This is a genomic window from Anabaena sp. WFMT, assembly GCF_051781005.1.
GTDB lineage: Bacteria > Cyanobacteriota > Cyanobacteriia > Cyanobacteriales > Nostocaceae > Anabaena.
Map to the genome: position 1 here is coordinate 1 of NZ_JBPWOA010000037.1, position 57,671 is coordinate 57,671.

At 37.4% G+C, this 57,671-nt stretch carries 49 protein-coding genes and 1 pseudogene (1 of these 50 running past the window's edge); 15 read left to right on the forward strand and 35 right to left on the reverse strand.

Annotated features, from left to right (window positions below; all coding sequences use genetic code 11):
• Positions 1-90 precede the first annotated feature (90 nt).
• Both ACSQ6I_RS23555 and ACSQ6I_RS23560 read left to right on the forward strand, forming a co-directional pair.
• Positions 91-2,616: a tetratricopeptide repeat protein gene (locus ACSQ6I_RS23555; RefSeq protein WP_438892671.1), complete on the forward strand. Its 2,526-nt coding sequence runs from the start codon at positions 91-93 to the stop codon at positions 2,614-2,616.
• A 299-nt stretch (positions 2,617-2,915) separates the two neighbouring features.
• Positions 2,916-3,041 (forward strand): hypothetical protein, encoded by a 126-nt coding sequence (locus tag ACSQ6I_RS23560; RefSeq protein WP_438892672.1) that lies wholly within the window; start codon positions 2,916-2,918, stop codon positions 3,039-3,041.
• 76 nt (positions 3,042-3,117) lie between these two features.
• On the opposite strand, the gene ACSQ6I_RS23565 is transcribed toward ACSQ6I_RS23560, so the two are convergent.
• The 5 genes from ACSQ6I_RS23565 to ACSQ6I_RS23585 all read right to left on the reverse strand — a co-directional run bounded on the left by ACSQ6I_RS23565 (position 3,118) and on the right by ACSQ6I_RS23585 (position 8,392).
• On the reverse strand, positions 3,118-3,693 hold the full coding sequence (locus ACSQ6I_RS23565; protein WP_438892673.1) for a Uma2 family endonuclease: 576 nt from the start codon (positions 3,691-3,693) through the stop codon (positions 3,118-3,120).
• Between the two features lie 208 nt (positions 3,694-3,901).
• Positions 3,902-6,586 carry an ATP-dependent chaperone ClpB gene (clpB, locus tag ACSQ6I_RS23570; RefSeq protein WP_438892674.1) on the reverse strand — a complete coding sequence of 895 codons (2,685 nt, stop codon included), beginning with the start codon at positions 6,584-6,586 and terminating at the stop codon, positions 3,902-3,904.
• Positions 6,587-6,900: 314 nt separating this feature from the next.
• A complete protein-coding gene (gene gloA / locus ACSQ6I_RS23575; protein ID WP_438892675.1) occupies positions 6,901-7,335 on the reverse strand; it encodes a lactoylglutathione lyase in 435 nt (144 codons plus the stop codon).
• Positions 7,336-7,763: 428 nt separating this feature from the next.
• Positions 7,764-8,120 (reverse strand): type II toxin-antitoxin system PemK/MazF family toxin, encoded by a 357-nt coding sequence (locus ACSQ6I_RS23580; protein WP_438892676.1) that lies wholly within the window; start codon positions 8,118-8,120, stop codon positions 7,764-7,766.
• Positions 8,117-8,392 (reverse strand): ribbon-helix-helix domain-containing protein, encoded by a 276-nt coding sequence (locus tag ACSQ6I_RS23585; protein ID WP_071191377.1) that lies wholly within the window; start codon positions 8,390-8,392, stop codon positions 8,117-8,119. The genes ACSQ6I_RS23580 and ACSQ6I_RS23585 overlap by 4 nt, the downstream gene beginning before the upstream one ends.
• Before the next feature lie 358 nt (positions 8,393-8,750).
• On the opposite strand from ACSQ6I_RS23585, the gene ACSQ6I_RS23590 reads away from it, so the two are divergent.
• Complete coding sequence (locus tag ACSQ6I_RS23590; RefSeq protein WP_438892677.1) at positions 8,751-11,957, forward strand: glycoside hydrolase family 15 protein; 3,207 nt, start codon at positions 8,751-8,753, stop codon at positions 11,955-11,957.
• A 27-nt stretch (positions 11,958-11,984) separates the two neighbouring features.
• Here the strand turns inward: ACSQ6I_RS23590 and ACSQ6I_RS23595 are convergent, their stop codons facing one another.
• Positions 11,985-12,287 carry a YkvA family protein gene (locus ACSQ6I_RS23595; RefSeq protein ID WP_438892678.1) on the reverse strand — a complete coding sequence of 101 codons (303 nt, stop codon included), beginning with the start codon at positions 12,285-12,287 and terminating at the stop codon, positions 11,985-11,987.
• Between the two features lie 219 nt (positions 12,288-12,506).
• On the opposite strand from ACSQ6I_RS23595, the gene ACSQ6I_RS23600 reads away from it, so the two are divergent.
• The 3 genes from ACSQ6I_RS23600 to ACSQ6I_RS23610 all read left to right on the forward strand — a co-directional run bounded on the left by ACSQ6I_RS23600 (position 12,507) and on the right by ACSQ6I_RS23610 (position 14,553).
• The gene (locus ACSQ6I_RS23600) at positions 12,507-13,295 is read left to right on the forward strand and encodes a MotA/TolQ/ExbB proton channel family protein (protein WP_438892679.1); all 789 of its coding nucleotides are present in this window, start codon (positions 12,507-12,509) and stop codon (positions 13,293-13,295) included.
• Positions 13,285-13,941 (forward strand): ExbD/TolR family protein, encoded by a 657-nt coding sequence (locus ACSQ6I_RS23605; protein ID WP_438892680.1) that lies wholly within the window; start codon positions 13,285-13,287, stop codon positions 13,939-13,941. Before ACSQ6I_RS23600 ends, ACSQ6I_RS23605 begins: the two co-directional genes overlap by 11 nt.
• A 249-nt stretch (positions 13,942-14,190) precedes the next feature.
• Positions 14,191-14,553 carry a phage holin family protein gene (locus tag ACSQ6I_RS23610; RefSeq protein ID WP_438892681.1) on the forward strand — a complete coding sequence of 121 codons (363 nt, stop codon included), beginning with the start codon at positions 14,191-14,193 and terminating at the stop codon, positions 14,551-14,553.
• Positions 14,554-14,788: 235 nt separating this feature from the next.
• Here the strand turns inward: ACSQ6I_RS23610 and psb29 are convergent, their stop codons facing one another.
• Entirely contained in the window at positions 14,789-15,496 is a 708-nt protein-coding gene (psb29, locus tag ACSQ6I_RS23615) for a photosystem II biogenesis protein Psp29 (protein WP_438892682.1), read from the reverse strand.
• 218 nt (positions 15,497-15,714) lie between these two features.
• Here psb29 and ACSQ6I_RS23620 point away from each other — a divergent pair, with 218 nt between their 5' ends.
• A complete protein-coding gene (locus ACSQ6I_RS23620) occupies positions 15,715-16,311 on the forward strand; it encodes a chromophore lyase CpcT/CpeT (RefSeq protein WP_438892683.1) in 597 nt (198 codons plus the stop codon).
• Positions 16,312-16,358: 47 nt separating this feature from the next.
• Here ACSQ6I_RS23620 and ACSQ6I_RS23625 read toward each other — a convergent pair whose 3' ends face one another.
• Positions 16,359-16,805, reverse strand: a complete 447-nt coding sequence (locus ACSQ6I_RS23625; protein WP_438892684.1) for an STAS domain-containing protein — start codon at positions 16,803-16,805, stop codon at positions 16,359-16,361.
• Positions 16,806-17,091: 286 nt separating this feature from the next.
• Positions 17,092-18,138, reverse strand: a complete 1,047-nt coding sequence (hemF, locus tag ACSQ6I_RS23630) for an oxygen-dependent coproporphyrinogen oxidase (RefSeq protein ID WP_438892685.1) — start codon at positions 18,136-18,138, stop codon at positions 17,092-17,094.
• A 327-nt stretch (positions 18,139-18,465) separates the two neighbouring features.
• Here hemF and ACSQ6I_RS23635 point away from each other — a divergent pair, with 327 nt between their 5' ends.
• The 8 genes from ACSQ6I_RS23635 (at position 18,466) to ACSQ6I_RS23670 (ending at position 28,006) form a co-directional block, all read left to right on the forward strand.
• Positions 18,466-18,978 (forward strand): SRPBCC family protein, encoded by a 513-nt coding sequence (locus ACSQ6I_RS23635; RefSeq protein ID WP_438892686.1) that lies wholly within the window; start codon positions 18,466-18,468, stop codon positions 18,976-18,978.
• A gap of 203 nt (positions 18,979-19,181) precedes the next feature.
• Positions 19,182-20,252, forward strand: coding sequence for an Mrp/NBP35 family ATP-binding protein (locus ACSQ6I_RS23640; RefSeq protein WP_438892687.1), 1,071 nt, complete (start codon positions 19,182-19,184; stop codon positions 20,250-20,252).
• A gap of 71 nt (positions 20,253-20,323) precedes the next feature.
• Complete coding sequence (rodA, locus tag ACSQ6I_RS23645) at positions 20,324-21,637, forward strand: rod shape-determining protein RodA (protein WP_438892818.1); 1,314 nt, start codon at positions 20,324-20,326, stop codon at positions 21,635-21,637.
• A gap of 81 nt (positions 21,638-21,718) precedes the next feature.
• Positions 21,719-21,913 (forward strand): NAD(P)H dehydrogenase subunit NdhS, encoded by a 195-nt coding sequence (locus tag ACSQ6I_RS23650; protein WP_015215765.1) that lies wholly within the window; start codon positions 21,719-21,721, stop codon positions 21,911-21,913.
• A gap of 83 nt (positions 21,914-21,996) precedes the next feature.
• Positions 21,997-22,653 carry an HAS-barrel domain-containing protein gene (locus ACSQ6I_RS23655; protein ID WP_438892688.1) on the forward strand — a complete coding sequence of 219 codons (657 nt, stop codon included), beginning with the start codon at positions 21,997-21,999 and terminating at the stop codon, positions 22,651-22,653.
• A 297-nt stretch (positions 22,654-22,950) separates the two neighbouring features.
• A complete protein-coding gene (locus tag ACSQ6I_RS23660) occupies positions 22,951-25,200 on the forward strand; it encodes a cation:proton antiporter domain-containing protein (protein ID WP_438892689.1) in 2,250 nt (749 codons plus the stop codon).
• A gap of 381 nt (positions 25,201-25,581) precedes the next feature.
• Positions 25,582-26,517: a UDP-glucuronic acid decarboxylase family protein gene (locus ACSQ6I_RS23665; protein WP_438892690.1), complete on the forward strand. Its 936-nt coding sequence runs from the start codon at positions 25,582-25,584 to the stop codon at positions 26,515-26,517.
• A 97-nt stretch (positions 26,518-26,614) separates the two neighbouring features.
• Positions 26,615-28,006 carry a UDP-glucose dehydrogenase family protein gene (locus ACSQ6I_RS23670; protein ID WP_438892691.1) on the forward strand — a complete coding sequence of 464 codons (1,392 nt, stop codon included), beginning with the start codon at positions 26,615-26,617 and terminating at the stop codon, positions 28,004-28,006.
• 118 nt (positions 28,007-28,124) lie between these two features.
• On the opposite strand, the gene ACSQ6I_RS23675 is transcribed toward ACSQ6I_RS23670, so the two are convergent.
• From ACSQ6I_RS23675 to ACSQ6I_RS23800, 26 genes and pseudogenes are all read right to left on the reverse strand, one after another.
• Complete coding sequence (locus tag ACSQ6I_RS23675) at positions 28,125-28,919, reverse strand: LmeA family phospholipid-binding protein (RefSeq protein WP_438892819.1); 795 nt, start codon at positions 28,917-28,919, stop codon at positions 28,125-28,127.
• 258 nt (positions 28,920-29,177) lie between these two features.
• The gene (locus ACSQ6I_RS23680; protein ID WP_438892692.1) at positions 29,178-31,400 is read right to left on the reverse strand and encodes a GumC family protein; all 2,223 of its coding nucleotides are present in this window, start codon (positions 31,398-31,400) and stop codon (positions 29,178-29,180) included.
• 406 nt (positions 31,401-31,806) lie between these two features.
• Positions 31,807-32,385 (reverse strand): WcaF family extracellular polysaccharide biosynthesis acetyltransferase, encoded by a 579-nt coding sequence (locus ACSQ6I_RS23685; protein ID WP_438892693.1) that lies wholly within the window; start codon positions 32,383-32,385, stop codon positions 31,807-31,809.
• The gene (locus tag ACSQ6I_RS23690; protein ID WP_438892694.1) at positions 32,372-32,968 is read right to left on the reverse strand and encodes a YdcF family protein; all 597 of its coding nucleotides are present in this window, start codon (positions 32,966-32,968) and stop codon (positions 32,372-32,374) included. The genes ACSQ6I_RS23685 and ACSQ6I_RS23690 overlap by 14 nt, the downstream gene beginning before the upstream one ends.
• 50 nt (positions 32,969-33,018) lie before the next feature.
• Entirely contained in the window at positions 33,019-34,197 is a 1,179-nt protein-coding gene (locus ACSQ6I_RS23695) for a glycosyltransferase (RefSeq protein WP_438892695.1), read from the reverse strand.
• 21 nt (positions 34,198-34,218) lie between these two features.
• Entirely contained in the window at positions 34,219-35,676 is a 1,458-nt protein-coding gene (locus tag ACSQ6I_RS23700; protein ID WP_438892696.1) for an O-antigen polymerase, read from the reverse strand.
• 93 nt (positions 35,677-35,769) lie between these two features.
• Entirely contained in the window at positions 35,770-36,933 is a 1,164-nt protein-coding gene (locus tag ACSQ6I_RS23705) for a glycosyltransferase family 4 protein (RefSeq protein ID WP_438892697.1), read from the reverse strand.
• A gap of 66 nt (positions 36,934-36,999) precedes the next feature.
• Entirely contained in the window at positions 37,000-38,097 is a 1,098-nt protein-coding gene (locus ACSQ6I_RS23710) for a glycosyltransferase family 4 protein (protein ID WP_438892698.1), read from the reverse strand.
• A 54-nt stretch (positions 38,098-38,151) separates the two neighbouring features.
• Positions 38,152-39,051, reverse strand: coding sequence for a sulfotransferase family 2 domain-containing protein (locus ACSQ6I_RS23715; protein WP_438892699.1), 900 nt, complete (start codon positions 39,049-39,051; stop codon positions 38,152-38,154).
• Positions 39,052-39,100: 49 nt separating this feature from the next.
• Complete coding sequence (locus tag ACSQ6I_RS23720) at positions 39,101-40,336, reverse strand: glycosyltransferase family 4 protein (protein WP_438892700.1); 1,236 nt, start codon at positions 40,334-40,336, stop codon at positions 39,101-39,103.
• 119 nt (positions 40,337-40,455) lie between these two features.
• Positions 40,456-41,991: a beta strand repeat-containing protein gene (locus ACSQ6I_RS23725; RefSeq protein ID WP_438892701.1), complete on the reverse strand. Its 1,536-nt coding sequence runs from the start codon at positions 41,989-41,991 to the stop codon at positions 40,456-40,458.
• 462 nt (positions 41,992-42,453) lie between these two features.
• Positions 42,454-43,347, reverse strand: coding sequence for a glycosyltransferase family 2 protein (locus ACSQ6I_RS23730; RefSeq protein ID WP_438892702.1), 894 nt, complete (start codon positions 43,345-43,347; stop codon positions 42,454-42,456).
• Between the two features lie 59 nt (positions 43,348-43,406).
• On the reverse strand, positions 43,407-43,976 hold the full coding sequence (locus tag ACSQ6I_RS23735) for an acyltransferase (RefSeq protein ID WP_438892703.1): 570 nt from the start codon (positions 43,974-43,976) through the stop codon (positions 43,407-43,409).
• 19 nt (positions 43,977-43,995) lie between these two features.
• On the reverse strand, positions 43,996-44,928 hold the full coding sequence (locus ACSQ6I_RS23740) for a glycosyltransferase family 2 protein (protein WP_438892704.1): 933 nt from the start codon (positions 44,926-44,928) through the stop codon (positions 43,996-43,998).
• Positions 44,929-45,014: 86 nt separating this feature from the next.
• Positions 45,015-45,890, reverse strand: coding sequence for a sulfotransferase family 2 domain-containing protein (locus tag ACSQ6I_RS23745; protein ID WP_438892705.1), 876 nt, complete (start codon positions 45,888-45,890; stop codon positions 45,015-45,017).
• Between the two features lie 379 nt (positions 45,891-46,269).
• Positions 46,270-47,223 (reverse strand): glycosyltransferase family 2 protein, encoded by a 954-nt coding sequence (locus ACSQ6I_RS23750; protein WP_438892706.1) that lies wholly within the window; start codon positions 47,221-47,223, stop codon positions 46,270-46,272.
• A 239-nt stretch (positions 47,224-47,462) separates the two neighbouring features.
• Entirely contained in the window at positions 47,463-48,350 is an 888-nt protein-coding gene (locus ACSQ6I_RS23755; RefSeq protein ID WP_438892707.1) for a GDP-mannose 4,6-dehydratase, read from the reverse strand.
• Between the two features lie 5 nt (positions 48,351-48,355).
• Positions 48,356-49,657, reverse strand: a complete 1,302-nt coding sequence (locus tag ACSQ6I_RS23760) for a class I SAM-dependent methyltransferase (RefSeq protein WP_413171243.1) — start codon at positions 49,655-49,657, stop codon at positions 48,356-48,358.
• 1 nt (position 49,658) lies between these two features.
• A complete protein-coding gene (locus ACSQ6I_RS23765; protein WP_438892708.1) occupies positions 49,659-50,774 on the reverse strand; it encodes a glycosyltransferase family 4 protein in 1,116 nt (371 codons plus the stop codon).
• Entirely contained in the window at positions 50,771-51,664 is an 894-nt protein-coding gene (locus ACSQ6I_RS23770) for a hypothetical protein (protein WP_438892710.1), read from the reverse strand. The genes ACSQ6I_RS23765 and ACSQ6I_RS23770 overlap by 4 nt, the downstream gene beginning before the upstream one ends.
• A 149-nt stretch (positions 51,665-51,813) precedes the next feature.
• Positions 51,814-52,641 carry a hypothetical protein gene (locus ACSQ6I_RS23775; protein WP_438892711.1) on the reverse strand — a complete coding sequence of 276 codons (828 nt, stop codon included), beginning with the start codon at positions 52,639-52,641 and terminating at the stop codon, positions 51,814-51,816.
• Positions 52,642-52,930: 289 nt separating this feature from the next.
• Entirely contained in the window at positions 52,931-53,908 is a 978-nt protein-coding gene (locus tag ACSQ6I_RS23780; protein WP_438892712.1) for a glycosyltransferase family 2 protein, read from the reverse strand.
• Between the two features lie 453 nt (positions 53,909-54,361).
• On the reverse strand, positions 54,362-55,171 hold the full coding sequence (locus ACSQ6I_RS23785) for an FkbM family methyltransferase (protein ID WP_438892713.1): 810 nt from the start codon (positions 55,169-55,171) through the stop codon (positions 54,362-54,364).
• A 7-nt stretch (positions 55,172-55,178) separates the two neighbouring features.
• Complete coding sequence (locus ACSQ6I_RS23790) at positions 55,179-56,474, reverse strand: ABC transporter ATP-binding protein (RefSeq protein ID WP_438892714.1); 1,296 nt, start codon at positions 56,472-56,474, stop codon at positions 55,179-55,181.
• Between the two features lie 84 nt (positions 56,475-56,558).
• Positions 56,559-57,137 (reverse strand): annotated as a pseudogene (gene cysC / locus ACSQ6I_RS23795) (adenylyl-sulfate kinase); the annotation flags it as partial.
• A gap of 187 nt (positions 57,138-57,324) precedes the next feature.
• A protein-coding gene (locus ACSQ6I_RS23800; RefSeq protein ID WP_438892716.1) for an ABC transporter permease crosses the window boundary here: on the reverse strand, positions 57,325-57,671 show its final stretch. It continues 490 nt past the right edge of the window; 347 of the gene's 837 nt are visible here — the last part of the coding sequence; its start codon lies beyond the right edge, outside the window; its stop codon occupies positions 57,325-57,327.

Here is a 57,671-nt window from a genome sequence, read left to right on the forward strand (position 1 = left end):
GCATATAGACAAAATAGCACGTAGGGGTTTAGCATTGCTAAACCCTTTTATTTATCAATTATTTGAACACTTTTTAATTGTAATTCTCCTATGAACCCCAACAATATCAACAAACAAATAAACATCACACAAGTCGGCGAAGGTAATGTTCAAAATAACATCTTTTCCTCTCTTCCACCACAACTAGAAACAAACCCTTTCACACCACCCCAACCCCGTGAGGGTGGACTGTTTGGACGCGAAGAGGAATTAGCAGAACTCCATAAATTATTGCAAAGTGGTAAAAACGTTTGTGTTGTTTCTGGTATGGGTGGAGTTGGTAAAACTGGACTGGTGCGAGAATATGCAAATCTCACAGAATGCACATCATTTTTTACTGGTGGAGTCTATTATATTGATGCCAGAGATAGACAAAATATGGCTGCGGAAATTATCGCATTGACTGAATGGAAATTTAAAGCCCCTTTACCAGCCAATTTATCTACTCAACAACAGGTAAACGCTTGTTGGCAAGCATGGAAAGGGCAAACAGAAAATGTATTATTGATTCTTGATGATGTATCTGGGTTAGCTGATAATATCAAAACCTATTTACCACCAAAAGATTTAGTTTCTATGCGGTTGTTGATGACTTCGCGGGAAACACCAGATAAACGCATTGCCGAAAAATTAGAATTACAAGTATTATCAGAAGATGCAGCAGTAGAATTATTAGCTTCAATTATTGGACAATCACGAATTAATCAAGAACCAGAACAGGCTAAACTACTTTGTTATGAGTTGGGATATTTGCCTTTAGCTTTAGAATTGGTGGCATATTATTTAGATGATGAAGACTATCAGGATTTATCACTGTTAAAAATGCGTGGTAAGTTACAAGAAAAAGTCAAACATCCTTCATTGTCACCAGAACAAGTACCAGGAGGAATAGAAGCACAAAGAGGTTTGCAAGCTGCATTTGATTTAAGTTGGGATGAATTGAAACCAGAAGCTAAACATCTCGCTTGTGTATTGGGTGCTTTTGCAGCTTCTCCTATTCATTGGGGTTTTGTGACAGCAATTTATCAACAGTTGCAAGGTGAATCATTTAGTGAGGATAATTTAAAAGACCGTTGGTTAAAATCTCTTCGTAAGCTGCATTTGGTGATCCCTGTTGGAGAAAATATTTATAATTTACATTTACTTATTCACGACTATTTTAGTGAACATCTCAAACAGCATTCTGACTATGACCAAATCAAACAAGTATATTGTGATGTGTTTGTTGATGTTGCCAGTAATGTTAATCAATCAAGCAATTTAGAAACATTCAATCTAATTGAACCACATCTAAAAAATATGATTGCTTGGTCTGCAAATAATGGAAATATTGAATTTGCTTACAGTTTAAATGGTTTGGCGTTATTGTATCAATCACAAGGACGATACAATGATGCTGAACCTCTTTATTTGCAATCTTTAGATATCAGAAAATGCCAATTAGGTACTGATCATCTCGATGTTGCTTCCAGTTTTAACAATTTAGCATTGTTATACAATTATCAAGGACGATATAGTAAAGCAAAGCCTCTTTTTATCCAATCTTTAGAAATATATAAGTATCAACTAGATGCAGATCATCCTAATGTTGCAACCAGTCTTAATAATTTAGCCGGATTATATTTTTATCAAAAACAGTATAGTGAAGCAGAACCTCTTTTTCTACAATCTTTAGAAATCAGAAAATACAAATTAGGTAATAATCATCCTGATGTTGCAACCAGTCTTAATAATTTAGCATTATTGTATGAATCTCAAAAACGATATAATGAGGCTGAACCTCTTTATTTACAATCTTTAGAAATCTATAAAAACCAACTAGACCCAGAATATCTTAATATCGCATCTACTCTTAATAATTTAGCAGCACTATACCAATCTCAAAAAAGATATAGTGAAGCAGAACCTCTTTATTTACGATCTTTAGAAATCAGAAAATTCCAATTAGGTGATGACCATCCTGATGTTGCAATCAGTCTTAACAATTTAGGAGGATTATACAAAAATCAAGGACGACACGGTGAGATAGAACCTCTCGTTCTTCAATCTTTAGAAGTCTTAAAATACAAACTCGGTGCAGAACATCCTTGTGTAGTGATCAGTCTCAATAATTTGGCAGGACTGTATAAATCTCAAAAACGATATAATGAAGCTGAACCTCTTTATTTGCAATCTTTAGAAATCAGAAAACGCCAATTAGGTGCTGATCATCCCGATGTTGTTTCCAGTATCAATAATTTGGTATTTTTGTATGAAGCGCAAGGTAAATACTTAGAAGCTGAAAATTTAGTTCAACAAATATTAGCAATATATCAAAAAAAATTAGGTCATCAGCATCCTAATACCCAAAACGCAGAACTTACAGTAAAAGGCTTACATATACAGAATTTTCTGCATTGCAATACGGAAACATTGGGTTATATTCTCCAAACACTTGCACAACAAGCAAACCTTCCTGTACTTAATAATGAAACAGCATTAACTTTGCTGGAAATGATGGAAAGTAATCCTGAGTTATTGTCATCTATTCGAGAGTATTTGCAACAGCAAACAGAAGCATCTGATGATGATACGTAATAATAAAATGGTCTGAATCAGGATGTCCAGGATTTAAGGATTTACAGGATTATAAGTGTCAAAATACTTGATAAATTACTCAAATCCTGAACAATATCATACTTGAGTTAAATAAATACAGTGCGATTTTGTGGGAAATTCTCACTAAACTAAGTATGTATAATTTACGTAAAATTCATAGTTAACTTACCAAAAACCATTAAGAACAACTACTAAAACCATAAATAGAAACCTGTTTAGATAGAAAATGACACAATACTGTTTGGTTAAGGATTTTTGTAGAAAGTGAAACCCAACAAATGTCTGTAAATGTTGGGTTTCGTCCCTCAACCCAACCTACTCAATTTCATGGTTTTGAGTTTAACCGACAAGTATTGGAAAATGACACGGTGATTAAAGTGAAATCCATAAATCATCCACAATAATCACTCTTGTATCTATCATTCTGTAAATCCTATCATCCTGGATATCCTGATTCAGACAATTAGATGCTTTGCCAAATTAAGAGGGAGATTCAAAACTTACATCTTCATATACATCATTTATAGAACATTGAAAATCTACACTTGCTAAATGTAAATTTTCCTCCTTTCCATAACTATAAAATAACCATTGACCTTCTGAATTACGACGGAAAATTTCTACATTGATTTTATTTTGACTGACTAACACATATTCTTGAAGTGAATCTAAATTACGATAGTCAGCAAACTTATCACCTCTATCAAAAGCTTCTGTAGTAGGAGATAAAACTTCGATAATTAAACAGGGATAACGTAAAAAGTTATTAAAGGCTTTATCTCTTGGATCACAACTAACAATTACATCAGGATAATAATAAATATCCATTTTTTCAATATGCGCTTTTGTGTCGGAAATATAAGCTTGACATCCACTTCCTCGCAGATGATTTCTTAACATAGCAAACACATTGCCACTAATAACTACATGAGTATTACTAGCACCTGCTATTGCATAAACTTGTCCCTGTCTGTATTCATGTTTGATAGGGCTGGTTTCTTCCCCTTGGAGATATTCTGCGGGGGAAATATAGTTATAACTGAGATTTGCAATCATAAAAAATACCCTCGGTAAATATATTAGATATCTGGTGGAAAGGGATGTAGAGATATTAATTATCCTATCCACCCCCACAAGTTATATAAACTAAAAACGGGTTAAAAGTGTCATTCTGAACGGAGTGAAGAATCTCCGAGATACTTCGCTGCACTACGTTACGCTCAGTATGACATAAGTTCATGTTTTACACTTTTGCAGTATAAACTTACACTTCAGAAGATGCTTCTATTAACTTCACAGTCTTTTTCCCCACTGTTACCTTAACTGACTGTTTTTTAGCGAATGTCAGACCATGTTCACCCTTATCAATGATGATTGTGTCACCAGAAATAAAGGTATTTTCTAATAACTTAGTCGCCAGAGGATTTTCTACTTCACGCTGAATTGACCTTTTTAACGGACGTGCGCCATAAACTGGATCATAACCTGCTTCTACTAAGTGGTCACAAGCCGCTTGGGAGATTTCAAAGGAGATTTTTTGCTCTTTGAGCAGGTTTTCCACCCGTTTGAGTTGAATACGGATAATATGCCGCATTTCTGAACGGTTGAGGGTGTGGAAGAGTATCAAGTCATCAACGCGGTTCAGGAATTCGGGACGGAAGTGACTTCTTAAACCTTCCATAACTCGGTTTCGCATCATATCATATTTGCTATCATCACCAGCGACATCGAGAATATGTTCACTACCGATGTTGCTAGTCATGACTATGACGGTATTGCGAAAATCTACAGCGCGTCCTTGGGAATCAGTAACTCTACCATCATCTAATACTTGCAGCAAAATATTAAATACATCTGGATGGGCTTTTTCAACTTCATCCAAAAGCACTACAGAATAGGGATGGCGGCGAATTGCTTCGGAAAGTTGTCCACCTTCTTCGTAGCCAATATAACCAGGAGGCGCACCCACGAGGCGAGAAACCGAGTGTTTTTCCATATACTCGGACATATCTAACCGGACTAAAGCATCATCAGAATCAAAAAGAAATTGAGCTAAAGCACGGGCGAGTTCGGTTTTACCTACTCCAGTTGGACCCATAAACAGAAATGAACCAATGGGGCGAGAGGGGTCTTTCATCCCTGCACGGGCGCGACGAATAGCCGCAGAGACGGCGGAAACGGCTTCTTCTTGACCGATGACCCGTTCATGTAAATGGCTTTCGAGTTTGAGTAATTTTTGCCGTTCTGATTCCAAAAGACGATTAACGGGTATTCCTGTCCATTTGGCGACGATTTCAGCAATATCGGCTTCTGTGACTTGTTCTCGCAGCAGGGTTGAACCTTGATTTTGAATTTCTAACAGTTGTGCTTCTTTAACTTCGCGATCGCGCTGCACTCCCTCCAATTTGCCATACTTAAGTTGAGCAGCTTTATTCAAATCATAATCTCGTTCTGCTTGTTCAATTTGCACCCGCAAGGCATCTTCTTCTTTCTTTAAAACGCTAATAGCTTCTAATAACTGCTTTTCACCTTGCCATTGCTCATTAAATTTTTGCTGTTTTACAGTTAAAATGCTGATTTCTTGCTCAATTCCCTCTAAACGCTCTCTAGTGGGGGAATTAGCTTTTTCTTCTCCAGATAATGACAGCTTTTCCATTTCTAGCTGCATTATACGTCTGTCAATGGTTTCTAATTCCGCTGGTTTGGAGGTAATCTCCATTTTCAATTTCGCTGCGGCTTCGTCTACTAAGTCAATAGCTTTATCGGGTAGAAACCTGTCAGCAATGTAACGCGCTGATAAAGTTGCGGCAGCTACTAAAGCGGAGTCAGAAATTTTCACATTATGATGCACTTCATAACGTTCTTTTAAACCCCGCAAAATCGAAATTGTATTTTCTACGCTTGGTTGGTCTACATATACTTGTTGAAAACGGCGTTCAAGTGCAGCATCTTTTTCTATGTGTTTGCGATATTCATCTAAAGTTGTCGCACCAATACACCGCAATTCACCCCGCGCTAACATGGGTTTTAGCAAATTACCAGCATCCATTGAGCCTTGTTGGTTAGCACCAGCACCAACAACGGTATGAAGTTCGTCAATGAAGAGAACAATTTGCCCGTTAGATTCAATAACTTCACGGAGGACATTTTTTAAACGGTCTTCAAACTCACCTCGGTATTTTGCGCCAGCGATTAAACTACCGATGTCTAAAGATATCAATTGACGATTCTTCAAAGATTCGGGAACGTCGCCGTTGACCATTCTTTGAGCTAAAGCTTCTGCGATCGCAGTTTTACCAACGCCAGGTTCACCAATCAAAACAGGGTTATTTTTACTACGACGCGATAAAACCTGAATTACCCGGCGAATTTCATCATCTCGGCCAATCACAGGATCTAATTTTCCCGCTTTTGCCCGTTCTGTCAAATCTATTCCAAATCGTTTTAATGCTTCGTAAGGTGCATCTGTAGATTCTGGTTCTCCCACCTTTTGAGTCACCTTTTGGGTAGTGCGAACAGTTTTGACAGCAGCTTCTAACTTAGCTATATCTACATTTAAGCCTTTAAATATTTTTCTGCCAATGCGATCGTCTTCAGCTAAAGCCAGGAGTATATGTCCCTCCCCAATTTCCTCTTCTCTCATTCTCGCTCGAATTACTTCAGCGCGATCAAGTAGCAAATCTAAATTGCGTCCTAAGTAAAGCTGATCACTTTTACCAACTTTCGGCTGACGTTGGGTATAAGCTTCTAACTGCTGTTTTAAACGGTTAGAATCAACATCTCCACGGGCTAAAATACCTATAGCTAAACTTGTAGGTTCTTCTAAAAGAGCAATAATTAAATGTTCGACTTCTAATTGCTGTTGTTGATAAGCACGGACTATATCCTGAGATTTAGTAATCGCTTCCCAGGCCGTATCAGTAAATTTATTAGGATCTGTAGGCTGCATCTGTAGAATTTTGGATTTTAGTTGAGAAATTGGGGAATGGGGAAATTTTAAGTATATAGACTAGCAAGACCTTTCGCTGTGCATACAAACAGGGAAACAGCCGAAAATTTAGTGTTGCTTCATACTACATATCTAGTCTTTTCCTAGTATCCCACTCCACCCAAATAACGATCCAAACATAATTAGCGTATATCCGCTTATATCTTCGGTGGCAATTTGAGATTGGTAATTTAGTAATCCCCTCTTTCCTAATTTAGCTGAAGCCTGAGTAAATTGGACTTTTTGTGCTTTACCTAAATTTTTTGGTGAACAAACTACTGTTTCACCAGCTGGTTTTCTGATTCTGCTTTTTCAGTAGTTCCGTGAGTAGCCAATTGAATTAACTCAACTTTATACCCATCTGGATCTTCCACAAAAGCAATGACAGTAGAACCATGTTTCATAGGCCCTGGTTCCCGGACTACCTTACCACCACGATTTTTAATTTCCTCACAGGTAGCGTAAATATCATCTACTCCCAAAGCAATATGACCGTAAGCATTACCCAATTCGTACTTTTCCACGCCCCAGTTATAAGTTAATTCTAGTACGCTATGGTCGCTTTCTTCACCATAGCCAACAAAAGCGAGGGTAAATTCTCCACCTGGATAATCTTTGCGTCGCAGTAATTTCATTCCTAGTAGTTCACAGTAAAATTTTAATGACTCTTCTAGGTTCCCGACTCGCAGCATTGTGTGTAGTAATCGCATATTCATACCTTTGTTCAATTCTTATATTTTATCTCTCCTCAGCAATTTCTACAGAAACCGCGTCTAAACTCTGCTTTTAATTGCTCAATAGTTGGTAATTGTATTTGTAACTCTTTTGGAAGTGACCTAGTAATTGCGGCCTTTCATTCAGCAATTTATTAACGCAAATATTCCCCAGTTTCTGTTTATTTTTTTTGAGTATGGTTTAATAGGAGGTTTTTAGTATTCTGGTATTTGTGAATAACACCAAACCACAGGAAAATTTGGCAATTACAGATGCACCAACAAATCCCATTGCTGCATTCATCCAAACCTAACCCAAAAACTTGCCAGCGAATAAAACAATCTTATTCAATACTGTGAAAATATGGTGATTAGCACCCTGATTAAGCTCAATCATCCCAAGGTTAATCAGCACCGAATATTGATTAATCTTCCTCCAAACTCGGTAAATCTAACGCAATCACCAGAGCCTGTGCCAAATGCGCCATTACTACCTGAGAAAGTACACCTCGTAAACGCAAAAAGCGGGTTTTAGACAACACTCGCACCTGATCCGCCATTGCAATTGAGTCTTTCCTCAATCCGCCATCAGGTGCTAAAATTAAAACTTGAGTAGGGTACACCCTCTTACCGTCTTGATAAGTGGTACAGGGTACTGCTAAAACCACTGGGCTAGATAGATTAATCACGTCACGACTGACTATAATTACGGGACGAGTTCCTCCCTGTTCTGAACCTTCTGTCATTTCTAGACGCGCATCATACACTTCACCCCTTCTCATCTTGGAGATTCCCCTAGCTGCAACGCCTCCCACTGAGCCGGCGCAAATTCAGCCTCCATTTTTAATACTTCGGTCTGATAATCTGGGTCTTTTGCCATTTCTGCCAAAGCAGCATCAATTTCGGCTCTTTTCTGTGCTGCTAATTCCCGCTTCAAAGCCTGCACCACAAAATCATTCCTACTTTTGGCTTTTCCCTCTAGCACTGCTTTATCTGTAGCTTCTAGCAGTTCTTTCGGGATTGTTAACGTCGTGCGGATTGTTTCTGCTTTCATGGCGCGTTCTAGACTGTGATGTCTGAAGTGATGCTTTATATGATATCGTTTTAAGCATCAATTATTAGTAATAAATGATTAGTAATCAGTCATTGGTATAATAAAACAGTCAAATTTGCGACCTAAAGAACAGCAGTTAATTTGATCAGCAAAATTTCAACAAACAACTTGGTTTAATTCGGTTGTAAACTATTAGATATAATTGCTTAAACTAAAATGTAATCTGTGTAGTCTGTCAATTAAAAATATAACCAAACGCCTAAATTTACAGTAATTTCACTAGAAAATTTAGTGCTTTTATTACTTTGTACGAGATTATTTACTTCACCGCTACAAGGTTGAATTTACCAAGCAACTTATGAAAACGTCCACGGAATTACAAACTCGTCTCGATCTATACTACCAGCAAATCAAGACAATTATCATAGCTCGTCAAAATCCCATTACTGGGTTGCTCCCTGCGAGTACAGCAATTACCGCTCATGGTGATTATACTGATGCTTGGGTAAGAGATAACGTTTACAGCATTTTAGCAGTTTGGGGTTTAGCTCTTGCATATCGTAAACTAGACCACGACGAGGGACGCACCTACGAACTCCAGCACAGTGTTGTCAAACTAATGCGTGGGTTGCTGTTTGCAATGATGCGACAAGCACAAAAAGTAGAAACATTTAAACATACTCAATCTTTATTAGATGGACTGCACGCTAAATACAATACAGCCACTGGTGATATTGTAGTTGGTGATGACGAATGGGGACATTTGCAACTTGATGCTACATCCATATTTTTACTGATGTTGGCACAAATGACTGCTGGGGGATTATCAATTATTTATACACTTGATGAAGTTAACTTTGTCCAAAATTTAGTTTATTATATTGGACGAGCTTACCGTACTCCAGACTTTGGCATTTGGGAAAGAGGAAATAAAATTAATCATGGTAGTGCTGAATTAAATGCTAGTTCCGTAGGAATGGCTAAAGCAGCTTTAGAAGCTATCAACGGACTCAATCTTTTTGGTATACATGGAAGTCAAACTTCAGTAATTCATGTATTACCAGATGAAATTGCTAGAGCCAGAATTACCTTAGAATCTTTATTACCAAGAGAATCAGGTTCTAAAGAAGTTGATGCAGCGCTTTTAAGTATTATTAGTTATCCCGCTTTTGCAGTCGAAGATGTGCAATTGCGAGAACGGACTTTTAATAAAATTATCACCAAACTCGCAGGTAAATACGGTTGTAAACGCTTTTTGCGGGATGGACATCAAACTGTTTTAGAAGACACTCAACGCTTACATTATGAACCTGGGGAATTAAAGCAATTTGAAGATATTGAATGTGAATGGCCGTTATTTTTCACATATTTAGTTCTGGATGGAATATTTCGTGGTGAACAAGAACAAGTTAAAAAATATCAACAACTATTAGAATCATTAGTTGTAGAAAGTGAAGGACTACGATTACTACCTGAACTTTATTATGTCCCTGCTGAAAACGTCGAAGCCGAAAAATTAGCACCACAAACTCAACCCCGTTTACCTAACGAAAATATTCCTTTGGTTTGGGCGCAAAGTTTATACTTACTTGGTCAAATGTTGAGTGAAGGATTAATAGCAATTGGCGAAATTGACCCTTTAGGTAGACATTTATGTATAAATAAAAAACGTGAAGCGTTAATTCAAATTGCCTTATTAGCAGAAGATGAAGAATTACAAGCCAAGCTAGAAGTGCATGGAATAGAAACCCAAACTCCTACCCAAGTTGAACCAATTCAAGTTAGAAAAGCTGGGGATCTTTCTCATATTTTCACGCAAATTGGTCGTAATGATAAACTTGGCTTAACTGGTCGTCCGGTAAGACGTTTGCGGAGTTTAACTACATCAAGAATTTTTAGAATTTGCGGTGAAACAGTTGTATTTTTGCCATCTTTTTTAGATTCTCAGCAATTTTATTTAACTCTTGATTACCATTTTTTGGTAGATCAACTTAAAAGTGAATTAGCTTATATTCAGAAATATTGGAGTGATTTAGGTCGTCCGACTCTGACTTTAATGTTAACTCACACCATGTTGGAAATTGGTTCTGAAGCATTATTAGAACTAATGCAAGAACTTAAAGATGGTGTTTGTAACGGTGTACAGGTAAAATTAGGACGAATAAATCAGTTGATGTTAACCGCAGGTATCCAAACAATTGATTTTATTCCAGATGAGAAATTTTTCCAATCTGTGGTAAAAAATGCTAGTATCCGCTGCTATTATCTAGCTCATCATCCTGGAAAAAATTGGCGCTTAGGACATACCCAAGAATTTAAAATGGAATGTGAAACTAACTTGAGTTCATTGTTAGTGCATTTGCGTTCGTCAGAAAATATTTATGAACAAATCGAGTTACTACAAACGTTAAAACGTTTACAAGGTTTAGAATTTGATACGGGATATGGTGGACCCGGACGGCCTGTAACGGTAGCAGATTTATTGGATGAGATTTACACCAAAGCCGGTGATTTAGGGATTTGGGCGGTGGTGCGACGGGCTGCGGGTTTACGCCAAATGGTGGATATTGGTTTATCTGATGCGGTGACAAGTATTGTGGTACGAGGTAAGCAAATCGCTGTGGGTAGGGCTTACAGTGAGGCTTCCCTGATGGTTGTACCCATGTCTCACCATGAAATTGTAGACAAAATAAATAACTTCTGTCGTGAGGATATCCGCGATCGCGTTTTAACGCAAGAGATTTTGATTTACCTGGGTGTATTAATTAAATCAGAACCAGAATTATTTCAAGGACTGCTAACTTTAAGAGTTGGTTATCTGATTCTCTTAATTACCAGCGAAATAGCACAGGAATTGGGCGTTACTCAAGATGAAGCTTATGATTACTTAATGCAGCTTTCACCTTTTGAAGTAAAAATACGCTTATATAAAGTATTAACAGGATATACTGGCGTGAGTGGTTTATTACGTCAACAAGAATCGCTCCACGTCAAGCAAAAAGAAAGTGATATCGCTTGGGTAGTTTTACCAGCAATTAGCGAAGAAATCGCAGTTTCTCCAGAGAATTGGCGGAGATTTCGTCAAGCAGAAGGCGCAGTTAACCGCGTCCCCAAAGACTTTTTTAAACAAGTCTGGCTATTAATGCAACATTGCAAAGGTCTAGTAATTGGTGATAAATTAGAACGGCGAAATCGCTTAGATAGTGAAGTAATGCTTTCGGAAATGACAGCAGGAGAAAGAAATTTTGCTTTGCTAATTGAACATTTGCTGAATAAAATTGAAGCCCCAGAATATCGCCAAGTTAATGTAGAAGCATTGATGGAATTAGCCGCAATAGTCGCTAATAACCCCAGCTTGCAAATTGAAGAATATATAGTTTTAGATGTGTTAATCGGTCACGCAGTGCGGTTAGCGTGGTTGGAGAATCATCCCCATCGGAATAACAATTATGATGAAGATAAAGGTTTGGCATGGCCACATTTTTACAACACTTCTCCTCAAGATTGCGCTAATTATATTTTGAAGGCGTTTAGATTTTTGATAGAGTTTGGAGAAGATGCTTAAACGCAGAGGAACTCTGCGTTAAAAAACTTACTTCACAGAAACAGCATCAACATCAACAGTATTGTCTGTAGATGTTGACTCATTAACACTAGTTTCTACATTGCCTTTTTTCGCTTTCCAACCGTCAATTACTAATCCAGAAACTTCCGAAACTAGTAATGTTAAAAGCAAGACATCATCAATTTGTCCAATAACAGGTATAAAATCGGGAGCAATATCAATCGGGCTAATTAGATAAGCTATTGTGCCAAAAATTACCCACCAACGGTATTTAGGATTACGCAGTGTGTTCCGATACCAGCTATAAAGCGATTGAATTGAGAAGTTCATATTTTTAACCTCCAGTTATTTTTATTTTGGCAAATTCTGCTTTAAACTCCCGGTGGGAATAACCGTCCTAGTGTGTATAGAAGATGGTACTACTAAGAAGTCGTTAAACTACTTACCTAGCGATAGAGTAGATGAGTGGTGTGGCAATGGTGCATTAGTCTCTAAAATTAAAATGCTTCGGCATTGTTGCTCTAGTAATGGAGGGAGGAAACCTACACAGTGGATATTTTAGATCTGTTTAATAAGGGTGGCCCAGCAATGTGGCCTTTGCTGGTGCTGTCAGTTCTATCTGTAAGTGTCATTTTCGAGCGCCTATGGTTCTGGTTGCGGATTTTGATGCAGGAAAAGGAAATAGTTGAGCGTGTCCTTGATGCTGCTACTGAAAATTGGGAAATAGCTACGGAAATTGCCGAAAGAGCTACTGATCAGCCGGTTGGACGTTTTCTCTATGCACCGCTACGTTTACAAAGAGGTGATGCAGAAACCTTTCGACTAGCCCTGGAATCAACTGCGGCTGAAGAAGTAGCCGGGATGCGGAGGGGCGAAAAACTTTTAGAATCTGTGATTGCGCTCTCTCCGCTGTTAGGATTGTTGGGTACGGTTTTAGGTTTGATTCAGTCTTTGCGCTCAATTCGCATTGGTGATTTGGGTACTGAATCGACCGCTGGGGTAACTACTGGGATTGGGGAATCTCTGATTAGTACCGCCGCCGGCTTAATAGTTGCGATCGCAACTTTGGTATTTTATCGCCTGTTTCAGAGTTTTGTTGTCAACCAAGTCAAGGTTTTTAACAAAGCCGGGAATGATTTAGAGTTACTTTATCGCCAGTCTCCTCCTGATGCTCACAAAAGTACATCAGGAATAGCACGGGACACTAGCAGAGAAAGCTTTAATTCACCCCGCAAGCGAGGGAAAAGCAAGTTTACCCAAACTCCTGAATCCCCACCAGAGAATACGGCTCAGAATCCCAACCCTAACTCGGCACAAGAGCTAGAAAATGAAAGTTAACTTACATACACCCATTGAAGAAGTCCAAATTCAAATCATCCCGTTAATTGATGTCGTTTTTTGTATCCTGACTTTTTTTCTGTTAGCAGCGTTGCAATTTACTAGGCAACAAGCAATTAATGTTGATTTACCCAAAGCCAGCACAGGTTCAACTTCTGCTGCTAGTTCACAGAGCAAAAGTGACATTTTGCCTGTAACTATTGATGCTGTTGGTCAAACTTACATCGAAAAAGATCCTGTTAGAAAAGATGAATTAGAGTCACGTTTAAGACAGTATGTCGAAGCAAATCCTAATGGTATTTTGGTGCTGAATGCATCCCGCACAGCTACTTATAATGATGTTATTCAAACATTAGATTTGCTCAGACAAGTCGGAGGAAATCGTGTTTCTTTGGGAATTATTCCCGGTCCATCTCAATCACTCACGAATTCACCAATTCCAACTTTTGCGCCAAGTATACCTAATACGGTGCCAATTCCAGGTACTGATACACAAGGTAATTTTACCCCTTCCTTGCCCTCAGCCCCTCCATTTCCTAGCAATGGAGAAGGCATAAATCCTGGTATTTCGCCAACAGTTCCCAACAATAGTGTACCCCAAATGCCTGAAGCACCGGGAGTCAGCAATTCCACACCTAAAAGGTAAAACTAGTTCTGTAAAAGTTTTAGGTTTAAAATCCCCCAAGCCCATATTATTAAAGAGGTTTTGGGGGATTTTGAGTTTTTATTAATATCCGGGAAAACAGGATAAACCTAAAGACATCTAAAATAAATTCCCGTCAGAGAAAAAATCTCTGCTAATTTATAAATAATTGGTTAAGCTACAAAGATTTTACTATCAATAGACTAAGTAATTTATCGCCAATTGCCATTTTACGTTTCAAGGGTTGCGGCAATGAATATTGTGACACTGTTAATTGTTTGGATAGTCACTTCTATCAGCTTGTGGATTATTAGTAAATTGCCTTTAGGAGTTGAAATTGATACTCCTGGGAAAGCCGTCTTTTCCGCAGCAATTCTGGGTATTATCACAGCATTAGTCAGACCAGTTTTAAGTTTTGTATTTACGATACCAAATTTAGTCACCTTTGACTTATTATCTGGTATCTTCACCTTCATGATTGCCGTTGCTTGCTTTAGTATTGCTGCCTGGTTAGTGGAAGGTTTTCGCTTACGTTATGGCATTTGGAGTGCGGTACTAGGAGCTTTTACACTCACTATTATCAACAATCTACTCTACAAATTACTGGGTGTTTAAATAATTCGTAATTGTTAATTCGTAATTCGTAATTAAAGGTTGCAGGTTAAAAACTTGTAAATGCAAAATAACCTTGTTTGCACCCAAGCAAATTTACAATCTAGTACAAAATGGTGTAGTTAAGTTACCCCTTTTGGAATCGATCAATGAACATAAATTGCAGCCCTAAAAATGGGTACTCTATTTATGCCATGACGTACTAGTAAATTACGAATTACGAATTACGGATTACGAATTATTCATTGGTACTAGGAGGAGTTACTGGAGTGCTGGCTTGTTGTTGACGCTGATCGCGTTTTTTCCGATCAGCTGAGAGTATATCTGCCATTACTATCAGTGCTTGCGCCATCTTATCTAGATTAGAACGGTATAAGTCTAAATCCTTACTAAGTTTATCTTCCGATAAATGCAAACCTTGAGCGATCGCTTTTAGTGCCTCATTGCGTTGTTTTTCATCTTTGACAAGTTCTGGATCTGCCAGTTCCAATAATGAGAACAGACCAATGGCAAACAAGCGACTATATTTAAAGTTAGGATTATGTGCGATCGCTTGCAGTTGAGCTTGCAAGTCAGCATCTTTATCTAGGTGAGTAGTTTGGCTAACCCAAGCAATTAAATCCTTCACTGGCAAACTTTGAGCTATAGCTTGCAATCTAGTCGCATCTTGTCGATAGCGTTGCTGATCCTGCTCTACAGCCTGACATAAGGCATTGAAAATAGATTCTTGATCTCGTTCCGGTAAGTAGCCTTGCATAAAGCGGTCAAAGGTTGTGACAACGCCCAAGGCATAAATTGGATTGTAACTATAATCAACATTGACTGACAGTAGATGCATTTCCACCATCAACTCTTCTACCACCCGACGGTAAATAGTATTGATTGGACGGGTATGAAGATTATAGAAAGTTCGCTTTGTATCAGAGACTGTACGGACGTTATTCACAAAGAAAATGTTAAGGGCGACGTATTCTTATTTTGTCGTTTAAAGGCTACTTTGCCAAGTTATAAAAAAAAAGCCTGAACACCAGGATAGCCCAGCATGGCGTAAGCCATAGTAAAAACAACAGATAGGAATCTGAATGGGGAAATGCAGCGGAAAAGAATAATTCCTCATGCGCCATACCCTAATTTATAATTAGCTTTAATAATACGCCCTATTTTATGAGCTTATCACCACCGTTAATAGCTTTAGGTCATTACCTAGCTGGGGAATTCAACAATCAGGAACAGGCTATGGCGGAGTCTGTTTGGTATGTTCACCTGCGTCTATGGCAACGACCAGTTAATCTTTTCCCTGAAGACAGTATCACCCTATTTGCTGAACAAGCAAATATTGTCAATCTCAATCAACCTTACCGCCAAAGAATCATGCGATTGCAGCAGGGATCTGAGTCTTTGCAAGTGCAGTACTATATGCCTAAAGATGCCGCCGCTTTGAAAGGGGCGGGAAATAATCCCACTTTACTGAATTCGTTAACATCCGATCAGCTAGAGTTGTTACCAGGCTGTATTCTTTCTATTACTGAAGAAACACTAGCTCCTCACCTCTATCGGTTTAGAGCTTCTCAATCTCCAGAAAATATCTGTAGCTTTACTTATCTTGGTAACAAGATACAAGTTTCACTGGGTTTTGAGGCTACTGAAACAGCATTTCTCAGTTACGACAAAGGAATTGATTCAGAAAGTGGGAAAGCCACTTGGGGCGCAGTTGTTGGGCCTTATCGTTACACCAAGGTAAAAGCATATAATCTAGCATGAGCCGACCATTATGCATTCGTTAATTAGAGATCAGCCCAAAAATATCATTAAGCAGATTGCGGATTTAAACCAGAAGGATTGTTCGGTTCTTCATTGCTTTCATGCTCATGGTTTGAAATCTGATTTTCGTTTTTGACTAAATTGGGGAATATAGTTTCTAAAGCTTCTTCTTCAGTTTCAAAAATTTCAAATACCGTATCCATCATTGTCACTTCAAACACCAGCTTGGCATCTGGATGGACATTGCAAATGCGGAAACTGCCCTTGACCTTATCAGCATCGCGCATCCCAGCAACCAAAGATGTGAGACCAGAACTATCAATAAAATCTACTTGTCCCAGGTTCACAACTACATGACGACTTAGTTTAGAAATACACTCCTGTAACTTGAGGCGAAATTGCCAAGCGCTAGTGATGTCTAGACGATCTGTTGGTTTCAAGACAATCACAGTATTACCATCTTGGGTTTTGTAGATTTTTTGATCTATATTCACTGTACCTATCCGTTATATTGCTGTTAATTAACTTTTGTGTACTTCATGTTTCAGTGGGTGAAGTAGGACTAAGAAATCTCCACGTCGAAATTATCTATATTGCTATTTTTTCAACCCATAAGTAATATTTTTGCCGGGTAGACAGTACTTAATGCTTAAAAGCGAGTGCTGAGTAAATTTAAGAGGACAAGAGAATATACATATATGTAAAATCTCACAATACCAAAGTCCTAATATACTTCACTATGGATTAATATTGGGAAATTTACTCAGCCCACAGCGATCGCTAAAGTTGATTTAGTTTCCAGTTTATCCAATCTTGAGGCTTGAGGAAAGTTTCATACAGTTCAGCTTCAGGAGAATTGGGTTCTGGTTGATAGCCATATTCCCAGCGCACTAACGGTGGTAGGGACATGAGAATAGATTCGGTGCGTCCGTTGGTTTGTAGCCCAAAAATCGTCCCCCGATCATAAACCAAGTTAAATTCTACATACCTACCCCGACGATATAGTTGAAAATTGCGTTGGCGATCGCTATATTCCATTCCATGTCGCCGTTCTACAATCGGTACATAAGCTGGCAAAAAGGCTGCACCACAGTCTTGCACAAAAGCAAATAATTCTTCCCAACTGCGTGGTGCTGGTGTACCTACTTTATCACTGTATGCGGCTGCTTCCCCATGGGGATTAGTGCCACCATATAACTGACTGTGACTATGTTGATAATCAAAAAATAGACCACCAACACCCCTTGTCTCATTCCGATGCTTGAGGTAAAAATATTCATCACACCAGCGTTTGAACACTGCATAATACTCTGGATTGTGTTGATCGCAAGCCTGTTTGAGTGTTTTATGCAAATGAACCGCATCTTCGGCAAAAGGGTAATAAGGTGTCAAATCAACACCACCACCAAACCACCAGACTGGCCCTGCTTCAAAATAGCGATAATTCAGATGAACTGTGGGTACATAGGGATTACGTGGATGTAACACCATTGAAGTGCCAGTTACATAAAAGCTGTGTCCTTCTGCATCAGGACGTTGGGCTAAAATTGAAGGAGGCAGGCTATCCCCCCAAACTTCAGAAAATCCCACACCTGCTTGTTCAAATATTGCACCATCACGTAAAATCCGTGATCTTCCCCCCCCACCTTCTGGGCGTTCCCAGCCATCTTCTTTAAATTTACCAACACCATCCAGCTTTTCCAGCCCTTGACTGATTTTGTCTTGTAACTGCTGCATAAACTGACGAACCCTAACCTTACCGTCAGTTGGTGGTAAAAACGCGGATGATTCTACTGCTACATCTGGGGTTTGTGATTTGGTCAACATAGATTCCCGAACCTAAAGTTACGATTTTCAAAAAGCTACAAATTTTTAACCTAAAAATTTGCCAGCAATGAGAGCCAAAACTGCTTTTTCTTACTTGTCAAGCCATGATAGAGCAATTGACTAAAGTTATTGTCCCTCAAATAAGTATAGGCTTGTATATTCATTAAGTTTATTTGCAATTTTAACTGGAAAAATTCTGGGACAGACACCAGATCATAAACAATTTAGTCTACAAAGCAACTACTTTGCTGTATGGTATCTGTGGTAAATAGAGAGTTTGACTACAATTTTCCCAGATGCCAGAGTATAGCTAGGAGGATTAGGACAGTGCAAGGTTGGTTATCCCAATTCATCCACCGCAAACGTCGTCGGGTTTGTGCTTCTCTGGTACGGACATATCGGGAGCTTAGTTACGCTTCTGTAGATGAATTGTGGCAAAAGGTGGTTGACTTAACAGATGTCTCTTGGCATCCATTACTCAAAAGTACAAATGTTCCCTATGGACTAGTACCCAAACCAGGCTTGATTTTTCAAGCAATGACAAGGTTTTGGCCAATTCCCATTATGCTTTTTGTAGAAAAAGTTAATCCTAAGCAAATGCTCAGTATCCGCGTTTTAGCATTTCCTGGAATTGAAGAAAGGGTGACATATCAAGTAGAATCGACCGTTTGTGGATCTTATTTATCTTATTCTGTAATTTTACGAGGCTGGTTATCTCCACTCATTTGGTCGTTATCTCGTCCTTATGTAGACCGGGTAGCGCGTTCTCTCATAGAAGCTGTAGAAACAGTACAAACTCCACCTTTACAAGGTAAGCTCGAAGGGTGGGATTGGCTTTGACCGAAGAGGCAGGGGTAAGGGAACAGAAGGATTTGGAACTCCTCTGCCACTCATGGTTTCAAGCCTATAAGTTTATTAATTTATGGTTAAATTTTACCAGGCAATATCTTTCTCATCACTGATGTCCCAAGAAAGTTAAGATTCAAGTAGAAGTCAATGAAAATTTTTTAAGCTTTATATAAAGCGGCAACGGTAAACACGCTATGTATGATGTCCTAGATTCCCAGTCAGTCCTAGATATATTGCGACCGGTCGAAGATCCAGAGCTTCGCAAAAGTCTGGTAGAACTGAATATGATTCGCAATGTGAAAATTGACAGTGGTAAGGTTAGCTTTACTTTGGTGTTGACTACTCCCGCTTGTCCTTTGAGAGAATTTATTGTCGAAGATTGTAAAAAGGCTGTTAAACAACTACCAGGCGTTACAGATATCAGCGTAGAAGTGACAGCAGAAACACCCCAACAAAAAAGCTTACCTGACCGCACTGGGGTTCCGGGGGTGAAAAATATTATTGCTGTTTCTAGCGGCAAAGGTGGTGTTGGTAAAAGCACAGTGGCTGTAAATGTGGCAGTGGCGTTGGCACAAACAGGGGCAAAAGTTGGCTTACTGGATGCTGACATTTACGGGCCTAATGACCCCACAATGTTGGGTTTGGCTGATGCTCAAATTGCTGTGCGCTCTACAGAAACAGGGGAAGTTCTAGAACCCTTGTTTAATCATGGCGTTAAGTTAGTTTCAATGGGTTTTTTGATTGATCGAGATCAGCCAGTAATTTGGCGTGGTCCCATGTTGAATGGCATAATTCGTCAGTTTCTTTATCAGGTGCAATGGGGAGAACTGGATTATTTAATTGTGGATATGCCTCCAGGCACTGGAGATGCCCAGTTAACTCTCACCCAATCTGTACCAATGTCAGGAGCAGTGATTGTCACCACTCCGCAAACTGTAGCACTCTTAGATTCGCGCAAGGGTTTGCGGATGTTCCAACAGTTGGGTGTTCCAGTATTGGGAATTGTGGAAAATATGAGCTATTTTATTCCCCCAGACCAACCAGATAAGAAATATGACATTTTTGGTTCCGGTGGAGGTTCAAAAACTGCGTCAGAGTTAGGAGTACCACTGTTGGGATGCGTACCTCTAGAAATTTCTACCAGAGTTGGTGGTGATAATGGTGTACCAATAGTTGTTGCTGATCCAAATTCAGCTGCTGCTAAAGCTCTCAAAGCGATCGCTCTAGTGATCGCAGGTAAAGTCTCAGTTGCTGCACTGACATAAGGATTGGTAATTGGTAATTGGGAAAAACTATTCCCCAATCCCCGTTTAACGCTCAAGTCGCTCCTCGCACAATGTTATTAAAACCTTCGCTTCCCAAAATTCGCTGGCAATATTGGATTAAGCCCTGGCAGCAAGTAGATTGGCTATTATTTTTTTTACCTGTTGCTGCCAGTATGTTCGGTGGTCTGATGATCCTCAGTACAGAACTCAAGCAGCCAGTAACTGACTGGTGGTGGCACTGGTTAGTCGCTGGTATTGGCGCACTCATCGCTTTATTTTTGGCTCGTTGCCGCTATGAAAACCTGATTCAGTGGCATTGGATAACTTATGCGCTGACTAATTTCAGTCTCATGATTGTGATGGTCGCTGGTACTAGTGCCAAAGGCGCACAGCGATGGATTAGCATTGGTGGCTTCAATGTTCAACCTTCAGAATTTGCCAAAATAGGCGTAATCATCACCTTAGCAGCTTTATTACACAGGCGTACAGCTTCTAACCTTGAGACTGTGTTCCGTATCTTGGCAATCACTGCTGTTCCTTGGGGATTAATATTTTTACAACCAGATTTGGCAACATCTCTAGTATTTGCGTCCATAGTCTTAGGAATGCTTTATTGGGCAAATGCCAATCCTGGTTGGTTGATTCTGATGATTTCTCCTGTGGTGTCGGCAATTCTGTTTAGCATATCTTGGCCTTTGTCAGAACCCATAGTGTTGATTAAAGAACTATCTTTTAGTCCCTTGGGTTTAGTTTGGGCAGGTGCTATGGGGATATTAGGTTGGCAAACTCTACCCTGGAAGCGATTTAATATTAGTGCGATCGCTTCCTTTAGTTTCAATATGTTAGGTGGCGAATTAGGGATTTTCGCTTGGAATCATGTATTAAAAGAATATCAAAAAGACAGATTGAGCGTATTTATAAACCCTGAACATGATCCCCTTGGTGCTGGTTATCACCTGATTCAGTCGCGTATTGCCATTGGTGCAGGGGAAGTTTGGGGATGGGGTTTGTTCAAAGGGCCAATGACGCAACTAAATTTTGTGCCTGAGCAGCATACAGACTTTATTTTCTCTGCGGTTGGTGAAGAGTTTGGTTTTGTCGGTTGTTTAATAGTACTTTTTGTCTTCTGCTTGATTTGCTTCCGCATACTACACATAGCTCAAAGCGCCAAAGATAATTTTGGTTCACTGCTGGCTATAGGTGTTTTATCAATGATTGTGTTTCAACTAATTGTTAATGTGGGTATGACTGTCGGTTTAGCACCTGTGGCAGGAATTCCCCTACCTTGGATGAGTTATGGTCGTTCTGCTATGCTGACCAACTTCATTGCTTTAGGAATAGTAGAATCTGTAGCCAATTTTCGCCAACGACAAAAGTATTATTAAATCAGGGAATAGGAAATAGATTGACAACTGAACCATCAACTAATATTAAGCTAATAACAGGAACTAAACGAGGGTAAAAACATGATTCTGCCTGGAGCAACTGTTCGCGTCAAAAATCCTGCCGATACATATTATCGGTTTGAAGGACTTGTGCAACGTGTTAGTGATGGCAAAGTAGCTGTATTGTTTGAAGGTGGTAATTGGGATAAAATAATTACTTTCCGCTTGCCAGAATTAGAACCTGTAGACACCACAGCCAAGAAAAAAGGAAAATAATCATTTAGTCATCAGTCAGTGGTTCTCAGTCATTAGTAAAAGACTAAGGACTAATAACTAAGGACTAATGACTAAGGACTAATATGCGTTTACCCTTACCACAGTTTGCAACAGGCGATCGCCATCCTCACCATATTGGGGAGGTGATCGAAACCACAACTACCGAATTTTTGGCACAGTGTTTAGAACCGGAAGATTTGAGTTTTCCACCCATGCCACCTTTTGGTAGTTGGGTTTGTGCTGTGGATGAAGAATCTGGCAATCAAGTCTATGCAGTGGTATATCATGCCACAACCATGCCTATTGATTCTGTACACAGAGCTAGGGCGTTGGGGTTGTCTTTGCAAACCTTGCGTGAGGAACAACCCCAGATATTTGCTATGCTCAGAACTGAATTTCGGGCAGCGATTGTCGGATTTGAGCAGCAGTCACAAAATCTGAGTTATAACCAAGGGGTATATCAATATCTTCCACCCCGTCCGCCCCAAATTCATCAGGCTGTTTATCGGTGTCAACCAGAAGCTATCATCAAATTTACTGAAAAATTAGATTTTTTGCGGACAATACTTTTAATTAATGGTGCGCCGGTAGAATCTTTGGCCGCATCTGCTATTCGTGAAGTTTACCAGTTACGCAAAGCTGACCGAGAATGGTTGATTAAAGCGGGACGACACCTGAGCATATTACTAAAAGACGATTATGATCGCTTGCGCTTTATTTTAAGTCAAATACACCCCTAACTATCAGTACACAGTGAACAGTTATTAGTCCTGATCTGCGGTGGTTTTACGGCGCACCATAGCGGTAGAGAAATAATTTAATAATTTAGCACTTAATAATTACCTACGCATAAATATTTAATTAATGTACTTAATTTAGCCATTTTTAAACATGATGGAAATCGCTGTATTCTTTCACTGTTAAGAGTTATCATTCCTAACTAGTAGTCTGTCAAGAACTAATTGACGAATAAAAAAATCTTCCTTTTACAGCAGATTAGAGAGTGATAAAACTGATAACTAATAACTGTTTTAGCTATGCCACTAGTGTCACAATTTTTAACTTTGGAAGCATCTTCCCTAGTTTTTGGTAAGGAACCAATTGTCCCTTTTACTATTTTATTCATAGTTATTCTCATTGTACCTATCCTGTTTGAGCGGCTACGATTACCGACTTTGGTAGGTTTGATTTGCTCTGGAGTAGTACTGGGTCATTCTGGTTGGAGTTTATTCGAGCCTGAATCACCAATTATTAGGTTGCTGTCAGATATTGGGTTATTTTATTTAATGTTTATAGGCGGATTTGAATTTAATATCCAACTTTTTCGTCAACAGCAAAGTCGTTCCTTAGTATTTGGTATTTTGAGTTTTAGTTTACCCCTGATGTTAGGAACATTAGTGGGAAAATTTTTGGGGTTTGGTGGGTATACGCCCATTTTAATGGGTTGCTTACTGGCCTCTCACTCTTTTTTGGCATATCCGATTATCAGTCGTTTGGGAGTGGTAAATAACAAGGCTATTACCATGACAATGGGAGCTACAATTTTTACTGATATCGGCACACTGCTAATATTAGCTGTTTGTGTAGCCAGTTTTCATGGTGGTGCATTCAGTTTTGCTCAATTAATCACTGTATTGGGTTTAGTAATAATTTATTCAAGTGTAGTGCTAGTAGGTTTTGATTGGGCAAGCAAAGAATTTTTCCGGCGGTCTGGAGATGATGAAGGTAACAAGTTTTTATGTGTATTAATGTCTGTATTTCTCTCTGTAGCGATCGCTCAATTAATGGGGTTAGAAAAAATTATTGGCTTTTTCTTAGCAGGTTTGGCGGTCAATGAATCTGTAGGTGAAGGGCCAGTTAAAGAAAAATTAACGTTTATTGGCACTGTGCTATTCATTCCCCTTTTCTTCGTGATGCTGGGCTTAAGGATTGATTTATCTGCCTTTTTGAATGGATACAGCATAATTAAATTATTATTTTTAATGTTCGGCGTTTTGATTGTCAGCAAATTTATAGCAGCTTTGTTAGCAAAAGTGATTTACCGCTATAACTGGCAGGAAACTCTCACTATTTGGTCGTTATCAATTCCTCTTGTTGGTACAACTTTAGCCGTGGCTTTAGGGGGATATCAATCTGGGTTAATAGCACCAGAAGTATTAAATAGTGTAATTGTCTTAGTACTGATAACAGCAATTTTGGGGCCTTGGCTGACGAGTCTAGTCGCTGGGGGTGCTACTGATTTAACTGGCTTATTGGTGGGAGACTCACAACCAATTAATATGTCTGATCTGCAAAAACAATCAGCACAGAGTAATTTCACTATAGTCGTGCCAGTACATAATCCCCAAACGCAAAAACATTTAATTGAGATGGCAGCATTATTAGCTTGTCAGTCTCAGGGAAAAATATTACCATTAGCGATCGCTCATGCTACTGCTCAAATGGATGCACCTCAACTAGAAGCAGCTTGGCAACAAAATGAAAAGTTATTAGCAAAAGCCACAACACAAAGTCAATTATTAGGAGCAAAAGCAGAACCGTTACTCAGAATTGATGATGCTTACGCGCCAGGCATCTGTAGAGCGGCTCGTGAACAAAAGGCGAATTTAATTATCATGGGTTGGGGAAACCGTACTGGCTTAAGAGCGCGTTTATTGGGGAATGTCATTGATAACGTCCTTTGGGCTGCCCATTGTCCAGTAGCGGTGGCACGCTTAGTGGAGTCACCAAAAAGAATTCAGCGTATTCTCGTACCTATAGAAAACTTAATTAATCCCACATTAACAGCTTTAAAATTTGCTCAAACCTTAGCAGATGCCAATCAGAGCCAAGTTACTGTGTTGAATGTGTGCGTTAACTTACCTCTTTGGGGTAGTTTACATGGTTTGTCTCGTAATTACAGGGGTCTGATTACTCCAGGACAAAGCATTCCCAAGGAAAAACAAACTGATCAAAGCGATCGCCACACCAGTTTCACTCAAATTGCTGCCAGGCAATCGCACCTCACCCAATTAGTATCTCAATTGGATGTACCAAATCCACCAGAAATTCAAATTATCACCCATGAAAATGTTACTCAAGCAATTTTGCAAGCAGCAAGATTATATGATTTAGTTGTATTACCTTATACTCGTAATCATACTAGTCCCGGAGGATTAGCTATGAATGATGTTACAAACCAATTAGCTAGGCAACTCACCTGCTCAATCATCATCCTCGGAGAACCACAACACAACCACAAATTATTTTTATCAAATACTTCAACAACTCAAACAGCCGGTGTTTAAAAATACCACATTAGTCTTGTATTTATTGTCACAACCAATTATATTTGTCAACAACTTTACAAATTATTGAAGATTTGATAAAACATGACTCAAAAGCGCACAATTATTGCAAGATATTGATTAATTTAAAAAAATATCTGTAGGAAAATTACTCAACCAAAAAACACATTGTGCAGTGATCTTCGTTAGTTATCTATATTTTGTACCAAAGTGGATAATCTAAATATATCAGGATAATACCTGCTGGAAATATCTGTAAAATAACTGAGAAACTATAATAGTCACGGCGGTTAAAACCGCACGAGTCGTAGCTGGTGAGCTACATCGAACCATACCTTTCAGGTCTAAAGACACTGAGTTTTCCACTTACTGAGTATTTCTATGAGAATTTTGGTGACAGGCGGTGCTGGGTTTATTGGTTCCCATCTGATCGATCGACTAATGGCCGATAGTCATGAGGTTATATGCTTAGATAATTTCTATACAGGGCATAAACGTAACATCCTCAAATGGTTAAACAATCCTCATTTTGAGATGATCCGTCACGACATCACTGAGGGAATTCGGTTAGAAGTGGATCAAATCTATCATTTGGCTTGTCCAGCATCACCAGTACATTACCAGTACAACCCCATTAAAACCGTTAAAACTAACGTGATGGGAACACTGAATATGTTGGGATTAGCTAAACGAGTCAAAGCTAGATTTTTGTTAGCTTCCACCAGTGAAGTCTACGGAGATCCAGAAGTTCATCCCCAAACTGAAGATTATCGAGGCAGCGTCAATCCCATTGGCATCCGTTCCTGCTACGACGAAGGCAAAAGAATTGCTGAAACTTTGGCATTTGACTACTACCGAGAAAATAAAGTCGATATTCGGGTAGCCAGAATATTTAACACCTATGGCCCACGAATGTTAGAAAACGATGGTCGGGTAGTGAGCAACTTTATAGTCCAAGCCTTGAGGGGTAATCCTTTAACTGTATATGGAGAAGGTACACAAACTCGCAGTTTCTGCTATGTCTCAGACTTAGTTGAAGGACTAATTAAGTTGATGAATGGTGACTACATTGGGCCAGTCAATCTGGGTAATCCCGATGAATACACAATTTTAGAATTGGCACAAGCTGTGCAGAATTTGGTTAACCCAGATGCACAAATTAAGTTTGAACCCTTACCTTCAGATGATCCCCGTCGTCGTCGTCCCGATATCACCAGAGCCAAGACCTGGTTAAATTGGGAACCTACCATTCCTCTGCAAGATGGCTTAAAACTGGCAGTAGAAGATTTCCGCGAACGTATTGAAAGCAACAATTAGTTAGTGGTTAATTGTCATTAGCCTTAAACCAATGACTAATGACTAATTACCTGACTAATTACTAATGACTAATGACAAAAAAGCAAGGAGCTAAAAAATGCGTGTTTGTGTAATTGGTACTGGTTATGTTGGATTAGTGACAGGTGCTTGTTTGGCTCATATCGGACATGATGTTGTTTGCATAGATAACAACGAAGAAAAAGTAAAATTAATGAAGTCTGGACAGTCTCCTATTTTCGAGCCGGGACTCTCGGAAATTATGCAGACTGCCATTAATAGTGGAAATATTCAATTTTCCTCAGATTTGGCAGCGGGAGTTGCTCACGGAGAAATTCTGTTTATTGCGGTGGGAACTCCTCCTTTACCTACTGGTGAAAGTGATACCCGTTATGTAGAAGCTGTAGCTCGCGGTATAGGGGCAAATCTCAACGGTGGTTATAAGGTAATTGTTAATAAATCTACTGTACCTATCGGCTCTGGTGACTGGGTAAGGATGATTGTTTTAGATGGCATTGCTGAACGCCAAAAAATATTGATACCAGCAGGTGGGACAGCAGTGGAGGAGAAATTACCAGATATTGCTGCTCAGTTTGATGTTGTCAGCAATCCAGAGTTTTTACGGGAAGGTTCAGCAGTTTATGATACCTTTAACCCGGATCGGATTGTCTTAGGGGGCAATAGTCAACAAGCAGTGGGGATGATGAAAGAACTATATGCCCCAATTGTGGAACGCAAGTTTGCTGCTGACAAGTCTTTACCCCCTGTACCAGTACTGGTTACAGACCTGAGTTCCGCAGAAATGATCAAATACGCTGCTAATGCTTTTTTGGCGACCAAGATTAGTTTTATTAACGAAGTTGCTAATATTTGCGATCGCGTCGGTGCTGATGTTACCCAAGTAGCCAAAGGTATCGGTTTAGATTCCCGCATTGGCAACAAGTTCTTACAAGCTGGTATTGGTTGGGGTGGTTCTTGCTTCCCCAAAGATGTTTCCGCACTCATTCATACAGCCGATGATTATGGCTATGAAGCACAACTCATGAAAGCTGCAGTGAGTGTGAATGAACGCCAACGTTTAATTGCTTTGGAAAAGCTCCAACAGGCTCTCAAAATCCTCAAAGGTAAAACTGTCGGACTTCTTGGTTTGACCTTCAAACCAGATACTGACGATTTGCGCGATGCTCCAGCACTCAACCTGATTGAGCAACTCAACCGATTGGGAGCTAAAGTCAAAGCTTACGACCCCATTATTTCTCAAACAGGTATGCGTCATGGTCTTTCTGGGGTATTGGTAGAAACTGATGCTGAAAGACTAGCTGATGGCTGTGATGCTTTGGTACTCGTCACAGAATGGCAACAGTTCAACACTTTGGACTATGCAAAAATGGCCAAATTGATGAACCATGCCGTCATGATTGATGGACGTAACTTCCTAGATCCTGAAGCGATGGTAAGGGCTGGTTTCCAATATGTAGGTGTAGGGCGGTAAACTACCCACACCATAGTTGAAAATCCAGAGTTAAGTTAAATTTGCAATTTCATATCAAAGCGCCGTCTAGAGTCTTCTAGGCGGCGTTTAATTGTTCATTAACCTAATTTTTAATTTTTTATGCACTGCTGGGAATACGTTCTATTTCCGCATAACCACTAAAAATCAATCTTTGTCCTTCAGTTTCTAAACGGTTGAGTCGCATTTTCACTCCGTCGAGGTCAAAGCGGTCTAAATCAACCATGTTGTCCAAAATTTCTACAAGGGCGAGGCTTAAAGTCTGGGAAATTTCTTGTTGTGCTTCTGGAACTTGCTCAAGTTCAATTTTTGGGTCTTTGAAAGAAACCCGCCTTCTTCTTTCAATACTTATACCAAGGGTCATACTTAGGGGTATGAGTTCGCCGTTGTTTAAATCAGCTTGAGCTACAAGGTGCAAGCGATTTTCTGGCAATAGCTGTATTTGGACTTCGGTAAAGGAAACTGGTTCTCCACCAGATATTGCCGTCAAAGTTGGTTCTGAAAGGTTCAGTAAGCGCTTTTTAACCAATTCTGCCTTAAAAGCATCATTGATACCTGCTTCTGATAAAATTACCTGCGCTACCGCTTGGGTGGGTTGCTTGAGGCTAAGTTTGCCACTCAAAACAGAACCGAAGTCAATAGCTACTGCATCGGTTTCAAAAGACATTTCCTCAACTGCGAAGTCTCTACGAATTACTAAGCCACGTCCGCTCATTTTAAAGCTATCAATGCTGCCTTGCAACAGTTTGCTGGAGGGATAGCAGCGCACAAAGACTTCTACTGACTCGCTCATGCTAAACAGGTGGCGAATCGTTTGGCTGGCGACTGTGTTGAGCATCCGCTCTCCCCAATCCGTGCCTTTAGGATCTGTTAAACCAGTAAGTCCGCCTAACATCAGATTTTGGGTCTCTAGAAGTTCTTTGTATTTTTGTAACAAATTGTGAACAATAGTGCAAGCGATCCCCAGATTTATTGTTCTGATGACTGTGTGCAGGATAACTGATGGATGATAGCTAAATGTGTTGAATGTTACTTGTTGTGATGATGAAGAGCAAATGATAAAAGCGATCGCACGAGTGGCAGCGTCAGAGGCAATCATATCTTCTCCACTCCGCAAAAATGCGATCGCTACAGCTACTACATAAGCTAAAATTTAGGTGCGTCTAGCTTCCCTGCCAGCGCTATAATAGTAATTATAACTAGTCAATTTTTTCTTATCCCCGTTAGCAACCACGCCTAAGACATTGATAGGAGAATTTCTCAGACTATCCTGAAGCTGCATTAACGCCGACTTATCTGTTTTATCAATCCTCACCACCAAAAGCATTCCATCAGTTTGTGGTGCCAGGAGTCTAGCATCAACTAACCCTAACATTGGCGGCACATCATAAATCACCAAGTCGAAATTTTGATTAAAGTATTCCATTAATTGCTTCATTTTATCTGATGAGAGTAATCTAGCAGGATCTGGTGGTACAGGTCCTGCCGTAATCACAGATAATGAATTCATTGCAGGTAATTGCTGAATCACCTGTTCAACTGGCATATTGGAAGCTATGACATTACTTAATCCCGATAAATTATGTAAATTTGATAGTTTGTGAACCTGAGCGCGGCGTAGATCAGCATCCACAAGTAATACTCGTTTCCCTAATGCAGCAGCTATTTGAGCCAGATGAAACGAAACTGTAGTTTTTCCATCTCCAGGCATAGTTGAAGAAACAGTTAAAGAGCGAATCGGTTGATCGGAATTAAGTAGCTGAATATTAGCATAAAGAACTTGTAAAGATTCAAAAAATAGCCCTTGTCCGTAGTAATTATCCCCTGTAATTTCACGACGGAAAAGATTAGAGAACCAACCATTTTTAGTGGTGACAGTCCCTAATTGCATTTCTGTTTCTACCCCTTTAATCTTGGGATGAGGAGACTGATAACCTGAGATACTCTTGTCGGTGGGAAGAGTTCCTAAAAAAGGCAGTTTTATCTTTTCCTTCAGACTCTCGATAGTATGATAGGTATTGTCCATTTTTTCTAGGAGAAAGCCAATACCAATTCCTACGGCTAAACTGCTAATCAATCCCATCAATAAATTCCGGGGAATATTTGGAGATAGAGGGAAGGCAGATTGATGTGGTGGTTGTATTAATTCCCAGGGAAGTTCTGTCTGAGCTACTTGAATAACTAGGTTTTCACGGGTAGCTAAAAAGCGATTGAGACTCTCATTGGCGAGCTGTAAACTACGCTGAATTTCACTATATTGTCTGGCTAAAATTGGTAATTGCTCAAACTTGCGCTTTGTTTGCTGTTCTACTCTAGACAATTCTTGGCTTTCTACCTCTAGTTTCTGAATCAGAGCAGTTACTTCAGCCAATTTGAGACCTACAAAACGCGCTTGCTCATCTTCTATCAGAGGTAAAAGGTTTTGCCTTTTTTCTTGTAATGACTCTATGGCTGGGTTATCAGGTTGAAACCGAACTAATTCTCCAGATAGCTGGGATTCTAATTGACGGAGTTGAGATATTAATTGACTATATATAGGTGCATCATTTAATGTTGCCTGCTGTCCTTCTGGTGTTGATAAACTAATATAACTAGCACGAGCAGCAGCTAACTGTTGATCAATGACCAGTCGTTGTTCTTCCAACTTTTGAATTTGTGATTCAACTCCACTTGACTGGGTTTCTGGATCGATAAAGTTGTATCTTTGCCGAAATATTTGTAGTTTTTGTTGCAATTGATCAACCCGATTTTTGATCGCAGGTAGTTGTTTCTCAACAAATTGGACACCTTGATTTAACTTAGTTTTACGCTTTTCCAAGCTGTAGTCTAAATAAAATGTAGAAATTGTTTTTAATACTAGGTCAATTTGTTTACGATCTTTGCTCTTATAGCTTATATCTAAAATTTTAGTAGCGCCCAAACGACGAATAGTTAAATTTCCAACTAGTGAATTATAAGTGATATCAGGATAAGCAAATTGTAATTTTTTTACAACTTCTTTCATTATTTCCTGACTTTTGAGAACCTGAATTTGACTGTCGTAATCTAGATTGGATTTAGAGATACTAGATTCTGGAAGGGGTATTTGTCCTAAGCTGCTGTCATTACTAACAGGTTCGACTAAAAGCTGAAAGTTGCCTTGATAGATAGTTTCTTCGTTCAGAGTTGAATAAATCACAGTAGCCATAATCACAGAGACAACACCTGTGATAATTAATGCTCGCCTTTGGAGAACACCCAAAAAGTCTTTTAAACTCCCATCATCATCCTCTATTTCAAAAGATGAATAGTTTTGAGATGGCAAGATTTCTGGTGTAATAATTGCTCTACCATTCTCGTTAAAAGTTGGAATTCTACTAGAATTTTGATTGTTCATGGATTTGGATTAGATAATTATTTAGTTAAATATTTTTGGTTTTTACGTTTGGCATTATGTCAAAATAGACACAACCTTTATGAGGATAGTAAACTCTAAAACATTTGCTTACTTAATACTTATTTTTTTATTCAACATGAGATAATTTATTGGTCTGCTTGCTTTCACTGTGATATTTTGATCAACATCAAGCAACTGGGAATTTCATCATCTAAATTCTATGCTGTAAGCATTAGAAGGGTATGAAAATCTAGAATGCGATGACGATAAATAGCGAAGATTGCTTTGTATCGTTCGATGCCAGAAAGATTATGTTTATATTCTACACTCTGGCTGTTCAGTTATCTATACTTAATGTTTAAATATATCTCAAGTCAAAGCGTAATAGCTTATTTGTATGTACTATTCATTCTTGTACAGAACTAGGAAAAAAATCTTCTGTTTGTCCTATCCGCCTTTTTTTAACAGGTTGCGCGGGATTACCTGCATAAATAATCATTGGCTCTAAAGATTGTCCAGTCACACTGCCAAGAGCTAAAATTGCTCCCTTCCCCACCGTGACTCCTGGTCCAACAACTGATTTAGCGGCTATCCAACTACTCTCTTCAATATGAATAGGCGCAGTAATCAGTTTAAAATCAGGTTGATTCCAGTCATGATTACCAGTACAAAGATAAACACCTTGGGATACACAAACATGATTTTCGATGACTACAGGTGCAAGGTTATCAATCCAAGCATCTTCTCCAATCCAAACATAATTACCAACTATTAAACGCCAGGGGAATTTGACTCGCACCCCTGGCTTTATACGCACACCGTTACCGATTTTGGCTCCAAAAAGCCTAAGTATCCCAACTTTTACAAATGAAATCGGTAACCAATGACTTTTAACTAAAGGTGAACCAAGGAAGTACCACAAAAGTTGCTGAAGGTAGGATGCACCGGGATTATAACTGCCAAGGGTGTATTTATCTAGACGCATACAATGGAGAATGAAAACGGGGGTTGAAACTTGCTCCGGTACGACCTGACATAATCCATAACAAAGAGCGTCCACTATCACGAAGAATGTGAAAAATAGATTCTCTGGGTTGTGCAGAGGGAATGGATATCGGGGTAAAAGTGATACCTTGACTACCGAGAACTATGGTAGCAATGGTTTTTGCTCTGGGAAGGTGAAAATCCGAGGTAATTAGATAAATATGTTGAATATGGCGGTTTTGGAAATCGTGGACGAGGGTAGTAAAATTAGTGACTGTATCAACAGCACGGTAGTCAAAGTGAATACGCTCTGTACTAATACCCATTTCCTCAAAAATAGCAAAGGCTTGGGCTGGAAGTATGCCGCTAGAAATCCAGATATCTAAATTAGGATGATTTTGGGCAAATTGGGCTGTAAATTTTTCTCGTTCTGGTCCTCCACCAAGGGTAAGGGTAGCTTGGGGATGGGGTGCTTGATAAGAAGCGATCGCAATTCTTATAGGGATAATACTGATAAAAACTAGAATAAAACTTGCTAAACTTAGAACCCAATATTTTTTCAGTAAGTAATACAATTGGCTCATGGATAGAATCAATGTGTTTCCAAATCGTTGATGTGATTGGCATTATACTATCACAGCGGATTTTCTTGATTCAGAATATCTTGGTAAGCAGAGGCTAATTGTTTAGCAACTGTTTGCCATGAATAGCGTTGCAAAGCCAATAGACGACCATTGCTTCCCATGTGTTCCCGCAATTGGGGATTGTTTAAAAGATGTGCGATCGCACTCTGTAAAGGTTCTACTTCCCCTTCTACAATTATGCCAGCCTCAGCTTCAGCAATCTCCGGGGCAATTTGCACACCTGGAGTTGTGATAATTGGTAAGCCAGACACCATAGCTTCTGCTAAAGCAATACCGAAATTTTCTGAATAAGTTGGCAGTACAAATAAATCAGAACCTTGCAGCAGCAAATCTTTTTCATAACCAGTCACAAACCCGACAAATGAAGTATGGTCGATTATGTTTACAGATGCCACCATTTTTTGTAAAGATTGAACATATATATCTTCCCCAGAACCTGCAATAAGCAAATGAAATTTCTGGCTCTGTTTTACCAACTCACCTAATGTTTGAATTAACAGTTCAGGACGTTTTTTGTAGTGCAGACGTGAAAGAAAAAGAACGATAGGAATTTCCTGAGAAATATTGTACTGATGTCGCAATTTAGATTTAGCATCAGCAATTAATTTACTAGAATTAACTCCTAGAGGTAAAACTATTTTAGGTGGCTGTACTCCAAATCTGATTGCATCCTCCATCTCACCTGAAGATGTACAGTGAATAGCCTCAGCATGATTTAAATTGCAGCGTTCAATTAAATAGCTATAAACTTGCTTCTTTAACTTACTTTGCGCCAATGCCCAAGGCGTTAATTGTCCCATAATTCTCACTGTATACGGAACTTGTTGCCACTGGGCAAAAATAGCAGCACAGGTAGGAAGATAGGAAAATAAATAATGATTATCTAAAATGTCATAGTTTTTGATATTTTGCCATAGCCACCGTGTGAATGCAGGGGAAGGTAAAAAGGCTTTTATCCGAGCCGCAGGTGGAAAAAACCAAACTGGTAGCCCTTGGTATTCTATGCACTCAGATAATGGTACATCTAGCAACAGTCCGTCATCATCATTAGTAGTGGCAATTTCTACATCAATTCCTTCTGCTCTTAAAGCCCTTACTAAATTCAAAACTACCTGAGTAGGTCCCCCTAATTTAGGACTGATAGAAGGAATTATGTGTAAAACTTTCATTTTATATAATACTCACAATAATTATTTTCGCTGGTACTGGTAACGTAAGCGTTTAACACCCAATAAACCAGGAAAAGTTTTAGCAATAAAGATTAGACCCACAATTGGTAACATTGATGTGGTAAACACAATCAAACTTCGCATAGAAATAGCCGCTGTAAAAAAACCCAGTGCATTGACAACTATGCCGTAACCAGTAGTGTGAAAAGCTGCTGTACGCGACCACCAATTAGCTAAAATTCCTAAACAAATGGATACTAATATTACGGCAAAGATACCACCCATCATATAGCTTTCGCCAATATAAGTTGCAGAAACTGTCCAGCCATCTGCACCTACTACTTGTTCTATAGATGTACTCAGACCTTCTGGTTTATCCGGCCATAGTACTCTAGGTATGGGTTTAGTTAAGAATACAAACAAAAGTTCAAGTCCTAAAAAATCATGTTTATTGGGAAAAGCATCTACCAATAAACCAATACTCCAAAGGTTATAGTCAACTGAAAGGGTATCTTGCACTTTCTCACTAGCATAAGCTGCTGTAGCTAGATAATTAATAATACCCATCTCTCTAAAACCAAGCATATGACGGGTAGCAAATACCATTGCATATCCCATAATAGCTGTAGGAATAAGCAATTTGATCAAAGTTGGACTCTGTAATGTCAAGAAGTATGCAGCCATGAATGTGGCAATATAAGCAGCTAAAACATTGCGCGTTCCTCCTGAAAATCCATAAAACAAAGTAAAGACAAATACAAACATAACTAAAAATATTTGCCACAGACGAAAAGACTGACGACGATTCCAAATAATACCTGTCAGGGGAGGGATAACATAGGTAAACAACTTCAATTCAGACAAAAATACTCGCCAGTCACCTAATTTTCCTCTGCCCCAAGGTACAGCAAAGCGTGAACCTAATAGAGATTCAATCACTTTTACAGGGTTGAAATCTACTGACATCAATATATAAAAATAGGCTAAAAAAGCTGATATGCAAAAAATCCGAAACAGTGTTTTATCAGGGATATTACCAAAATCTAACCATTCAGGTGGTGCTGGTTTAAAAAAGGTGATATGACGACCAATCGCTAAACCGCTAAACCCTATCATTAAGACTTCTATAGCTTGGATAGTTTGCTCAGATGTCAAACGCTGATCGAACTTTGGTTGTGGGTATAAAAACTCTATTAGTGTTAAAAAATAAAGAGCTAATAGACAAAGTATATCGGCGCGAAACAAATTTTTCCATCCTCGTCTACTATCCAACACGATGCTAATAGTTATCACTACCCCTACTATAATTGCTACTTGATTGGCCATGAAACTAGGAGACATATCTACACTTATACGTATAAATGCCAGAAGCAAGCCAAAAATTAAGGTGAATGTTCCTGACCATGTAGCTTTGGCAATGCGTTTTTTGAGGTTGGGCGGATTTTGCTGTGGATGGTGGGAGTTTGTGGAGATATCCATGAGTAGGAATGATAATACTATTTGATTTTTCGTAGAAATCGAAAGTGTCAGATTTTCACTTTATTTAATAAGCCAGGGATATTACTGTTTAGATTAACTTAATAATTTGATGTTGCCATATAATGCTGCGTAGGTATCTACCATCTTTTCTAGAGAGAATTGCTTTTTGATGAACTGATAACCAGCAGTTGCCACAGCATTACGCTCTTGATAATTAATTAAAGTATCCAAATCTTTAAAGTTGTCTTTTTCAGAGGCAACGAAACAAACCTCTTGGGGAAATTTTAACTCCTCCAGCAGAGTTGAAGTAATTACACAGGGTAAACACCAAGCCATCGCTTCTAATAATGCAAATGGTAACCCTTCAAAAGCCGCAGGATGAAAAAATACGTCTGCTGCTGCTAAATATGGTGTTACGTCATTTTGCCAACCCAAACGTTGAATATATTCTTGGGCATTATTATCTATAATCCATTGATCCCATAAAGAAGTTAAGCGACCATCTCCCACCCATAAAAAACGAACAGATGGTATTTTGCATTTAAGGTGAATAGCCCATTTTAAAAATAGCAGTGGTTGTTTTTGTGCTTCCATTCTTCCCACTGCTACTATTAATAATTCATCTGGATGAAGTTTTAGTTGTAAACGAGATTCTTGACGTTTGGCTAAACTTTCTATTTTGTTAGGTACATTAACTCCATTATTAATCACTACTATTTTGGGTAAATCAGAAGTAGTTGGAGAAATAAAAGATGTTAGTTCTTGTCCTCTATTTTCAGAAATTGCTGTTAATATACCTCGATATTTTCTTAAAGCTATTTTAGCTATTAAATCCCGCCATTTTCCTAATACTGCTCCCAATTTATCCTGAGTTTGAGTAATATGAATAGTTGCCAAAGAAGGAATTGATAAATAATTACTCCAAGTGAGTAAATCTAAACCATCTTCTAAATTTTGCTTGTTAACATGGAGTATATCTGGTTTAAATGCGCGCCACTGAGATATACACTCTTGATTGGTTTTGGGAAATAAATGGGTAAAAGATCTTAATTTACGATTGTATGTGTTGATATATGGCGATCGCAACACCTGTCCAAATTTTGAAAATGAGTCAGCTAGTTCATCCATAATCGGATTTTCTGAACACCATAATCCTACAGCATAGCCCCTTTTAGCCAGTTCTTGTCCCAGATAAATTAAATAGAGTTCTCCTCCTCCTCGTGAACCTGAACTGCTACTGATAAAAAGAATTCGCATGAAATTTAAGCTTAATTGGTTATTATTAAATTTAGTTAAAAAATACGTTTTTTTAGTATAGGAATCCTATTTGATTATTGAACACTGGATCTCCTTACCAGTTAATTTATGAAAAACCTCAACCCACTGTTGAGCGCCCATAGCTGGTGATATTTCTTCTGCTTTCTTGAATGATGCTAAACTAGCATATTTAATTTTATCAGGTTGTTGCAAATAACTCATCAACAATTCTGCTAAAGCCTCAACATTGCCATTAGGAAATAAATCTCCATTTTCTCCTGGTTTAATCAAATCATGTCCAGCACCTACCCCATCAGAACATATTACTGGCAACCCAGAACCTATTGCTTGATTGACTACTACACCCCAACCATCATAACGACTTGGTAATACAAATAAGTCTGCTTTATGAAAAAAATCAGGTAAATTTTCAGGAGATTGAAAACCTGCATATTCAATGTTCTGCAGAGTTTTTTTAGGTAAAATTTCTAATAATTGAGGAAGTTCTGCTTCTCTTCCTACCAGATGTAAGCGAACATTTAGACCTGATTCAATGAGATGATTAAATGCTTGCAGCAAAATATCAACTCCTTTCCGCGCTATCATCTGACCACAAAACAAAATAGTAACTGGATTTCCAGGTCTTTGGCGTAAATTTTGACTAAAAGGAGTTAGATCACAATAGTAAGGAATATTAAATATTGGTTTATCAGGAAAGCGTTGCTGATAGTCTTGTTGTGCCTTAGTGCCAATAGCTGCGATCGCACGACAATATTTTAAACTATTGGCTAAGTGTTTTTGTAATTTTCCTTTAATTCCCTGTGAACTACCCAGCATTTTTTCACCCCAGAAAATACAAGGCACTTTTTTTGCTTGTAGTCTGAGTAAAAGTTGAGTAGTAAGATTCATATAACCGTTAAGCACAACCACATCAGCTTGTGTAGTTGAAGGAAAATGCCAGTTAAAATGAAATCGAGATAAACCCCAAGCTAAATGGAATCCTGGTAAAATATGTTCATAAGGTTGCAAGCGTTTCTCCGGCCAAGGAGAATCAGCACAAGCAGGTTCTAAATAATAAACTGTTAAATCTATTTCTGCACGGCGAGAGAGTTCAAAAAACAAATCTCGTTGGTAAGGAGATGGGAGAATAGAATAAAAAACCACCCTGCATTTCAATCTCATTAATTTTATTTAAACTTATTTATATTTGCCTAGTTATTATATTGGACGTTCTTGTTTGCCATTCACAATAGCCTTTAAATAATCATATTTATTATATAATGGCAATGCAAACTTATTATAGATTCCATTTTGAGTTTGGAATAACTGTAATTCATTTTTAAAATAATCACCAAGGAAATGTATTTCCTGTTCAAATCTTACCAGAGCAAATTTATACAGTTCAATATCCAAAGAGTTTCTTTTTCTTAGTTCCTCAATTATAAATGGATCGATATTGTGATGATTTTTATTTTTCGTACTTATATTTCTTTTTAAATAAAAGCTATTCTTCCAACCCAGCTTATTTTTAAGCAATAAAACTGACTCATCAAATCTCTCGGAAAACCCGATAAATGCAAAATGATTGATGATATTTTCCTTCGCTTGTTCAAGCATAGAGCGACTACATTGACCCAATGGCGTGCGATTAATAAACAAATCATTAGCATCACCTACAATAAATCTTAAAATACCATTATCTAATTCCATTAAATTAGATTTAAAAAAAAATTGCTCCATAGAAGCATTGACAGCCTGTTTATGATAATAAGCTGTTTTATTTGACTGAGAATAATAATAAAGTGATAGAAGACGAGATATAGGCTCTCTTAAAAATGTAATATATGTAGATGGTTGAGGTAGAAATTCATGGACTCCGTAGCAGAAATGTCCCATGAAATAGCGGTCATAAAACTTACAAGATAGCATTGTTCCTTTTAAATCTATAGGTGTTGATGCTGTATTCTTCCTGAGAATTATTTTATTAGCAATTCGCTTGAAGATACTTTGTCCATATCTACGCCTAATCATCCGTTGAATACTGAGTCCTGCTGTTTTTTGAATATGAATGAAAATAATAAATTTTTCTTGCGCCGAAGGAATTGATTTGTTTGTCATATTTATGGGGTTGTAATTATTTGACAAATAAAAGAAAATTAAATCAAGATTATTCCCTTTTAATTAATACATTTTGTAACGACTGGAACAAATTTGAAATGCTAAAATTTAATGGTGAAATTAAATTATTAACCAAAGTTTTTAACTGTGAAGGATGTTGTAAAATAAAGTTTATTAAATGAAAAATTTCCTCACTACTCACCTTCTCCAAAATCCAACCATTCTCACCAGCTATAACCACTTCACCACAGCAACGGGAAACAATAATAGGCAATTTCCATGCTTGTGCTTCCAATTGGGTTAAGCCAAACCCATCAGAAAGAGTAGGCAACAAAAACACATCCGCCATTTGGTAATATTGATCTGTTTCACTCCGATTAACATGGTCTACCCAACGAATTTGGGAATGAGCTTGAAAATTTTGTGGAATGTCAATTTGTTGAGAACCAACAATCCAAAATTCAACAGGATATCCTTCAAGTAACTGCACTGCATCTAACACAGCCGCAATTCCTTTTCGCAAAATTACCTGTCCTAAAAATAATACCCTTAAAGGGCGCTCTTGAGAAAATGATTCTGGATAAGTGCGGACAAAGTTACTAGCACCTTCTGGTGGAGTGTGTACCAAGGAAATAATATGAATCTTTTTAGAATCAACACCTGTTTTTTCCAAGAGTTGGCGTGACCAAAAAGAATTTACGACAATGGCATCCGCTATATTAAATTCTTCTCGCCAATTTTGCCAATAATCAACAGGTGCAGGTTGCCAGTTTCCACGATATTGGGGATATCGGTCATACTCTTGAGAGACAATAATTTCCTCTTGAATTCCTGGATCAATTTGCCCTAGAACAGTGTACCATCCCTGTTGTTTAGCAAATTTAAATAATTCTAATGCAGCATAGCTGTAAGAAAATAGGATAGGAGGTTTTGTAAATTGGTCAGCCAGTGATGCTAAAATCTCAATTGCCTGCCGTTGAAACCATTGATTGCGAGCAATAACTCTTTCCCATCCTGTGTTTTTTTGTAGGCGTTGAGCTAATTCAAACTGAATTAGAGAACTATTGAAAGCATGAACCGATGCTTGTTCTAAATCAGATTGGTATCTTTCCCGTAAATTAGCTAAAAAAGATTTAGGTAAAAAATTCAGTGCTGACTGAGGTGATACCCAAGCATCTGTAATTAAGTGAGCAAGCTGTCCTTCTTGGTGTAAAGCTCTAGGTATAGAGTAGTTTTCCCGCGCTCCGATTTGACAGGATATCCAATGATAAGGTGCTTTAGGCATTGATCAGGAATTTATTTATAAAATTAGATCCCTGACTTCTGCCAGAAGCCAGGGATCTAAGTAAGTGAATATCAAGGTTTAGTTTTGAAAGATGATTACCTGCAAATCAACTGTGATGATTAAACGATAGTAAAGTCTGCTGCTGTTAAAACGGGAGTTCCAGTCAAGGTTGCAAAGAAACCACCAGCACCAGCACCAGCAGTGCTGCCATTTTGATTGTAATACAACGCACCAGTATCCAAGTTATAAACAATGCGTTCGCTGCTACTATCCATGCCAGAATTACTTCCACCAAAACTACCTGCGAAGAAATCGGTTAAGACTGGACCAACATCTACTATTGAGCCGAAAGAATTTGTCTTATCAAGTTGAATCTTATCACCAGCGGTAAAGTCTACAATTATATCTCGTCTAATAGAAGTTGTGGTAGATCCCGTTGCACTTAAACCAACGCCCCCAAAGGCAAAAGTGTCAGCACCAGCGCCACCTGTGAGATTATCAATGCCAGCGCCACCGTACAGGGTGTCAGCACCACTGCCACCTACGAGTGAATTGCTAGCACTATTTCCAGTAACAACAGTACCAACAGTGTTAGTTAGGGTGATGTTGGCAGCACTAGTTCCAGTGATATTAATGAATTCAACTTCTGCACTAGTAGCCCAAGTGCCACTAACGTTAACTGTATCACTGCCTTCTCCAGCGAGTTCTACTACTGTGTCATTGGAGTCGATAAAGTAAGTATCATCACCAACACCACCTGTCAAGGTATCTGTGCCGGTACCAGCAATTAAAGTATCGTTTCCAATTTCACCAAATAAGTTATCATCATCAGCGCCGCCGTCAATAGTATCGTCGCCCATGGAACCATAAATGGTATCGTTACCAACCAATCCATTGAGGGTATTGTCTTGGCGGTTGCCAATAATCACATTATCAAGACCATTACCTTCACCAAAAATCGGACCGGCTACTAAATTTGAAGAAGCTCCAGGCGCAGCAAGAGTCAAGTTCTCAATCCTAGTACCGCCTGAAAAGGTGACTCCAGCTTGAGTGGTCAAAGAAAAGTCTACTGTAGTAAAAACAGTATCTATTCCACTGGCACCGTCGCTGTATTCATCAATAAATAAGCTGCCACTGGTAGAACTCACCACATAGGTGTCATCTCCAGCACCACCTATCAACCTGCCATTACCTGAACTACCAGTAATTTCTAAATAGTCATTACCTGCTCCCCCCCTGACTGTTGAACCATCTCCGCCTTTCAATACATCAGCGCCATTACCAGCTATTATGATAGTATTGTTTGCATAACTGATGATTACATCGTCTCCTGATGATCCAGTTCCGGTAATACCGTCAGCCTTTAGATTTAGTGTTAAATCTGTTGCTCCTCCAATGACGTTAGACAAATTAAAACTAATCCAGGTATTTATGACAGCTTTATCTGGATCATTAACTACATCACCTGGGTTATCAACAACATAGGCATCGTTACCAGTGCCACCATTCATGGTGTCTGCACCAGTACCACCATCAAGTTGTTCGTTACCAGTTGAACCAGTGAGAACATCATTACCAGCTAAACCCCTTAAGATATCGCCAGGATTTGATGGGCCTAACGTATCATTGCCTGAAGTACCTGTGATGACTGCCATAGTTACCTACTCCTCGTGTATTTATCATTCGTATATAACTTAACTCAACTTTTGTCATTTGAGATCAGGTTATAAAAAAATCCTTACCTAAGCTTTAATTTTTGAGCTAATATTGCCTGATTATAATTGACATTTTCGCACGGTGAGAAAAAAGATGTAACGGTTTTATCACAAACTTAATACCCATGCAATTTCCTTAACCATAAATTTATTATTTATGCAGATAAACTATTATTTTTATAAATACTAATTTCATCAGACAAAATTTAGGTTGCATAATAAATGCCTGATGATAGTTTTTAAATATAAATTAACTTAAAACGTAATCTGTAATGGAATTTGTTTCCTATGTCTTAGATAAAAATATATGATGAAAACTCCTTCCAAATCAGGAAATCAGAAAAGTCAATTTAGCCAATTTTAAGATTTATTTAGTATCTGGATAAATTTTCATATCTTGTCTCAAGGCAGAACAGTTGGATTCCTGAAAGGAAAAGCTGTATTTCTACGTAATTTAAGGTTGGATATTAAGGATTTAGCAGAAACTACTTGTCGTTCTTGATGATGATTTTTAATCAATTCAGGAATAATAAATATACCTTCTTTAATTCCATTTGTTCTGCCATGCCTGAATAACCAAAAAATCCGATTGATACACTGTCCAATTCCTAACCACCAAAAAATGATAGGATACCTCAAATAAGCTAGGAGAATCTGATTGGCAATGCTTGCAGCTGTAATGCATGGGTTGGTGTGGTGTTCTAATTTAGTGTTATGAAAGACTCTTAGCCATGAAGTTTCAAGAATACTCCAACCCATGTGATGAAGGCGTAAGGACAAATCAACTTCTTCCATGCCATAGGCTACTGGTAAATTAACATAACCACTGGTTTGCTGAAACACTTCTTTCCGATAAGCACACCCACAGCCAATAAAATTGGATACCCATGTTGCCGCTAATTGATCAGATTCAATGATTTCATTAATGTGATATATCTTGGCTGCTATAACAGCGGCTTGAGGAAAATTCTTGAAGAGTAGTTGTAATCGTTCAAAGTAGTCTGTATCTATAGGATAGGAATCATCATCGAAACTGGCTACAATGGGGTTTATTGCCTGGTTAATCGCTATATTTCTTCCACCACCTGGGCCTACTTGAAGAGAGTTTTTAATAATTTTAATATCTTGAAAATTGCTGTTTGTAAGTCCTTGTTCCGTTGTCGAATCGTTGCCATCAATATGAACAATTATTTCATTTGGTTGGGGATTGCATCTTGATATTTTTTCCAGTGTTTCTAAAAGTTGGGTTAATCGGTTATAAGTTGGGATAACTACAGTAATATTGCAAGTATTCATTTTTTAAAATTGTCTAGATACCACCGTGAAGTCAAAAGTCAAAAAGTTTATATTCATGGTTAAATTCGCTCTTTAATCACTTTAGCAGGAACTCCCACAGCGATCGCACCAGAGGGAATATCTTTTGTTACCACACTTCCGGCACCTATGATAGCGCGATCGCCTATTGTGATACCTTTTAAAATTGTTACATTAGCTCCAATCCATACATATTCTCCAATGCTAGTAGGTTTAGAAATCATGGGTTGTCCTAAAGGTGGTAAACTCGGATCGCATCCATGATCATGATCCGTAATGTAGCAACCTGGTCCAATAGCGCAATCTTTACCAATAGTGATTGATTCGGTTGCATCAATAAAAGTATGACGATTAATATAAGAATTTGCACCAATAATGATTTTGGCATGAGGAAGAGATTCACCGCTGCACACAAGAGTAACTCCCCTGTCAAGCGCACAATTAGCCTCAATTTCAATATCTCTATAATTTCGCGGAATTTCAACTTCCTTCATCCAGACATAACCGTGCAGTTTGACACCTAAAGTACGATAATAGAAATTACGCCAACGACTTCCTAACCCATCAAGTAACCATTTACCCTGAATAAAACAAAATTGAATAATAAGCATTGACTATATATTTGTTAAGCTATTGGGTTGATATAATTTTGGTAATCGCCCGCATTTTTCCTGTCAATACTTTTGGTAAATCAACCCAACCCTGAAATTTTGTCACTGAAACTGCAAGTCCAAATAGTTGCAAAACAGCCAATTTAAAATAATACGGTAATTGCTGACGACCTAGTATTTTAGTCATCACATAATGACGGTTCACTAAATCCATTTCTGCTAAAATACCCGGATTATTTTTATGATCACCAGGTTGGCTATCATGAAAAATGCGAGATGTACGAGCATTAACTAACTTCCAAAGCTTACCAACTGTCAAAGATAAAGTCACATCTTCCATCAGAGAATAGCCTGTAAAAATATCTGGAAATAAGGGATGTGGTAATGCTTCGCGACGATAAAGGACACAAGTTGTATTTAACCATTCAACGGAAACTATTTCTGATAAATCCTCCCGATCTTCTGGTAAGAGATTCATTGCAGGTCCAATACATTTACCTGCATAACTACTTTCATAACGACCGTGTAGGAATTGAAAAAGCAATCTGCTAATAAGTCCAGGAGGTAAATATTTTTGATTTGTAATCATTGAGTTAACTCCCCCAATGTGCGGATCACTTTGTAAAGCAGTCCACAATCTAGCTACACATTCCGGTTCAAACAAAATATCATCATCTAGTAGCCAAATAGTGTTTTGAGTTGCATAACCCATCGCTTGATTGCGTTGAGTAGCAGCACCTAATTTTATTGCTCGATAATAGTGAATTTTGGCGATTAATTCTGGAATAAAACTTGTACAAATTTCCTTAGTACTATCATCATCTGAACCATCCACGACAATTATTTCTAAAGGTTGTGCCGACTGTTGAGCTAAACTTTCAAGTGTCCTTTTTAAAGGCTCTGAACGATTTCGTGTCGGAATTAAAGCACTAACAGGCAGTTCTATTTTCATCTATCATGTATATAGTATTGAACCCTGATTAATTTTGCATTAATTATAGAATTAGTTTTGTTATAAACCACTTAACTATAACAATGCTAAAATTTTTTTAACTGTTTCAACATAAAATGTCTAGCTAAGTTATAGGTACGTCCAAAAGGTTGATACAACTGATTTATACGTTTTTGCCTTTCTAAATTTTGGTAAAAATCTTTTTTTGATTCAGCAATTTGGTGTTCAAATTGTTGTTGAGCATATTCATACAATGCCAAATCTAAAGAATTTTTCTCCTTAATTATATCTATGATATTGTTATCAATATTATTTTGAATATGTTGATTTTGAGGAGTTATATTTTGTTGTATGTAAAGCGGAATTCGCCAATTAAATGCCTGTTTTAGGAAAAAGAGAGTTTCATCAAATCGCTCAACTAATCCGACTACAGAAAATTGCTTTTCCAAATTTTGCTTAACTGTTGTTAGTATTTCTTCATCACTATATGCAGGAATATTGCTAAGACCAAATAACATTTTTGTTTGGAGGTTATTATTACTCAAGTCACTGAGTATATAATCCTTAAGACTCATCCCTTTAACTTTTTCATGATTAGGCAAACTGGAACTACGACAAAGATAGTTATAGTGAGAAATTGTTCGACTCACTGGATTTCTGAGGAGAGTAAAATACTTGGCTGGACAAGATAAAAACTCATGTAGACCAAAAGCAAAATGTCCACGAATTAGTTTTAATTTACTACGCTGATATTGTTCTAATTCAGCCAATTTATAGCGATTTTCAATCCCGTCAAATCGGAAAGTACAATTTTTGCGGTATTGCTGGTTTATAATTCCATTAATTGTTGTACCTCCCGCCTTGGGAATATGGAGAAATATTATTATTTTTTCATCATGACTACGTTGTCCTAGATCGATAATTTCTGAGTTACTCAAGGAGAAAGATGCAGGTGTTTCCATTATTTTAATTAATCTGACAATTTTTTTAAATTAAGCCAATCCCAAATATTTATAAATACCAACCTGAGAATTTTAATCCAGTCAATTTTCGTTATTGTGCAATACCCTCAGATAATACCTGGGCTATTTCATTCTAATTTTCAATTTTTTGTGCATTCATTAACGAAAATACGTCGTTTCAGAGATTGGAAGTTCTGTCAATTAATTTCTAAAAGCTAGTAAACTCGTTGCTTAATTCTAGAATGAAATAGCCCAGCAGATAATACTGGTTTAATATACATTAAAATCTGCTCATTAACAACTGGGTATTGAACCTTTTCTTCAAAGAAAGAAGGAAAAAGATTACAAAAACGTAGTCCAGATGGTAACTTAGATTGGTTTATTTATTTAAAGTAAGTAATTGTCTTTTGAATTTTGCCGTGATTTCAGCAGCTTCAAATCCCAAACAATGATATATTATTTGATAAAATAGAGGTGCTGTAGAACTGGGTAGTTTAAAACTATGTTCTGAATCATATATTTTTCTAATAATACTTTTAGCCCAACTCCCATTAAACAACCAAATCATCCTAGCACAATCAAACCTTGATTTATTGATAGCATAAAGACGCTCATTGTTGAGTTCATTAATTAACTTCAGATGTGATTCTAGTTTATCTAGAATTTCCAAACGATGTTGATAGGTTAATGTTTTATCTTTTTTGCAAACGGTTGATTCACTCCATTGTCTATAAACTGAACCAGAATCATGAAAATAGTCAAATTTTTTTCCTGCTTTCAGAAGTCGTAAATATAATTCATGTTCTTGACAGCAAGGTTGATCAGTTTTCCAACCGCCTACATCTAAAATAGCCTGTTTTTTCCAAAGCGGACTTCCTGTCTGTGGTAAGTACCAAAGAGCTAATAAAATCCAGGGATCATGAGGTTCAGTAATAGACAAAATTTCTTGTTTCACATTTTCTGCTTCCCAATACTCAAATATACTAGCACTGTAGATTATATCAGCACTAGAAGCCTGAGCTAGAAAATTGATTTGGTTTTCAATTTTGGTAGGTAGTAAATAATCATCTGCATCTAGATATTGTAACCAATTTCCTGTACTTGTCTCTAGTAAACGATTCCGTGCAATATTACCACCGCGATTTTTACCTGTTACCCAACGAATAACATCACCAAAACTTTTAATTACTTCTAAACTTCCATCTGTAGAACCATCATCGACAACAATTACTTCTTTATTAGGGTAGGTTTGATTTAAAGCACTTTCTATAGATTGTGCAATCCATTGTTCTGCGTTGTAGCAGGGGATAAGAATGCTGACCTTTGGATTCATACTAAGTTTATAAAAATGATTTTTTTGGGTATTACAATATAATTAATTCTTACTTATAGTGATCCTTCCTTAATAAGATGTAAACATTAAAAGACAGCCATCCCCTCATAATTTACAGGATAAAACAAGAAGTTGGGGATATTGTATTACCTATGAATACTCCCCAATGCAGGAGCATTCATAGGTAATACTTCGCTAGAGTAAGCTGATACCGATTTCATGTGAGGAATCAACTGCTTTTAAATCTTACCCAACATCATAATTTCAGCAAGCATATCAAAACTAATTTTTGGAAGCCATGAAAGTGACATAATAGTTTTGGGATCTGAAACTAGTCGTGAATAGCCAGAACTCAAATTTGGATTAAACTTAACATAACTAGTCCAATCTTTACCCACTAACCTGAAGCATAAATCTAACCAGTCACGGATTGAATAAGAAAGCCCAGAGCCAATTACGGCTTCATACACAATATCTTGATTAACTAAGGTTAAAATTGCCTCTGTTACATCTTGGGCAAATAACCACTCCTTTTGAATATCAATATTACCCAAATCTATTATTCTTTCCTCACCTGCTCCAATTGCTTTAGCTGCTTGAACAATTTTCTGACTTACATAGTAAGGCTTACGAAGAGAACTTTCATGATGAAATAAGTAACCAACGTAAACTTTCAATCCAATTGAGCGAAAATATCGAGCGGCATATACAGACTGAATACGTGCCATGCTGTACGCATTATTGCAGCTAAAATTTGCTGTTTCTGATATGGGGATATTCTTATTCTCAAATTGAAGTCCACTACCTGCAATAAATACTCTACAAGTATTATTCAGTTTATATGCTGCTTCTAAAATAGTGACAGACCCACTAGAAATTGTTAAATAATTTTCTATCAAGTGGTCATGTATTGTGCTGGAATTTGCTGCAAGGTGGAAAATATAATTTGGAGAATACGCATATATAAGTTCTGAAGTTTTCAAACTGTCACGCACATCACCTTTAACCCAATTCCTAGTTATTCCTTGGGAACGAGAAACTGAAATAAAATCAATACCATCTCTCGATAAAAGTTGAGACAGATAATAACCATCCTGCCCAGAAGCTCCAAAAATTATCGCCTTCATACCAATTATTTAATAATGGGTATTGGAGAGTTTGATCCTACTATCTCAATATTGGGCAAAGGAAAGATGAAATTAACTCCTTTATTAAGGATTTCCTGCTCACGAGTCATAAATTCGGACTTGAAGTGCCACGGTAATACAAGATAGAAATCTGGATTCATTGCCCTAGACTCTTGTTCACTTATTATTGGAATTTCTGTACCTAGTGTATATGCCCCATACTTATCAGGATTTCTTTCCGCTGCATAATCAATAATACGATTGTCTATTCCACACCACTGTAAAATTGTGTTACCTTTAGTTGAAGCTCCATAAATATGGATCTTTTTATTTTCCTTCTTTAATCGCTTTAATAATGAAATAAGATTATTTTTATGGACATTAATCCTATCCTGAAAATCTTTGTATGGTCTGTCAGTATCAAGTCCCATCTCAAACTCTTTCATTCTAAGTTGTCTTATATTCTTGCTGTAAGTCTCAGACTTATAGTCAAAATTGTTGTTATGAGTAGCATAACATCTGATACTTCCCCCATTAATATCATTGAGTACTACGTTGAATATTTTCATGTCAGCAGTTCTGAGAATGTATTCAATTACTGAAAGACTATAATACTCTAAGTGTTCATGGCAAATCGTATCGTAGGAATTCATTTCTAACATGCTAGGCATATATGACATTTCAAATACCCATATTCCATGAGGGGCAAGAATTTTTTTGACTTCTTGCACGAATTTGACTGGGTCTTCTAAATCATAAAACATAGCAATCGAGGTTATGGCATCACATTTTTTTCCTCCAAGTCTAGATGCTAATTCGGCAGAGGGAAAAATATCTTGGACAATACAAATATTTTCTTCTAGTTCATCTTTCTGTATGTGTGTTGCAACATCAGAAGGATCAACACCATATTTATAGAAAGAATCAGGATACGACCTTAACAAGGTTCCATCGTTACAACCAATATCAAGAACTGTACAGTGTTGAGTGTTAGGTAGAATGCAGGATATTTCTTCAGAAATTTCTTTTAAATGATTCAACATAGTATTGTTTGTACCAGAACGATACCAATACACTGAGTACAATATTTCTGGTGGCACACTATGTTCCATTTGCAATAACCCACAAGCCTTTTCATCCTTTGTTGGGTTGCATCTAACTAATGATGTAGGGATTTTACGTAAAGGAGGATCATCTCTATCAGACTTTATAAAAGAACCTTGTAAATATTGATCTCCCAAGTTAATTACAGGTGTGAGTGATGAAGATCCACATACTCTGCATGTTTTTCTATGAATTAAGTGCATACTAGCCCCTTCCTTTTAGCTTATATGACATGGTAGATAAATATAATGCTTTTGTGCTTCTAGCAGTTTTCAGCCACGATAGCTTATCACAACTTCTATCAATTTGCAAACTTATATCAACCAAGTCCACCGTTTCAGATAGATTTAGAGAATTCATAAGTCCATTAGGGTCAGTATGATCATACAGTAGTGATGATGCTGTTTCACCAAGTAACTCCTGAATGGCTCCTATTTTAGGAGCTATTACAGGTATTGAGAATGACATTGCCAGAATAAGACTACTTGGAGAGGTTATTTGAGTAAAGGGCAAGACAGCAATATCAGCCGCACTATAGTAATATCCGAGCAGATTATCCGGAATAAATTCAGGAATGAAAATTATGCTTCTTGTGAGATCAATATCTTTTTTCAGTTTCTCGGCATAGTCATCATTCAAAGGCTGTCCAACGATAAGAAGAATGCTATCCTTAGCATTTTCTTCCCATTGCCTCCAAGCAGTAATAAGTTGCTCTGTACCCTTATAGGGTCTTAAGTTCCCTTGGTGAAGAAATACGCGTTTAAATTTGTCAATCTGTAAATAATTACGTGACACATCTTTGCTGATTTTACAATCATAGATGCCTTTAAAATTTCCATAACTAATGATTGAAAATCTTTTCTCTGAAATCTTTAAATCGGAAGCAATTTCTGAAAGGTAGGATTTATTATGGATAATCATCCTGTGAACTATTCTTGATAGTGCTTGTCTCACCCATAGTTCAATCTTGATAAATTTTGATTCATGAGACACTCTATTATGAATTGTCCAAATAATTTTAACCCCCAACATCCTTGCAATTAGTATATCGAGCAAGAACTTTAAAGAATAGACACTAAATACAAAAAGATTTTCCCCCTTAAGGTAAGGGTTGATCCAATGTATGTGCAGAATATTTATTTTTATACTTTGACTTAAAATTGAGCGAGAAATTGGCAGTATGCGTCTATATCCTTTGGGAAAATCAACCATCACTTGTTCATCTTCCAACGCTCGCTTTAAAAGCGTCTGATAAGGATTATCCTTTGAATAATCCGGCATCATTAATACATGAATTTCACTAGGTTCATTAGACATCATTTTATTAATCCGCCCTGTTTTACCAACTGTCTAATTCCTTCTAAGTACATTAAGTGACGAATTCTCCCTACATAGTGTCGACTAGGACATTCTTTTATCCCTCTATCTAAACGAACATCATATTCTAGCGGCAATAGCTCCACACCAAATCTTGAGCTACATAATGCAAAGAGAGTTTGCTCAATTCGCCAGAAGTGACCAATAATATTGGGCAAAGCCAGAAACTCTTCCATCCAATCCAGTTTGAGAGAGGCCTTGTGAATTAGCCCCAGCCCGGAATTAAAGCGATCGATGGGAGTAAAATCACAATGTTTTTCTACAACGATTGGATCAACGGTGTAGGCGCTAGCAACATCACCATTGACTGTATTCAGAGTATAAGCTGGATCTTCAATACGTTGGATCAAAACAGTTGGTTCTTGAAAGAAAAGTACATCGCTGTCTAGCAACAACATACGATCGCTCTCTAAATATAGAGCAAAGTCAAATACTTTCGGTGATAAGTGATTTGTCTTACGAAACTCCAAACAGCGAGGATAGGATGATAGTAATGCTAAAACCTTTCTGTCAGCTTGTTTTCTGTCAATAATCCGCGCATCTGGAAAGTGATATTGTAAAGTTGAGATATTTTCCTGAGTTAGAGTTCCATCATCATGAATACATACAGCATATTGACGCTTAGAAAAATGATAAAAAGATTTTAATGTCCAGACTAAATTTAGCCAGTCATTTGCAGAAGTCAGTACATGAATTTCACAATCTTTACTAGTCGTACCTTTGATAGGTAAGGAACTAAGAATTTTATTTCTAACCACATCACGATAATAAGCAGTTCTCAGACCATGCTGATAATTTTGTTTGACTTTGAGGAGTAAAGAACCAATAGACATAATCAATTAAGGGTTTATAATTTTTATAACTTTCTGTTAAACTTTGGAATGAGAGAATATTTGTAAAACCTGGGTAATTATAAATCGCGGCTACACAGAAATTTAACAACAGATTCAAATATTTTAAATTATTGAGAAATTTGAATTAATTAAATTAGATTATCTAAAACCCATGAATAGAGATCATTTTCATTAACTAACCTATTTTTTAATTCTGCTTCTATAAGTTCATCCTGAAAAAGTAATTTAAGTAAATTAGCTTCATTTTGATAAGATTTATTATCAATTTTATTCATATGTTCAACATTAAATTTCTGTTGCAGATGAGCAGATACTTTATTCGTAAATAGATTTATGTGTTTAACTACACCCACAACATCAAAACACTCTAAAGTAGATTTAGCTTCTTGATAACTACCTCTACCAAACATATTGGCATAAAGACTTAGTTGAAAACTACCTTCGTTGGAATTATAAAATTTAAGCAGTTCCTCACGCTCATGAATAATAAACTTTTCATCTCCCTGATCCTCCAAGTTTGGGGCATTTTCGTACTTTAACATCCAAAGCCGAACTTTACGATAGATGTAATTGCTTTGGAGACGAGAATAAGGTTCTCGCAAAAGCGTGATACAAAAAAATGGACTTAGGCTCTTGAGATATTTAAGAGCATTGTCATTTATGGGAAAATGTCCACTTAAGTAAGTTGAACCTTGTTGAGCGGCGTAAAGTAACAAAAGGGTTGCAGATTCTCCAAAATCCGCAAGACTACCTTGACCTGTAAGGGCTATATTAGCGCGACGCAACATCTCAAAATCAGGTCGAGTTCCTACAATACGAAACTGATCACGAAAAGCTTGATCAATTGATGTACCTGCACATTTAGGAACATGCGTAAAAAGGATTGGAACAGGAAGAGTTGGCTTTAGATACTCTATTTGTTTTCTATAAAAAGCTTTAATACTGCGTTGAATCATAGTAGATGAGCGTAATTAGACCAAATTCATACTTACAGGTAATACCATTTTTTTATGAAGCTGCACAAAACGATTCTTTAACTGATAAGGGTTTCAGCCTCTGAATTCTATGCAACTTCACATTAAATTGGTATAAGGCCAGTAACTTTAATATCTTTCTCTTTTTGGCAAATTTATCTATACCAATTATAAATTGATGATAAAAATGGTTACAAGGCTTGTAAATCGGTACTTTTTATCTCCATATTTTCGCACGTTTCAATTCAGATGGATATAGCTTTGAAATAATTTATGAATTTAATCGAGTGAGCCAGTTTTTAAATCTTGCTTTGAATGATGAAACTAGCAATATCTGGGGATATTGTGCAATTAATTTGAGTGTTTTAACCCAACGTATTAATTTTCCTTCGCTATTGCTGACAGATTTTTCAATCATATGTAAAAATTTGACTTGATATAACCATTTTCCTTGAAGCATTAGCCGGTTTTTGAGAGAAATATTTACATTTTTATCCCAAAGAATAGGACGTACTAAATCTAGTAACTCATTAGCTACTTTTTGACTCTGATTAGACTTTTGATCAGCAGTAAATCGAAAACAAGATAATTCAGAATCAATTCCTTGAACTATACCTCCTTCTTGAATAATTCTGCACCAATAGTCATAATCCATCACAAAGTAAAGTTCTTCTTTAAATAAACCAACTTTTTCTGTAACGCGTCTTGTCCAAAAAACTTCAGGCTGAACAAATTGACGTTTTTTCCACCATACATCCCACAAATTTAAAATCTCTTCTAGCTTTTGGATATTACCAAACTGTTCACCAATTTTTTCACCTTCCTCATTTACATAACAACAAATTCCATGCAGTAAGTCAGTGTCAGGAAATTGGCGAAAATGTTCAGCAACTTTAAATAGTGTTCCAGGTAGATAATAATCGTCGCTATTGAGATAAGCTATTATATCACCGGTGGCTTTAGCAAGCCCTTTATTAATAGCATGAGTTTGCCCTTTATCAGGTTCACTTACCCAATAATATATCCAGGCTTCATATCGCTTGATAATCTCTACAGTATTATCTGTGCTACCACCGTCAATAATTATATATTCTAAATTGGGGTACCCTTGTAGTAATATTGAGTGGATAGTTTGTTCAATAAAATGCCCTTGATTATAACTGGGTGTAATAATACTAATTCGAGGAAGCTGTGAACTATTATGAGACACTTCTAATAATGAAGTTTTTTCTTTTTCTACCCAATTCATTAATTTTATTTCCTCTCTAAACAAATTAATAAATAGTATGCTGATATGATGTTTGATTATTTATCATTTAAATTTTTTTATGAAAAATCAGGTTTAAAATCTTTGCAAACCTTATTCAGTAGTTATTTCATGTAAAGTCAGGGCATAATTCTTCATAAACCTTGCTTCTAGTCATTTAAAGGTGGTGAAATTTGGAACGAAGATTTGGTTATCTAAACCTTCAAAAAACCAAAATCTTATAGAAGGATTCAAAATTGTAGCAATGAAACAACGTAATATTGCTACAATTTTTAAAAGACTACTCTTGCCCCCGTATTTGTGCAAAAATCCAGAAACTATATTGATAGATATTATTGGCTTTCAGCCCTATATATTGCTTGCCCTGCAAAGGTTTTGTTATAATAATCAATCCTCAATCACCATAAAAACAACGCAAGAACAATATAATTTGAATTATTCATCAGGAACTAGTAAGAAACTTTCACTTTTCAACATATGCAGTTTCAAACTTGTGGGATTTGTAATTGGGATAAAATCACTAGTAGTAAATACTTGATAACCTATTTCGTGAGCAAAATCAAGTAAATTTTCGCTTTCATAACCATAAGCTTGCAAATTTTTTAGCGTCCATTCTAATAAAATATAGGGTTTGTTATTTTGAAGACACTTAGTAGAACCTTTTAGAGTTTGTAATTCAGCGCCTTCAACATCAATTTTGATAATGGATACCAAAGGAGAACCTATAGCTTCCCACTCACTATCTAAGGTTGTAACAGGAACAGTAATTTTTTTAGTAGGACCTGCTCTTTTTGTATCTTGGAAACCATCAAATGCACCTAATTCAGGTGATGCAATAGCAAAATCTAGCTGGCCAATAAAATCTCCAGCTGCTTTGCCTATAACTTGCCATCTATCTTGAAATTTACTATTTTCTCTTGTCAGAGTTAGAGAAGGGAGAGTATTTGGAGAAGGTTCCCACGACAAGACTTTTGCTGTTCGACACCGATTAAGGATAGGGATAGCCATTAACCCTATATTAGCTCCTACATCAAAGTAGAAAGTATTGGGTTTAATTAATTTAAGAAGTAATTCTGTATTTTTAATTTCATATATGCCTTGTTGACAGGCAAGTTCAAAGATTTTTGATCCTTGAGGGAAAAAAACTTTCGTTCCAAAGTAAGGAAATGAACCTGCAAAACCAGGACAACTTCCATATAACCATTTTTTGATTTTTTTCCGTAAAATTTTATAGTAATCTTTCATTGTTAACCTAACTTACTAATTCAATGCTATTCCAATTAAAAACTGGAGCAATGATTCCTTTACGGCTATTGCCATTAATAGAATTCCATAAAGGAGATACTCCGTGATCAAGAACTACTTCAAATTGTGCTACTGGTTCAGTTGAATTGACTATCCAGTAGAGATTATGCATTCCTATCCTTGGGTATATGTAGTATGTACCTCCATTTAGTAAACCAGATGGAATAGTACATCTCCAATGATTCAATCCTAATTTAATTCTTGGTACTATATGTGGTGAAACGTCAGTTTGATAACTTCTAAAAACTGTTATTCCTTCTTGAGTTAGTAAATCAAATCCAATACATAGTGCTGGATGATTTGTTTTGGTGATGAATTTTATGTCTATATAAAGATTATCGTGGCTAGAATAAATGCCCTTGGCATCAGCGTTATCACTACAAACTAGAATAGCTAATAGTTGAATTTCGCTATTTCCAAGAGCATTTTCTTCATTCCATTCGGCTGAACTACTAATTTTACTGGTGGCACTAAGATAGTGTGCAACCATAGCATTAGAATTGCCTATACCTATAAATTTACCTTCTTTAAGGTAAATTCCTGTAGTACAAAGAGACTGAAGAGCTTGCATATTGTGACTTACAAACAATACTGTTCTTCCCTCCTTTTCAGCTACATCCTCCATTTTGCCTAAACATTTCTTCTGAAACTGAGCATCGCCTACGGCTAACACTTCATCTACAATTAAAATCTCTGGTTCTAAATGTGCCGCCACAGCAAAGGCCAATCTAACATACATTCCTGAAGAATAACGCTTTACTGGTGTATCTAGAAACTTTTCCACCTCAGCAAACGCTACAATCTCATCAAACTTGCGTTTGATTTCGGACTTACTCATTCCCAAAATTGCACCATTCAGAAATATATTTTCTCTCCCAGTTAATTCACCATGAAAACCAGTCCCAACCTCCAATAAACTAGCAACTCTTCCTTTAATGTTAATGCGTCCCTTGGTTGGTTCTGTAATTCTACTTAAAACCTTCAATAGGGTTGATTTTCCCGCACCATTACGCCCAATAATCCCAACTCTATCCCCCTGCTTAATTTCAAAAGATATATCTTTCAAAGCCCAAAATTCTTCAAAGGCAGGATTTTCAGTTTTAGCGTTGGTATTGATTAAACTACCAAGAGATTTAATGTGATTAGTTATTACATCTCGTAGCGCAGTATACTGTTCCTGTTTTTGGTGTCCAATAATATATTTCTTACTGAGGTTTTCAATGCGAATAACTGTGTCTGACATAGGTACAAATTTTGTGGAGATAAACATTAACTTTGATCAAAGTTAATGATTCTCATATTATTACAAATAATTTAAATGAGAGAATTATAAACAAGCAGAAGAAGCAGAGATATTACTACATAAGATGTCGAATTTCTCAATTACTTTGGCCACGCTTTGTCCAATGTCTTCTTGTTCTGTCAAACACTCAACTTCTGGGTTTAAAGGTGGTTCATAGGGGTCATCAATACCTGTAAAAAACTTTATTTCCCCTTGACGCGCTCGTTTATACAAACCTTTAACGTCACGATCTTCACAAATTTTCAAGGCTGCATTGACATAAACTTCAATAAAATTATTGCCAATTTTCTGGCGTACCTCTTGCCGCACATCGCGATATGGTGAAATAGCAGAAATCAATACTACCACACCATTTCTAGTTAATAAATCAGCAACAAAACCAATTCGTCTAATATTTTCATCTCGATCTGCTCTGCTAAATCCTAAATCTTTGGTGAGATTTTGTCGAACTATATCACCATCTAAAACTTCGACTTTAATTCCACGACTTCTTAATTGTTTTGCTACTTCACTACTAATAGTGGTTTTGCCAGCACCACTCAATCCTGTAAACCAAATTGTTGCTCCAATATCTTTCATTTTTAACTCCTTGGTATCATTCGTATATCGAAGTTTATATTTGCAGCTTTTCTGCGGGTTTAACTTCTATTATTAGTTAGTTTTGGATGCAGAAATGTTGAATAGCTTAACAAAACTTTATATGGCGACATATAAGCATGATTTTTATCATGTTGTAGTTTTTACTGAGTCCCAATAATATGATTAATATTATTTTTGAAAGTAAATGTATCTAAATCACGTCGGCAAATCTCCTTTCCATCTTGCGAAAATACCAAATCCCACTAAACAATAGTGAAAATACGAGGAGCAAAGACAGAATAAAACCTGGTAAGTATAAATTTGATTCACCACCTAAAATTGCCCAACGAAAACCATCAATTACTCCTACCATTGGGTTTAATGAGTATATAAACCGCCACTGTTCAGGAACAAGGCTGCTACTGAATCCTACTGGTGATATGTACAAACCAAACTGCACAATAAAAGGTACTATATAACGGAAATCCCGATATTGAACATTTAATGAGGCAAACCATAATCCTGCTCCCATTGAAGCAGCAAAGGCAATACTAATGA

Excerpts from the sequence above, each read along its gene's own strand:
- ACSQ6I_RS23770 (WP_438892710.1), bottom strand. The coding sequence starts at position 51,664 with ATGTCTATTGGTTCTTTACTCCTCAAAGTCAAACAAAATTATCAGCAT.
- ACSQ6I_RS23740 (WP_438892704.1), bottom strand. The coding sequence starts at position 44,928 with ATGAAAATAGAACTGCCTGTTAGTGCTTTAATTCCGACACGAAATCGT.
- rodA (WP_438892818.1), top strand. The coding sequence starts at position 20,324 with ATGTTATTAAAACCTTCGCTTCCCAAAATTCGCTGGCAATATTGGATT.
- ACSQ6I_RS23580 (WP_438892676.1), bottom strand. The coding sequence starts at position 8,120 with ATGAGAAGGGGTGAAGTGTATGATGCGCGTCTAGAAATGACAGAAGGT.
- ACSQ6I_RS23790 (WP_438892714.1), bottom strand. The coding sequence starts at position 56,474 with ATGTCAGACACAGTTATTCGCATTGAAAACCTCAGTAAGAAATATATT.
- ACSQ6I_RS23765 (WP_438892708.1), bottom strand. The coding sequence starts at position 50,774 with ATGATGTCTAATGAACCTAGTGAAATTCATGTATTAATGATGCCGGAT.
- ACSQ6I_RS23685 (WP_438892693.1), bottom strand. The coding sequence starts at position 32,385 with ATGCGTCTAGATAAATACACCCTTGGCAGTTATAATCCCGGTGCATCC.
- ACSQ6I_RS23605 (WP_438892680.1), top strand. The coding sequence starts at position 13,285 with ATGAAAGTTAACTTACATACACCCATTGAAGAAGTCCAAATTCAAATC.
- ACSQ6I_RS23725 (WP_438892701.1), bottom strand. The coding sequence starts at position 41,991 with ATGGCAGTCATCACAGGTACTTCAGGCAATGATACGTTAGGCCCATCA.
- ACSQ6I_RS23700 (WP_438892696.1), bottom strand. The coding sequence starts at position 35,676 with ATGGATATCTCCACAAACTCCCACCATCCACAGCAAAATCCGCCCAAC.
- ACSQ6I_RS23705 (WP_438892697.1), bottom strand. The coding sequence starts at position 36,933 with ATGCGAATTCTTTTTATCAGTAGCAGTTCAGGTTCACGAGGAGGAGGA.
- ACSQ6I_RS23690 (WP_438892694.1), bottom strand. The coding sequence starts at position 32,968 with ATGAGCCAATTGTATTACTTACTGAAAAAATATTGGGTTCTAAGTTTA.
- ACSQ6I_RS23745 (WP_438892705.1), bottom strand. The coding sequence starts at position 45,890 with ATGGAAACACCTGCATCTTTCTCCTTGAGTAACTCAGAAATTATCGAT.
- clpB (WP_438892674.1), bottom strand. The coding sequence starts at position 6,586 with ATGCAGCCTACAGATCCTAATAAATTTACTGATACGGCCTGGGAAGCG.
- ACSQ6I_RS23720 (WP_438892700.1), bottom strand. The coding sequence starts at position 40,336 with ATGCCTAAAGCACCTTATCATTGGATATCCTGTCAAATCGGAGCGCGG.
- ACSQ6I_RS23660 (WP_438892689.1), top strand. The coding sequence starts at position 22,951 with ATGCCACTAGTGTCACAATTTTTAACTTTGGAAGCATCTTCCCTAGTT.
- ACSQ6I_RS23755 (WP_438892707.1), bottom strand. The coding sequence starts at position 48,350 with ATGAAGGCGATAATTTTTGGAGCTTCTGGGCAGGATGGTTATTATCTG.
- ACSQ6I_RS23610 (WP_438892681.1), top strand. The coding sequence starts at position 14,191 with ATGAATATTGTGACACTGTTAATTGTTTGGATAGTCACTTCTATCAGC.
- ACSQ6I_RS23760 (WP_413171243.1), bottom strand. The coding sequence starts at position 49,657 with ATGCACTTAATTCATAGAAAAACATGCAGAGTATGTGGATCTTCATCA.
- ACSQ6I_RS23780 (WP_438892712.1), bottom strand. The coding sequence starts at position 53,908 with ATGAATTGGGTAGAAAAAGAAAAAACTTCATTATTAGAAGTGTCTCAT.
- ACSQ6I_RS23560 (WP_438892672.1), top strand. The coding sequence starts at position 2,916 with ATGTCTGTAAATGTTGGGTTTCGTCCCTCAACCCAACCTACTCAATTT.
- ACSQ6I_RS23785 (WP_438892713.1), bottom strand. The coding sequence starts at position 55,171 with ATGAAAGATTACTATAAAATTTTACGGAAAAAAATCAAAAAATGGTTA.
- ACSQ6I_RS23595 (WP_438892678.1), bottom strand. The coding sequence starts at position 12,287 with ATGAACTTCTCAATTCAATCGCTTTATAGCTGGTATCGGAACACACTG.
- ACSQ6I_RS23640 (WP_438892687.1), top strand. The coding sequence starts at position 19,182 with ATGTATGATGTCCTAGATTCCCAGTCAGTCCTAGATATATTGCGACCG.
- ACSQ6I_RS23775 (WP_438892711.1), bottom strand. The coding sequence starts at position 52,641 with ATGATTCAACGCAGTATTAAAGCTTTTTATAGAAAACAAATAGAGTAT.
- ACSQ6I_RS23715 (WP_438892699.1), bottom strand. The coding sequence starts at position 39,051 with ATGACAAACAAATCAATTCCTTCGGCGCAAGAAAAATTTATTATTTTC.
- ACSQ6I_RS23655 (WP_438892688.1), top strand. The coding sequence starts at position 21,997 with ATGCGTTTACCCTTACCACAGTTTGCAACAGGCGATCGCCATCCTCAC.
- ACSQ6I_RS23565 (WP_438892673.1), bottom strand. The coding sequence starts at position 3,693 with ATGATTGCAAATCTCAGTTATAACTATATTTCCCCCGCAGAATATCTC.
- ACSQ6I_RS23620 (WP_438892683.1), top strand. The coding sequence starts at position 15,715 with ATGAGCTTATCACCACCGTTAATAGCTTTAGGTCATTACCTAGCTGGG.
- ACSQ6I_RS23675 (WP_438892819.1), bottom strand. The coding sequence starts at position 28,919 with ATGTTAGGCGGACTTACTGGTTTAACAGATCCTAAAGGCACGGATTGG.
- ACSQ6I_RS23670 (WP_438892691.1), top strand. The coding sequence starts at position 26,615 with ATGCGTGTTTGTGTAATTGGTACTGGTTATGTTGGATTAGTGACAGGT.
- ACSQ6I_RS23555 (WP_438892671.1), top strand. The coding sequence starts at position 91 with ATGAACCCCAACAATATCAACAAACAAATAAACATCACACAAGTCGGC.
- ACSQ6I_RS23680 (WP_438892692.1), bottom strand. The coding sequence starts at position 31,400 with ATGAACAATCAAAATTCTAGTAGAATTCCAACTTTTAACGAGAATGGT.
- ACSQ6I_RS23730 (WP_438892702.1), bottom strand. The coding sequence starts at position 43,347 with ATGAATACTTGCAATATTACTGTAGTTATCCCAACTTATAACCGATTA.
- hemF (WP_438892685.1), bottom strand. The coding sequence starts at position 18,138 with ATGTTGACCAAATCACAAACCCCAGATGTAGCAGTAGAATCATCCGCG.
- ACSQ6I_RS23650 (WP_015215765.1), top strand. The coding sequence starts at position 21,719 with ATGATTCTGCCTGGAGCAACTGTTCGCGTCAAAAATCCTGCCGATACA.
- ACSQ6I_RS23750 (WP_438892706.1), bottom strand. The coding sequence starts at position 47,223 with ATGAATCCAAAGGTCAGCATTCTTATCCCCTGCTACAACGCAGAACAA.
- ACSQ6I_RS23665 (WP_438892690.1), top strand. The coding sequence starts at position 25,582 with ATGAGAATTTTGGTGACAGGCGGTGCTGGGTTTATTGGTTCCCATCTG.
- ACSQ6I_RS23590 (WP_438892677.1), top strand. The coding sequence starts at position 8,751 with ATGAAAACGTCCACGGAATTACAAACTCGTCTCGATCTATACTACCAG.
- ACSQ6I_RS23585 (WP_071191377.1), bottom strand. The coding sequence starts at position 8,392 with ATGAAAGCAGAAACAATCCGCACGACGTTAACAATCCCGAAAGAACTG.
- ACSQ6I_RS23735 (WP_438892703.1), bottom strand. The coding sequence starts at position 43,976 with ATGCTTATTATTCAATTTTGTTTTATTCAGGGTAAATGGTTACTTGAT.
- ACSQ6I_RS23695 (WP_438892695.1), bottom strand. The coding sequence starts at position 34,197 with ATGAAAGTTTTACACATAATTCCTTCTATCAGTCCTAAATTAGGGGGA.
- gloA (WP_438892675.1), bottom strand. The coding sequence starts at position 7,335 with ATGCGATTACTACACACAATGCTGCGAGTCGGGAACCTAGAAGAGTCA.